The 57671-nt window shown below is 40.6% G+C and carries 53 protein-coding genes, 1 pseudogene and 1 riboswitch (1 of these 55 running past the window's edge); of the genes and pseudogenes, 11 read left to right on the top strand and 43 right to left on the bottom strand.

All coding sequences use genetic code 11. The annotated features are described in order from the left end of the window. Nucleotides 1-51: 51 nt before the first annotated feature. The 4 genes from MHI51_RS14725 to MHI51_RS14710 all read right to left on the bottom strand — a co-directional run bounded on the left by MHI51_RS14725 (nucleotide 52) and on the right by MHI51_RS14710 (nucleotide 4555). Entirely contained in the window at nucleotides 52-1122 is a 1071-nt protein-coding gene (locus MHI51_RS14725) for a stalk domain-containing protein (protein ID WP_405173994.1), read from the bottom strand. A 71-nt stretch (nucleotides 1123-1193) separates the two neighbouring features. After that, nucleotides 1194-1655: an NUDIX hydrolase gene (locus tag MHI51_RS14720; RefSeq protein WP_076308578.1), complete on the bottom strand. Its 462-nt coding sequence runs from the start codon at nucleotides 1653-1655 to the stop codon at nucleotides 1194-1196. Between the two features lie 36 nt (nucleotides 1656-1691). Further along, on the bottom strand, nucleotides 1692-3491 hold the full coding sequence (locus MHI51_RS14715) for a DUF2201 family putative metallopeptidase (protein ID WP_405173993.1): 1800 nt from the start codon (nucleotides 3489-3491) through the stop codon (nucleotides 1692-1694). A 2-nt stretch (nucleotides 3492-3493) separates the two neighbouring features. Then, complete coding sequence (locus MHI51_RS14710) at nucleotides 3494-4555, bottom strand: AAA family ATPase (RefSeq protein ID WP_076125793.1); 1062 nt, start codon at nucleotides 4553-4555, stop codon at nucleotides 3494-3496. 268 nt (nucleotides 4556-4823) lie between these two features. Here MHI51_RS14710 and MHI51_RS14705 point away from each other — a divergent pair, with 268 nt between their 5' ends. Further along, a complete protein-coding gene (locus MHI51_RS14705; RefSeq protein ID WP_036678010.1) occupies nucleotides 4824-5252 on the top strand; it encodes a MarR family winged helix-turn-helix transcriptional regulator in 429 nt (142 codons plus the stop codon). A 29-nt stretch (nucleotides 5253-5281) separates the two neighbouring features. Beyond that, a complete protein-coding gene (locus MHI51_RS14700) occupies nucleotides 5282-6916 on the top strand; it encodes an MDR family MFS transporter (protein WP_076276465.1) in 1635 nt (544 codons plus the stop codon). Between the two features lie 91 nt (nucleotides 6917-7007). Here the strand turns inward: MHI51_RS14700 and MHI51_RS14695 are convergent, their stop codons facing one another. Next, complete coding sequence (locus MHI51_RS14695) at nucleotides 7008-7559, bottom strand: YdhK family protein (protein ID WP_076217528.1); 552 nt, start codon at nucleotides 7557-7559, stop codon at nucleotides 7008-7010. A gap of 175 nt (nucleotides 7560-7734) precedes the next feature. Between MHI51_RS14695 and sleB the strand changes: the two genes are divergently transcribed. Continuing rightward, on the top strand, nucleotides 7735-8376 hold the full coding sequence (gene sleB, locus MHI51_RS14690) for a spore cortex-lytic enzyme (protein ID WP_405173992.1): 642 nt from the start codon (nucleotides 7735-7737) through the stop codon (nucleotides 8374-8376). Nucleotides 8377-8566: 190 nt separating this feature from the next. On the opposite strand, the gene MHI51_RS14685 is transcribed toward sleB, so the two are convergent. Further along, a complete protein-coding gene (locus tag MHI51_RS14685) occupies nucleotides 8567-9118 on the bottom strand; it encodes a GNAT family N-acetyltransferase (RefSeq protein WP_405173991.1) in 552 nt (183 codons plus the stop codon). 325 nt (nucleotides 9119-9443) lie between these two features. On the opposite strand from MHI51_RS14685, the pseudogene MHI51_RS14680 reads away from it, so the two are divergent. After that, nucleotides 9444-9558, top strand: a pseudogene (locus tag MHI51_RS14680) (DUF2935 domain-containing protein); the annotation flags it as partial. Nucleotides 9559-9578: 20 nt separating this feature from the next. Beyond that, entirely contained in the window at nucleotides 9579-9998 is a 420-nt protein-coding gene (locus tag MHI51_RS14675; protein WP_405173990.1) for a hypothetical protein, read from the top strand. A gap of 65 nt (nucleotides 9999-10063) precedes the next feature. On the opposite strand, the gene MHI51_RS14670 is transcribed toward MHI51_RS14675, so the two are convergent. The 8 genes from MHI51_RS14670 to MHI51_RS14635 form a co-directional block, all read right to left on the bottom strand. Further along, nucleotides 10064-10330, bottom strand: coding sequence for a CD3324 family protein (locus tag MHI51_RS14670; protein ID WP_038570858.1), 267 nt, complete (start codon nucleotides 10328-10330; stop codon nucleotides 10064-10066). A 187-nt stretch (nucleotides 10331-10517) separates the two neighbouring features. Then, nucleotides 10518-11912, bottom strand: a complete 1395-nt coding sequence (locus MHI51_RS14665; protein ID WP_405173989.1) for a protoporphyrinogen oxidase — start codon at nucleotides 11910-11912, stop codon at nucleotides 10518-10520. A gap of 144 nt (nucleotides 11913-12056) precedes the next feature. Continuing rightward, a complete protein-coding gene (locus MHI51_RS14660; RefSeq protein ID WP_076217524.1) occupies nucleotides 12057-14660 on the bottom strand; it encodes an ABC transporter permease in 2604 nt (867 codons plus the stop codon). Then, nucleotides 14657-15340, bottom strand: coding sequence for an ABC transporter ATP-binding protein (locus MHI51_RS14655; RefSeq protein ID WP_076125806.1), 684 nt, complete (start codon nucleotides 15338-15340; stop codon nucleotides 14657-14659). Before MHI51_RS14655 ends, MHI51_RS14660 begins: the two co-directional genes overlap by 4 nt. Before the next feature lie 95 nt (nucleotides 15341-15435). After that, nucleotides 15436-16437, bottom strand: a complete 1002-nt coding sequence (locus tag MHI51_RS14650; protein WP_405173988.1) for a sensor histidine kinase — start codon at nucleotides 16435-16437, stop codon at nucleotides 15436-15438. Next, on the bottom strand, nucleotides 16438-17121 hold the full coding sequence (locus tag MHI51_RS14645) for a response regulator transcription factor (RefSeq protein WP_076125811.1): 684 nt from the start codon (nucleotides 17119-17121) through the stop codon (nucleotides 16438-16440). A 35-nt stretch (nucleotides 17122-17156) separates the two neighbouring features. Next, complete coding sequence (locus MHI51_RS14640) at nucleotides 17157-17957, bottom strand: GNAT family N-acetyltransferase (protein ID WP_076190421.1); 801 nt, start codon at nucleotides 17955-17957, stop codon at nucleotides 17157-17159. 211 nt (nucleotides 17958-18168) lie between these two features. After that, entirely contained in the window at nucleotides 18169-18936 is a 768-nt protein-coding gene (locus tag MHI51_RS14635; protein WP_076276458.1) for an SDR family NAD(P)-dependent oxidoreductase, read from the bottom strand. Nucleotides 18937-19193: 257 nt separating this feature from the next. On the opposite strand from MHI51_RS14635, the gene MHI51_RS14630 reads away from it, so the two are divergent. Further along, on the top strand, nucleotides 19194-19802 hold the full coding sequence (locus MHI51_RS14630) for a TetR/AcrR family transcriptional regulator (protein WP_076190423.1): 609 nt from the start codon (nucleotides 19194-19196) through the stop codon (nucleotides 19800-19802). A gap of 101 nt (nucleotides 19803-19903) precedes the next feature. On the opposite strand, the gene MHI51_RS14625 is transcribed toward MHI51_RS14630, so the two are convergent. From MHI51_RS14625 to MHI51_RS14605, 5 genes are all read right to left on the bottom strand, one after another. After that, the gene (locus MHI51_RS14625) at nucleotides 19904-20221 is read right to left on the bottom strand and encodes an iron-sulfur cluster biosynthesis family protein (protein ID WP_341002496.1); all 318 of its coding nucleotides are present in this window, start codon (nucleotides 20219-20221) and stop codon (nucleotides 19904-19906) included. Between the two features lie 120 nt (nucleotides 20222-20341). Continuing rightward, nucleotides 20342-20800, bottom strand: coding sequence for a DMT family transporter (locus MHI51_RS14620; RefSeq protein WP_076125820.1), 459 nt, complete (start codon nucleotides 20798-20800; stop codon nucleotides 20342-20344). Nucleotides 20801-20831: 31 nt separating this feature from the next. Beyond that, nucleotides 20832-21257 (bottom strand): DMT family transporter, encoded by a 426-nt coding sequence (locus tag MHI51_RS14615; protein ID WP_076190424.1) that lies wholly within the window; start codon nucleotides 21255-21257, stop codon nucleotides 20832-20834. Nucleotides 21258-21447: 190 nt separating this feature from the next. Beyond that, nucleotides 21448-21849 carry an NUDIX domain-containing protein gene (locus tag MHI51_RS14610; protein WP_076125824.1) on the bottom strand — a complete coding sequence of 134 codons (402 nt, stop codon included), beginning with the start codon at nucleotides 21847-21849 and terminating at the stop codon, nucleotides 21448-21450. A gap of 56 nt (nucleotides 21850-21905) precedes the next feature. Beyond that, on the bottom strand, nucleotides 21906-23135 hold the full coding sequence (locus MHI51_RS14605; RefSeq protein ID WP_076125825.1) for an MFS transporter: 1230 nt from the start codon (nucleotides 23133-23135) through the stop codon (nucleotides 21906-21908). Nucleotides 23136-23268: 133 nt separating this feature from the next. Between MHI51_RS14605 and MHI51_RS14600 the strand changes: the two genes are divergently transcribed. Beyond that, entirely contained in the window at nucleotides 23269-24165 is an 897-nt protein-coding gene (locus MHI51_RS14600) for a LysR substrate-binding domain-containing protein (RefSeq protein WP_342410813.1), read from the top strand. 26 nt (nucleotides 24166-24191) lie between these two features. Here the strand turns inward: MHI51_RS14600 and MHI51_RS14595 are convergent, their stop codons facing one another. Both MHI51_RS14595 and MHI51_RS14590 read right to left on the bottom strand, forming a co-directional pair. Beyond that, complete coding sequence (locus MHI51_RS14595; RefSeq protein WP_342410812.1) at nucleotides 24192-25955, bottom strand: ABC transporter ATP-binding protein; 1764 nt, start codon at nucleotides 25953-25955, stop codon at nucleotides 24192-24194. After that, nucleotides 25948-27489 carry an ABC transporter ATP-binding protein gene (locus MHI51_RS14590; protein ID WP_342410811.1) on the bottom strand — a complete coding sequence of 514 codons (1542 nt, stop codon included), beginning with the start codon at nucleotides 27487-27489 and terminating at the stop codon, nucleotides 25948-25950. Before MHI51_RS14590 ends, MHI51_RS14595 begins: the two co-directional genes overlap by 8 nt. A gap of 330 nt (nucleotides 27490-27819) precedes the next feature. Here MHI51_RS14590 and MHI51_RS14585 point away from each other — a divergent pair, with 330 nt between their 5' ends. Then, nucleotides 27820-28620 carry a polysaccharide deacetylase family protein gene (locus MHI51_RS14585; RefSeq protein WP_076125834.1) on the top strand — a complete coding sequence of 267 codons (801 nt, stop codon included), beginning with the start codon at nucleotides 27820-27822 and terminating at the stop codon, nucleotides 28618-28620. 73 nt (nucleotides 28621-28693) lie between these two features. On the opposite strand, the gene MHI51_RS14580 is transcribed toward MHI51_RS14585, so the two are convergent. The 16 genes from MHI51_RS14580 to MHI51_RS14505 form a co-directional block, all read right to left on the bottom strand. Continuing rightward, a complete protein-coding gene (locus MHI51_RS14580; RefSeq protein WP_076276456.1) occupies nucleotides 28694-29836 on the bottom strand; it encodes a copper amine oxidase N-terminal domain-containing protein in 1143 nt (380 codons plus the stop codon). Between the two features lie 68 nt (nucleotides 29837-29904). Beyond that, a complete protein-coding gene (locus tag MHI51_RS14575) occupies nucleotides 29905-31065 on the bottom strand; it encodes a DHHA1 domain-containing protein (RefSeq protein WP_076276455.1) in 1161 nt (386 codons plus the stop codon). Nucleotides 31066-31194: 129 nt separating this feature from the next. After that, nucleotides 31195-31422, bottom strand: a complete 228-nt coding sequence (locus tag MHI51_RS14570; protein ID WP_036678084.1) for a hypothetical protein — start codon at nucleotides 31420-31422, stop codon at nucleotides 31195-31197. A gap of 89 nt (nucleotides 31423-31511) precedes the next feature. Next, entirely contained in the window at nucleotides 31512-33137 is a 1626-nt protein-coding gene (locus MHI51_RS14565; protein ID WP_405173987.1) for a DUF4179 domain-containing protein, read from the bottom strand. Further along, nucleotides 33115-33705 carry an RNA polymerase sigma factor gene (locus MHI51_RS14560; RefSeq protein ID WP_076217514.1) on the bottom strand — a complete coding sequence of 197 codons (591 nt, stop codon included), beginning with the start codon at nucleotides 33703-33705 and terminating at the stop codon, nucleotides 33115-33117. Before MHI51_RS14560 ends, MHI51_RS14565 begins: the two co-directional genes overlap by 23 nt. A gap of 169 nt (nucleotides 33706-33874) precedes the next feature. Continuing rightward, nucleotides 33875-35164, bottom strand: a complete 1290-nt coding sequence (locus tag MHI51_RS14555; protein WP_076276452.1) for an amidase — start codon at nucleotides 35162-35164, stop codon at nucleotides 33875-33877. Nucleotides 35165-35259: 95 nt separating this feature from the next. Beyond that, nucleotides 35260-36825 carry an ABC-F family ATP-binding cassette domain-containing protein gene (locus MHI51_RS14550; protein WP_076276451.1) on the bottom strand — a complete coding sequence of 522 codons (1566 nt, stop codon included), beginning with the start codon at nucleotides 36823-36825 and terminating at the stop codon, nucleotides 35260-35262. Nucleotides 36826-37270: 445 nt separating this feature from the next. Continuing rightward, nucleotides 37271-38581 carry a voltage-gated chloride channel family protein gene (locus tag MHI51_RS14545; RefSeq protein ID WP_076276450.1) on the bottom strand — a complete coding sequence of 437 codons (1311 nt, stop codon included), beginning with the start codon at nucleotides 38579-38581 and terminating at the stop codon, nucleotides 37271-37273. A gap of 67 nt (nucleotides 38582-38648) precedes the next feature. Then, nucleotides 38649-38711, bottom strand: a riboswitch (Fluoride riboswitch). Nucleotides 38712-38718: 7 nt separating this feature from the next. Further along, nucleotides 38719-39441 carry a YebC/PmpR family DNA-binding transcriptional regulator gene (locus MHI51_RS14540; protein WP_036678376.1) on the bottom strand — a complete coding sequence of 241 codons (723 nt, stop codon included), beginning with the start codon at nucleotides 39439-39441 and terminating at the stop codon, nucleotides 38719-38721. A 164-nt stretch (nucleotides 39442-39605) separates the two neighbouring features. Next, a complete protein-coding gene (locus tag MHI51_RS14535; RefSeq protein WP_341002482.1) occupies nucleotides 39606-40733 on the bottom strand; it encodes a 5-methyltetrahydropteroyltriglutamate--homocysteine S-methyltransferase in 1128 nt (375 codons plus the stop codon). A 139-nt stretch (nucleotides 40734-40872) separates the two neighbouring features. Further along, a complete protein-coding gene (locus MHI51_RS14530; RefSeq protein ID WP_076125848.1) occupies nucleotides 40873-41988 on the bottom strand; it encodes a 5-methyltetrahydropteroyltriglutamate--homocysteine S-methyltransferase in 1116 nt (371 codons plus the stop codon). Nucleotides 41989-42004: 16 nt separating this feature from the next. Next, nucleotides 42005-42937 (bottom strand): LysR family transcriptional regulator, encoded by a 933-nt coding sequence (locus MHI51_RS14525; RefSeq protein ID WP_076105621.1) that lies wholly within the window; start codon nucleotides 42935-42937, stop codon nucleotides 42005-42007. A gap of 120 nt (nucleotides 42938-43057) precedes the next feature. After that, nucleotides 43058-44185 (bottom strand): phosphodiester glycosidase family protein, encoded by a 1128-nt coding sequence (locus MHI51_RS14520; protein WP_405173986.1) that lies wholly within the window; start codon nucleotides 44183-44185, stop codon nucleotides 43058-43060. A gap of 174 nt (nucleotides 44186-44359) precedes the next feature. Continuing rightward, a complete protein-coding gene (locus MHI51_RS14515) occupies nucleotides 44360-45889 on the bottom strand; it encodes a TPM domain-containing protein (protein WP_341002479.1) in 1530 nt (509 codons plus the stop codon). Between the two features lie 956 nt (nucleotides 45890-46845). Further along, nucleotides 46846-47778 carry a cysteine synthase A gene (gene cysK / locus MHI51_RS14510; protein WP_076129370.1) on the bottom strand — a complete coding sequence of 311 codons (933 nt, stop codon included), beginning with the start codon at nucleotides 47776-47778 and terminating at the stop codon, nucleotides 46846-46848. Between the two features lie 112 nt (nucleotides 47779-47890). After that, on the bottom strand, nucleotides 47891-48913 hold the full coding sequence (locus MHI51_RS14505) for a LacI family DNA-binding transcriptional regulator (RefSeq protein WP_076194230.1): 1023 nt from the start codon (nucleotides 48911-48913) through the stop codon (nucleotides 47891-47893). 315 nt (nucleotides 48914-49228) lie between these two features. On the opposite strand from MHI51_RS14505, the gene MHI51_RS14500 reads away from it, so the two are divergent. Further along, a complete protein-coding gene (locus tag MHI51_RS14500) occupies nucleotides 49229-50281 on the top strand; it encodes a 2,3-butanediol dehydrogenase (RefSeq protein WP_339248640.1) in 1053 nt (350 codons plus the stop codon). A gap of 687 nt (nucleotides 50282-50968) precedes the next feature. Here MHI51_RS14500 and MHI51_RS14495 read toward each other — a convergent pair. Both MHI51_RS14495 and MHI51_RS14490 read right to left on the bottom strand, forming a co-directional pair. Next, nucleotides 50969-51565, bottom strand: coding sequence for a GNAT family N-acetyltransferase (locus tag MHI51_RS14495; RefSeq protein WP_076219102.1), 597 nt, complete (start codon nucleotides 51563-51565; stop codon nucleotides 50969-50971). Next, nucleotides 51562-52242: an HAD family hydrolase gene (locus MHI51_RS14490; RefSeq protein ID WP_076219101.1), complete on the bottom strand. Its 681-nt coding sequence runs from the start codon at nucleotides 52240-52242 to the stop codon at nucleotides 51562-51564. The genes MHI51_RS14495 and MHI51_RS14490 overlap by 4 nt, the downstream gene beginning before the upstream one ends. A 129-nt stretch (nucleotides 52243-52371) precedes the next feature. Here MHI51_RS14490 and MHI51_RS14485 point away from each other — a divergent pair, with 129 nt between their 5' ends. Beyond that, a complete protein-coding gene (locus tag MHI51_RS14485; RefSeq protein WP_076129365.1) occupies nucleotides 52372-52866 on the top strand; it encodes a DUF6803 family protein in 495 nt (164 codons plus the stop codon). Between the two features lie 78 nt (nucleotides 52867-52944). Here MHI51_RS14485 and MHI51_RS14480 read toward each other — a convergent pair whose 3' ends face one another. Beyond that, nucleotides 52945-54393, bottom strand: a complete 1449-nt coding sequence (locus tag MHI51_RS14480) for an MDR family MFS transporter (protein ID WP_076185870.1) — start codon at nucleotides 54391-54393, stop codon at nucleotides 52945-52947. 153 nt (nucleotides 54394-54546) lie between these two features. Here MHI51_RS14480 and MHI51_RS14475 point away from each other — a divergent pair, with 153 nt between their 5' ends. After that, nucleotides 54547-55095 carry a PadR family transcriptional regulator gene (locus tag MHI51_RS14475; RefSeq protein WP_405173985.1) on the top strand — a complete coding sequence of 183 codons (549 nt, stop codon included), beginning with the start codon at nucleotides 54547-54549 and terminating at the stop codon, nucleotides 55093-55095. A gap of 54 nt (nucleotides 55096-55149) precedes the next feature. Here the strand turns inward: MHI51_RS14475 and MHI51_RS14470 are convergent, their stop codons facing one another. From MHI51_RS14470 to MHI51_RS14460, 3 genes are all read right to left on the bottom strand, one after another. Then, nucleotides 55150-56553 carry a sensor histidine kinase gene (locus MHI51_RS14470; RefSeq protein ID WP_405173984.1) on the bottom strand — a complete coding sequence of 468 codons (1404 nt, stop codon included), beginning with the start codon at nucleotides 56551-56553 and terminating at the stop codon, nucleotides 55150-55152. Beyond that, complete coding sequence (locus tag MHI51_RS14465; RefSeq protein ID WP_341002475.1) at nucleotides 56550-57257, bottom strand: response regulator transcription factor; 708 nt, start codon at nucleotides 57255-57257, stop codon at nucleotides 56550-56552. The genes MHI51_RS14470 and MHI51_RS14465 overlap by 4 nt, the downstream gene beginning before the upstream one ends. A gap of 98 nt (nucleotides 57258-57355) precedes the next feature. Then, nucleotides 57356-57671: the end of a cell wall-binding repeat-containing protein gene (locus MHI51_RS14460; RefSeq protein ID WP_405173983.1), read on the bottom strand. The gene runs 875 nt beyond the window's last position; the window shows 316 of its 1191 coding nt (coding positions 876-1191); its start codon lies off the right edge, out of view; it ends in the stop codon at nucleotides 57356-57358.

Here is a 57671-nt window from a genome sequence, read left to right as displayed (position 1 = left end):
CCTGCGGGATGTTTTTAATAAATCAAACTACTTTCACAAACTTCTAAATGGTTATTTCTGAACTTCAACCTGAAGAATTTCTGATACGAATTGAACAGGTACATAGGTTTTGTTATCTTGCAGAACAGGTGCGGCACCTAAAGCTTTAGGAGTCATTCTTGCGAAGAAGTATGAATCTTTGTTAAGCGTAACACTTGTCCACTGTGCTCCTTTCATCAACTCAGCGGTTTTGGTAGACTGATTCCATTTCAATTCATAGTTTAGTTGACTGGCCACATCACGAAGCGATACCATGAGCACGCCTTTCTTATTCGTGAAAGTAGCTACTTTTTTCAAATCAAGCTTAGTTGTATCCGTTGAACTATGATTTAAGCTGAACCGAAACTCTGGTGAACCTACATAACCTGGCGCAATGCTGTATTTAGGGAATACGATTACTAAGTTACCTTTATCGATATAGAACGACTGCTCAGTTGAAGTTCCTGTGTACTCTTCTAAGAAATATTTATCTGAATCCTTTTTAATCGCTGCCAGAATGTCTGCATCGAGCTTCTCTTTGTAGTTAGCGCCCAGTAGATCCGTTAGTGCAACAGGTTCTGCCTCAGCTATATTTTTCACATTATAAGTATCGATCCGCGGCATGCTTGTTCCACCTTCAGAACCTTCAGTAGTAACAGTCAAGGAGATAACGCCTGCTGGAGAACCTGTTCCATCTGATTTCAGATCATAAGTAATGTAAAGATTATAAGGATGATATTCCATTTGATCAGCCTGTGCTTTTTTGCCCATTTCTGCGGCGTCTTCCTCCCACTGTGCCAGATCCTTTTCAGCATGAGAGAGGATAATATCGTTCAGTTCATCTTGATAATGAGTATCCAGCATTCCTGTTAGCTGTGGTACTTTTAAATCTGCAATCAGGTATTTACTTGTTGTGTTAAGTACTTTTTCTTGCACTTTTATGCCAGCAAGGGCTGGTGCCTTCGACGGTAAAGCCGCAGAAACATTAGCTGTTACTTGTGTGGAAACCATAGCATGAACCGGTAAAGAAGCTGCACTCACTCCCATAATGGCTACACATCCAACTGCACTCATTTTAAATAGATTTTTTGTTCTTTTGTTCATATCTCGTCATCCTCCATCTCTATTTATAAGTGCCTTCCGATGACACTCATTAGCTAGGACGCAGGAGGACTCTAAAAAGTTTGCTGGTTTTCTAATTTAAATATAATTTCTTCAACTTCTGTACCCCGTAACTCTACGTAAAAAGGCTGCACCTCATCATTTAGACAATACTCCAGCCGCAGTCTGAGGTTTTTCCATGTGACCATTTCCAATGCTTGTTCTATCGAAAAAAAACCAACTTCTAAGCTCTCGGAACTAGTAGCAGGTTCGCCGCCGATGGCTTTCCCTAGAAATAGGTTAGTACAAATAGATCGATCAACATTTTGAAAAACTCCGCAGAACTTATTTATCTCTATATCAATGCCCGATTCTTCTTTGGCTTCCCTGATTGCTGCTTCTATAAGGGACTCCTCCTCTTCAACCTGTCCGCCTGGCAACTCCCAGCCTCTACGTGGACCTTTTATTAATAAGATTTCTTCTTGATCATTGAATACAACTGTAGCTGCTGAAAGAATATGTTTGGGGGGATTCATATCCATTGTTACCTCGCTCTAAATTTATTCTAAGCCTTAATTTATTCTGAATACAGGTCCTTTGGGTGAGAAAGGTAAGTCATTTCCCTTGGGCAAAATATAAGCATGGTCTCTTTTAAGGGTCAGCTTGTCACAATAACCATCTGTAATAATTAGAAGTGGTCCTTTTTTCGGAAAATCCTCAGCTTGTTGAATCAAATCAATAGCTGGTTGTAAGATCGTTCCCCCTCTTCCCTTCACTTGTACCCGATCTGCGATAGCCTCGGGGGGCATGAAACCTGCATCATAAGGACAAGCATCACAAAATATAATCCGTGCAAAAGGAACATCACGAGCCTGCGCATAACTTGAAATGGCCCCTAATGCTTTGGCCAGAAGCTTTTTATCCATTGAGCCTGAGGTATCTAAAATAACTCCAAAAGTACGGCCATCATCTGCAGCGCCGCTATGAACCCACTGTGGTCGAGGGATATCAGGCGTAGAAGATTGACGTCTGCTAATTCGTGAATAAGATCTGGTCTTCTCAAGCGGTGAGAAATAATGATCAAACCAACGAGCAAGCTCTACATCCCATTTAATAGGTGGCTGGCCTAGCGCTCTAATCTCTTCAACTAGGCCTGATGGCAAAAGACCGCGGCTTTGCTCTTCATGATACATCAGTCCTTGTTGCATAGCATTTTTACAGAAATCATCTAACGTCTGTCCTTCTCTCGCATCCCAAAAACTTGATGAACCGTTATCTAAAATGTCACCAAGTCCATTCCCTCTCAAGGTCGCCAGTTTCTTATAAGTGCGGATATCTCCGACCATACGATCATAAATCGTTTCAGCAGATAAACCTTTAAGCTCAGGATCTAATAAGAGTCCAATTCGCGGATACTCCCCCACACTCATTTCTACTAGCCATAGATTTATTACGTAGTCACAAGCCACATTCCAAAGATAATGATCCCGGCCAAGACATCGCTCGTGATGCTGAAGCCCCGCATGCAGAAGCTCATGCGCCATCACGAAAATACACTCCTCGTCGTTTAGTCCGGCTGCAGGGTTCATAAATATTTTGCGCTCAATAACGTCAATGGCAGCTATGGAAATATCAAATCGCCGACATATCGCTGGATCTTCTATAATCTCAAAGCCGGCGGCAAGCGCACCTAATAAAGGATATCTGTCCATAAACCATCGTTTTGCACGTTGTGGAGCAGTTAATGAAAGTGCAGGGTCACTAATAGTATTAGCATGGCCTCCAGCAACACTTACTGCATTCGTCACAGCATTAGATAACCCATAAGCAAAATAGGCCTCCCAATCCGGTGCTTTTCCCCAGTATCTTTTGGTGGTTTCTCTAACATTCATATCCAGTTTTGAAACACCCGCAGTCCCAAAATATCTGGAGGTGTCCGGAATTCCTTTTATCATAAACTGCTCGTAAAGCTGTTGTTCATCTTTAATTGTAAGATCAATTCGCGACTCCATATCTGCGGGTACTTTTCCAAGCTTCAAGTCATTTAAAAACTTTGCTATGTACACATCACATGCAACGTTCCACGCCACTTGATTCTCTTTAATCTTTAAATGTCCAAGACCTAAATGAAGAAAACAATGTGCCAAAACGTATATCCATTCAGCAACCTCGCCACGCCTTTTAGGATGAGTGTAAATATAACCGTTATTAGTGACAATTGCCCAGCCGTCTTCAGGATAGGGACTATTTTCATTATGAATAATCGAAACTCGAACAGATAACGGCGCAAAAATAGGATGATCCGTGATTAACGAACATGCTTCATTAAAATTTTTCAAAACGGGATTATCTGGAGTTGTTTTTTTAGCCATATTTACCCCCGCTCTTTTATTGCAAGACGTGGTAAATCACGTACAATTTCAACCATTAACCAATCTGGAATATTATCACTTTGTTCCTGCTTAGCAACTACTAGCTGTGCAATTTCGAAGCTAATGACGGACAAGTCTTTAATCAGCTTTTTAACAGTGTGTGCAAATTGGCGATGTCCATCTCGTACGTTATCTTTAATCGGAGGGAGTTCTTTGATAATCTGGGCACGCAAGGATTGCGCCAGGAAATACAGGAGATCCCGATCTTCTGGAGCCGTTGGAAATGAGGATTTACCATCTATAATTTGATTAAGTTCATATTTTCCAGTTAGATTTTTATAAAAAGCCCTGAATTGTGTGGCGTGAGCAGGTGTCAGTGAACCATTCGCTAAAATCCCCACGGTATCCGCATTTATATCATCGCCAAACTCATGTAGTGCATCACTAAGCATATGCCAAGAGCGTGGCGTGGAGAAAGGCTCTTCAGTCTTTGGAGGTGCACTCCACAAATGATCGGGACGCAATTCCAGATATTCAATAACCATAGGATGAATGCTATGCTCATATGCCCAAGAGATCCAATTCTGAAACGATACATTTAACTGTATATGGAACATCCGATTGATAAGCGCGGAGGACATAGGTTTAACAATTGCACTATCTTGTGCACGGTTACCAGCTCCTATTACTATAGAGCCCTCAGGTAGGTGATAATCGCCTATGCGGCGTTCGTGGATGAGACTATAAAAAGCTTTTTGCACTTCTTGAGAACAGGCATTAAGCTCGTCCAGGAACAAACAATAAGGTTCATCCCGAGCAATCATTTTTGGAGGACAGAATTGGCTCTTACCGTTAACGATTTGCGGGACTCCAATGATGTCTTCAGGTGCTAATTGAGAACCTAATAGAGACACACAAGGAAGACCCACCTGATCAGCAAAAGCTTCTACTAGCGAAGATTTCCCAATACCAGGCGCCCCCCAGATAAAAACAGGGCGAATCACAGAAACGTTTAGAAGTACTTGCATAAGTTGAATAGGTGTTACAGGAGTTGCTAGATTCAAATAAATGCTCCTTTTTTAATGTAATGATAATAACGATAACTATACACAGTATAACAAATAATTCATTAGCTCAGGAACGAACTTCAACAACAATATTATCAACCCACTCTATTTCATTCGAAAAAACAAACCTTTTCTTGACGAGATATAAAAAAGGATGATATATTGTTTCACGCTTTAATAATTAAGTAGTTAATCATTTAGTTGTTATCTAAAATTTAACGGAATTACTTATTCCGCCCTATTTCATAACTTTAGGAGGCGTGATTTGGCTAATAATGAAGATTTTCTTCAGATTTCTACTATGTTCAAATCCTTTTTAAAAGGAATCTCTCAAGATTGGAACAAACAAGACTACCCCCTAAATATTACACAGTTCAAAACCCTCAGGACTTTATCTAAGAACGGTCCACAAAACGTATCACAGATTGCTGCAGCTCTTGGTATTACCTCAGCAGCAATTACAGGCGTAACAGACCAATTAATCGCTGAAGATTACGTAAATAAGGAACGCGCCAAGGATGATCGAAGAGTGGTACACATCACCATTACGCAGAAAGGAGAAGCAACGATTAAAGAGGTGCAGGAACGCCATCAAGAACTTATGGAATCTTACTTTAAGATACTGCCCGATGAAGATATTGAGCATTTAAGAAGAATTTTCGCAGTTATAATTTCTGATTTAGACAAAAGATAAAATTTAAAAAGTGGCGGGGAAACAATCGAATGGAACATTTATCCAGCAAACGAAAACTTAGTATTATGATAGCTATTATGGCTGCAATGCTGTTCGCAGCGATTAATCAGACAATTACAAGTACTGCTATGCCGCGTATAATCGCAATTCTTGATGGCATGGATTACTATACTTGGACTATTAACATTTATTTATTAACATCAACAATAGCAACCGTTCTTGTCGGTAAGTTATCTGATATGTTCGGACGTAAACCCTTTCTATTAGCAGGTATTCTATTATTTATGGTTGGGGCTTTTCTGACAGGAACATCTTCCGATGTTTATCAATTTATCATTTATCGTGGGATTCAAGGGGTAGGTGCAGGTATTATTCAATCCACCGCATTTACTGCCGTAGGTGACTTATTCCCTCCGCGTGAACGTGGTAAATGGATGGGGTTGATGATGGCCGTATTCGGTTTCTCCAGTGTGCTTGGACCAACGCTTGGAGGCTTTTTGATCGACAATATGGATTGGCATTGGCTGTTCTGGATCTTCCTACCGCTTGGTGTAGTGGCCTTCGTGATGATTCTTACCTTATTTCCTAAAGGCAAACGCGGAGAGTCAACCAGCATCGACTATTTAGGTTCCTTGTTAATGACAACTACCATCGTTCCTCTACTGCTTGCCTTCACCTGGGCAGGTACAGAATATGATTGGGGTTCTTCGCAAATTCTCGGCCTGTTGGCGGGAACAGTCGTTTCGGCACTTCTCTTTATTTTTGTCGAATCCAAAGCTAAAAATCCAATTCTCCCGCTTCATCTATTTAAGAATAGTGTAGTTACCATATCTAATATTATTGGTTTTATTATGAACTTCGGTATGATGGGAGCTATGATCTATCTTTCCTTCTTCGTACAAGGTGTTCTGGGGATCTCCGCGACATATGCAGGGTATGTTACTATGCCAATGTCGATCGTTATGGTTGTAGCCAGTGCCCTTACCGGTCAAAAGATGGCGAAAAAAGGGAAGTATAAACGTTACGCATTAATTGGAATACCCATTATGATTGCCGGTATGACAATTATGGTATTTATGAATAATGTACCGATGGCTGTCCTAAGTATGATTGTGTTTGGTCTTGGGTTGGGATTGGGGATGCCAGTATTCTCACTAGCTACTCAAAATGCGGTTTCACACACCGAACTGGGTGTAGTAACGGCCTCCTCACAATTATTCCGTAATTTAGGCGGTACGATCGGTATCGCAGTCATGGGTACCGTTATGTCCAATAGTCTTACTAAAAACTTGAAGGAAGCTCTGCAATCGTCATCAGCACCGGATTTCACACAGATAGATCCAAAACTTGCTGAGCAAATGCTCTCCTTCGCTAATCCACAGGCATTAATGAACAAACCATTGCTTGAACAGACTCAAGCTAGTCTGCCAGCCGATGTACAGCCTGTCTTCTTACAAATGATTGAGGGTATCCGTGATGCTTTAGGACAGACATTGTCATCCGTGTTCTTAACCGGGACCATTGTGCTTGTTGTAGCTTTCGTGCTTGTCTTCTTCCTGAAGGAGCTTCCACTTCGTACTTCTAACCAAATGCCAGTTCCTGAAGAAGCTGAACAGGACCTGTCAAACATGAAATCTTCAAAACTTGCAGTGGATAAAGCCTAACCGCAAATTATTTTGAAGCTGACTATAAAACAACAAAAACTGCAACGTACTCATGCGTAACTGAGTAAGTTGCAGTTTTTGTGTTGATCTATTATTTTACAGGTGAAAGCTCATCTTCTGTTACCCACTTATGATTTTTCACTTCATCTCCACCCGTAGTAGGTTTGTAATTAATCATATAGACTGTGGTTTTTTCTGTGGAGTTAATCTGAGCCGTTGCACCCTTCATATCCTTTATATGATCAGCTTCCATAATAACCTCTGAGCCTGGTTGATAGGATATATCATCTGCTTCTTTTATTTCTTCATGAATAATCCACTTATGATTTGTGACCGGTTGACCTCCTGTAGTAGGTCTATAGGAAACATTATATGCTGTCGTCTCATAAGCTCCCACAATTGTCGCAATGGCTCCCTTCATCCCTTCCATATGGTCAGTTTGGATCACAGCTTCACTTCCTACTTTGTAAGTAGGATTCTCCGCTACCCTCAGATCTTTTGGAACTTCACCTGAACTTGAATGTGAGTTATGTTCCATTTGTGTATCGTTAGAAGACATCTGATTGCCATAGCTATTGTCATTACTACAAGCACTTAAGCTGAAAGCAGCTGCGACGACTAGTAGAAATAATTGCTTTTTCATATAAAAGACCTCCGAAATTTTATCTGCCTATAAGTATTATTTTACCCATTTCAGAAAATCACAAACGGAACTAAGGATTTACAGTTTGTAAAACAGTAATTTATTTTCCATTAAATGAGTGTTGTCTCAATGATTAAACTATATTTATAATGTTTTCTGAAAGGAGGCTACTATAATGAAGACTAAAATATTCACTTTGTTGCTTCTTTTGGGTCTGGTGAGCATGGCTACTATAATCGGTTCTGCTAATGCAGCTCCGCTATTAACCATAGGAAGTTCTTCAGGAGATGTATGGGATCTACAATATAGATTAAAAACCCTTGATTTCTATACTGAGCCCTTAGATGGGGTATACGGATCACAAACGAAAGCAGCGGTTGCTAAATTTCAAAAGGCCTATGGCATAAGCGCTGATGGAATTTCGGGGACAAAAACTTGGAATATTTTAAAAAAACACACGCTAAATATTAATGAAATGGATATTTTGGCTAAAGTTATCTACAGTGAGTCTCGCGGTGAGCCTTATGTTGGACAAGTTGCAGTGGGTGCAGTAGTCATGAATCGTATACAATCTAGTCAATTTCCTGACAATATTAAAGAAGTTGTATTCCAAAAAGGAGCTTTCACAGCCGTGTCTGACGGCCAGTATTGGCTTACACCAAATCAGACAGCTTATTTAGCTGCTCTTGATGCTGTTCGAGGTTGGGACCCCACAAACCATTCAATCTATTATTTCAATCCCGATACAGCAACTAGTGCATGGATTTGGTCACGTCCGCAAAACTTAAAAATTGGTAAGCATATATTTGCGAGTTAATTACATCAAATAGCTAAGATCAACAAAAGCCGATCTAACTACGATAGTTAGATCGGCTTTTATTATTAAACCTATTCGGTTGTGTTAGCATCCATTTCAAGCACTAAAGCCACCAAATATTGCAGTGAATTGTACTTATAAGCTTTTGCTTTTAGGAATGAATTCTTAAACATAACTTCGAAATCCCCTTTTATGGATTCGATAATTCTGATTGGTTATTGAATGTAAAAATCATCTTTAATTCATCATCATATGACTTCCCGCATTCCTCTAAATAACTATCCCCAGTGTATTCTTTTAAAGTTTTCCTCCAAAAATGCTGTGCTCTCCTATTTGTATCCGTGGGATTCGTTTGTAGCTCCCAGTTACCCAAATGAAGCTTAAAGACTTCCTTAGCCGCATATTCAGCGAGCCCCTTACCACGGAAAGGCCGTAGAATAAAAAATTCATTCAAATAGAATTCACAAGCAGACGGAGTATATGGTGGTGTAGCAACTAATGCAAACCCTATTGGGATATCATTTTCTTTTATTAAATAAGGATACAAAATGCCAGCTTTCTCCCACCAAATGTCGAATACTTTATTCTGTTCCTGCAGTGTCTGTGTCTCGTCCTCCTCGAAAACCCCGTATAGATTAGGAATCGTCCCCCATATTTCTGATAGATCGTGTAAGTATAGTGGGTAAAGGTTGTTAATAATAAACTTCGAGGCACTGTCAGTTAAGGTGATTGTGATATTCATGTCGTTCCCTCCCTACCTTCTGTCGAATTCCTGAATATATTTATGGAGATCACTAAAATATTATGGTTACTGGAACAAGCTTAATCTCCATCATACCTCCACAAGTTCTTGTCTAATGTCACTTCTTTTTTAGTATAATTACGACCTCGCTCTAGTTATATGCCATATTCGATTAGAATTAATTTTTATATAATGTCACCATTTATATTTGATAATTAAGTTAACCGTACCTACTGTACTTCTATATACTCGTCTTAACTTTTGCGGATATAGTACAAACCTCACGCATATTATAATTGTATGAAAATGGGGGGTGTATTCAGATATGCCGGATCCTTTTGTTTCGAGACCTCTAGATGAAATAAGATTCTGGTCACGAATCATCAAAGAACACTCTTTTTTTCTTAAACCTTGGGTTTCGTTGTGAAGACACGCAACTAGGGCAGATTATGAAGAAAAGATGAAAACGCCACAAGAAGTAATAGATTTCACAACCTATTCTAATCAAATAGCAGCGATTTTTAAATTTGATGAAATTGCCTCTGAGGCATATGTAAAGAACAGAATAGATACAGGTAACAATAGAAAACAACGCTATACAGCGTTCAATAATGTAATCATTCCTAATTACACTAAGTTGGTAATAGAGGCGAAAAAAATTAAAGCACCCAATACAGAATTGCAGGCGTTACATGAAATCTATTTAAAAGCGATTAAGTTGCAATTAGAAGCAATGACAATGATGAAAGAAGCACTATACAAAACAAAAGTTTCGAGTACAGCTATTAATGCGGCAAATAAAAAGATGGATGAAGGCGTGAAGTATGAAGGACAGTTCGTAGATGGGATCAATAAATATCGGAAAAAGTATGGTATTTAAGATTAAATTATTATTAAATTCCAAAAACCACGTCAGAGTTTCCTCTAACGTGGTTTTTTTGGATGCTATTTTTTTGAATAAACAATTTTCTTAATACTATCCCTAGATAGGCAATATTCATCTGAAAGCTGGTCAACCGTTGCACCCACAGCAAACCTTAGACAGATTTCGATGTTTCTAGATCTTAAGTATTTTCTGCTCCCTGACTTTTCGCCCCATTTTACATGTGATTCTTCAGGCTTAGGGATATAAACCATACCCCCGTTGATATATTTCTGAATTTCCTCTAATAATTCTTTTGGGAAAATCGTATCTGCATTTACATATTTCATAATCGCTCTGCTCCTTAAACTTTTTATGAGTTTGAAGGTAGCAAAGTCTATTCTTTAAACAACCCATGCACACTGCACTAGCGGTAAAATCAATTTTTCGCTCTATACAAACAACCGCCGTTGTTTATAAGTCTAGACTTTGCATAGAGCTGATCGCTAATCTTCTCACGATTGTACACCCTCCTTTTTAATGTGTAATTACTTGTTTCAGAATACGCTCAGCTGTCTTTTCTCCATTCGCAATACAATCTGGAATGCCTACACCATAATAGGAGCATCCAGCAAGGATAACATTAGGATACCTGTCTGTCATCTTCTTCTCTAAGGATACTACAATTTGATGATGAAGTTTATGGTAATTTGGCATTACATCATGCCATTTGGTCACATCGTAGGTAGCTGGCTGTCCTGTTATCCCGAGACTGGTCTGTATATCTTTCAAAGCCACCTTCAATAGTTCCTCTTCAGATAGCTTGATCAACGAATCATAATGAGGGTTTGAGCTTTTATAAAAGAGTCTGACAAGCAGACGCTGTTGTCCTGACGTATGCTCCCACTTACGACTTGTCCACGTACACGCATTACATAGAACATCATCGCTGTTGGCAGTGATGAACCCTGTGCCATTCGCAGGCAGCTGACTGTCGGGGATATCAAATCCTAAATATACACTAATCATAGAACTATTATATAACTGATTGAAATCTTCATTTAGTTCTTCGTCTTGAAGTAGCGCTTGTGCAGTAGAATGCATCGTTCCAAGTACGACAACATCGGAGTCTATGATTCGTCCATCTGCCAAAGTTACCTGGTACTGCTCTCCACGCTTCTCAATTCTTTCGGCACGAATCCCTTTGATGATCTCCAAATTAGAAAGATGTTCTTCCATAGAGTCGATCAAGGCAGATACACCTCCCTTGAATGACATGAACTTCTTATCACCATTCCCTTGAAATTTGGCTTTATTTGCGGATAAGCCTTGAATAATACTGCCGTATTCATTCTTATAATCAATCAAATAAGGCAGCGTCGAGGCAATTGTAAGTTCGCTTAGCTTCCCGGAATATACACCTGAAAGAACCGGTGAAATTTGCTTCTCGACAAGTTCTTTACCAAAGAAAGCTTCTAGAAAATCACCCACGGAATCGTTTTTCGTAAACTTATTATTGGGAGTGTAGAAATCTTTGAGTGCTTCAACCTTTCCTTCAGCTGAGATCAGTTCTGTTGTAGCAAGCGACTCCATACTGAGCGGAATGCCAAAGACTGCATCTTTAGGAATTTGCTTCAGTTTACCTTCTGTATAAATAAAGGATATTCCTGTCGCGTTATATACAACCTCATTTTGTATACCCAACTCTTCAATCAGAGGTGCAACATTCGTTTTACGGGTGACAATAGAATCTGCCCCAGACTCCATAATGAAGTCTTCTTGTTTTAGTGTTCTGATTTTGCCGCCCAGTCTATCGCTGGCTTCAACCAAAACGATTTTTACATCTAGCTTGTTATGCTCTATAGATTTCTGTAAATAGTAAGCGGTAGACAATCCAGTAATTCCCCCGCCAATCACGACAACTGTTCTCAATTCGTTGACACCTACCTCGTGGTTATAATCTGTATCAATTCAATTGTGTACATTATATCATAGGAATTTATAAGAATTTACATACCAACGTGTCAGATATGACACAAAAAAGCCGCGTTAAACGCGGCAATGATGGGGTAATAGTTATATATTTTCCTGTTTCAATGCATCGATAATGTTCTCTTTTTTCACTTTTGAGCTTGAATATAACATGGCTGCGCTAACGATGATAAACACTGCCAATATGACACACAAGATACTCATCCACGGAAGTGTGAATCCATAAGAGAAGCTGCTCATCATTGATCTATAGATCAAGTACATAATAACTATACTAATCGGAAGCCCATATAGTAGTGACTTTATTCCATAAAAAACACTTTCGTAATTAATCATTTTATTAAAACCATTTGGCGTCATGCCCACAGACTTCAGCATCGCAAACTCTCTTTTACGAAGAGATATGCTAGTTGATATCGTATTAAAAATATTCGCAATTGATATTAAAGTAATCAAAGCAATAAAACCATAGGTGAAAATAGACATTAACATGATCATCTGCTCACTATTTTGTCTATTTTGATACACATTTTGAACATAGATATTCCGCTCTTTCATTTCCTCTATGGCTTGTTGTGTCGCTAATGGGTTTGTGCTGTTCAAGTTAAGCCGGCTTTGAATATCTTTGCTCATTGCATCATTTGTTAGTCTATCGAAGACTTGTTCAGAGACGATGATGTTTATTCCACCAACCATTGCTGAATGTACTCCCATTGGACGTTTATCAGTTAGAGCGACAATTTTTACTGGTGATAAATCCGTCTCTTTTTTGGTATCCCAATCCGTATAAATAAGCTCAAGCTTTTGGCCGACTTCAGAGTGAAAAGCTTTGGTCTCAACAATTTTTTTAGCTTTCTCATCCTCAAAGGTAACCGTATCATTCACAATAGCAGTCATCTGATCAAGCTTCGTTAGTTGTTCATAATTTATACCGACCGTTTCTGCATAGGTTTTCAAACTCTGTTCATTTAGTGCATAGATCTGAATATAGTAAGGATATTTCCCGTTCTTTAGAACACTCTTATCCGCCTGCACAATCTCTTGCAATTCTTTTGCCATATTTTTCTCATCAATCCATGAACTCACACTGAGTTCCTTAGTCACATTATATTCCGTTATATTAGGTAATTTGGATATCGAGTTCGTCAACCGGTCCACTTTTTGAGCGTCCTCAGTCCCCATATATACTTGGATATCATAGTTCAAACCATCCTGTGAGAGTTCTACCGATCTTCTCATATTAGAAGTGAACGCTGATACAGATAAAAATAAAACAATACTAATGACAAGTGAGAACACGGTTGCTTGGTACCTGCGTTTATTTCTTTTTAAATTCTTCAAACCAATTTCTGCTTCAATACCAAACAATCTGCGCACGAACTTGGATGTTTTCACCGCTTTACCTGAGAGCTTAACATCGGTTGTTTGTCTGATCGCATCAATTGCCGAGATCTTTGAAGCCTTTCTGGCTGGAAGATAGGTGGATATAAAAATTGTCAGTATTGAAACTAAACAAGCGGTTAGTAGAGACAGAGGTGTAACAATCAACGTTAATCTCTCAGTTATCCCTAATACATCTTTAATCATCGAATTGATAAACATAAAAGTGATCCCGATGCCTGCTATACCGCAAATGATCCCAATTGGAATACTAATTAAACCGATAATCATTCCTTCAAAAAACACTGAATTCTGCTTTTGCCACTTTGTAGCCCCTACACTGGAGAGCATCCCTAAATGACGTGCACGCTCCGAGACAGAGATTGCAAAAGCATTATAGATTAAAGAAACGGAACCAATGATAATCACAACCATAATAATTACTGACAATAAAAGAAGTGTGTTACGTAAGCCATCGTTATTCGTCACACCATAATAGCGGAGCAGACTATTATTATAAGAGATCGACTCGATCTTATTTTCTTTTGCCAATTCCTCTGCATGCTTGTATATGGAGCTGTCCACCTTTTTTAATACAACCGTCGCTGTGGTTTTTTCAGCTGCTCCAATCATGCTTTCATCCACATAACTTATGGCAGTATAACCCGGAGACCATGTTGGTTCCCAAGTAGGACGTTTTATCACTCCCACAATCGTATAGTTCATTGATTTTTTATGAATAATCTTTTCAAGCAGGGTATCCTCTTCAGTCCGTAATCGTTCATTCTGAGATAGGGGTTGCCCACTATTTTCATCATCGCTAGTGACACGTTCACCCACATCAAGCGTTAAAGTTTCACCAATCTTGTAAGAGACTTTTGCATTCTTTGCAATCTCCTCAGAAATGACTACTTCGTGGTTTGTCTTCGGGAGTCTACCTTCCAGCAGTTCAATCGGAAATTGTTTAAAACCAGCTGCATTATATTCCTTGATATACCAATAGGGTTTATTCTCATTCTTCCCACCCTCTAAAGGGGCGTAGCCACGATCGTTGGAGATCACTAGGGCTTTTGTCGCATCATCTGTTTCTATCGCTTTGAGTTGAGCTTTAGTAACATTTCTATATTGGACATGCCATTCTCCATTTGTAGAGATACTTTGCTTCTTCATTAATTCCATAAAAGAAAAACCTAACGTCGCCACAGCCGTTACCATAGCTACTGAAATGATAACTCCAATGATAGTTACCAATGTTCTTCGCTTATTCTGTTTCAAATGTCTTATAGTTAATTTGTTTACAATATTCACGGACGAATCACCTCATCTTTAGCGATCCTTCCATCTTCAATAGTAATAACCCGATCTGCTTGCAAGGCAATACGTTCATCGTGAGTAATCACAATCAGTGTTTGATTATACGTTTTATTAAACATTTTTAATAATTCAATAATTTCACTGCTATTCTTGCTGTCTAGATTACCAGTTGGCTCATCTGCCAGCATAATTGCAGGGTTACTAATTAATGCTCTGCCTATGGATACCCGCTGCTGCTGTCCGCCTGATAGCTGATTCGGCAGATGGTTTAAACGATTTTCCAAATTTAACGCCTTCACGGTATCTGCAAATTGCTTCTTATCCACTTTATGCTGATCGAGCAGCAACGGAAGTGTGATATTCTCTTCAACCGTCAGCACCGGTATGAGATTATAGAACTGATAAATAAGACCAATTTGTCTGCGTCTAAAGATCGCCAGCTGTGTTTCATTCAAATCATAAATATCCGTGTTATCTACAAATACTTTACCACTTGTCGGTCTATCCACCCCACCTAATAAATGCAGAATAGTTGATTTTCCTGAGCCGGATGGTCCAATAATCGCTACGAATTCACCTTTTTTAATTGAAAAAGATACGTCATCCAGAGCCTTTACTGCGGTCTCGCCTTTACCATATGTTTTAGACAGATGTTCAATCTTTAAAATATCCATTGTTAGACCCCCATTTGTTGATGAGATCAGTATATCTGTCTACAATGACTCTTCAGTGACTCTTAAGTGACATTCTAGTCACTAAGCCATAAGTGTTAAATCACTTGCTTGTAAAATTTGATCCGAAATTGTGTACCCTTTCCTACTTCACTCACCACATCAATCGTGCCGTTTTGTTCAGTGATAATACTTTGCGCCAAGGCAAGTCCAATTCCAACGCTGTCTTCGTTTGCATTTGTACCCTTGTAGAATCGTTTGAAAATATAGGGGATCTCTGCTTTAGGAATTCCTTTTCCATTATCAGTAATGACAATTTCCGTGAACAGCGTGTTTTCTGCAAAAGAAATCGTAATCTCTCCCCCAGCAGGTGTATGCTCTACACAGTTTTTCAGAATATTAATCATCGCCTCAGTTGTCCAATTGTAATCGCCTATGAATGAGGTGGCGTCTTCACCTTCGATTTGAATCCGTTGCTCCTTAATATCCATTGGAATCAGTATGGGCTCCATAGATTTCTGAACAAGCTTCTTTACTTTTATGGAATCTTTTTTAAATTGAATGGTTCCGGCATCGATCTTTGAGAACTTTAATAATGAAGAAACCAGCCAGCCAATCCGATCGAGCTGAAGGCTGATTTTCCGCGTAAATTCTATTCTTTTCTCAACGTCCAGATCAGGATCACTTAATAAATCTGCCATCACGGTCATGGAGGTAAGTGGTGTTTTGAGCTGATGGGAAATGTCGGAGATCGCATTGGTAAGCTTTATTTTATCCTCTTGCAAAAGCAAACGCTGCTCCGATAACATCAACGTCACCTTATAAATATCATTTTTCAGGATACTAAGCTCGCCTTCCTGATTATCACGAACATCGAGCGAATAATTACCGCTGCTAATTTGACGTAGATACCCTGAAAGCTTCTCAATTTCGCGGTATCTCCAGCGGGTAAATAATAAACAACAACCTATAAGCAGAACTGAAGTTACCGCCGTGATCCCCATCGCTGCTGATGAAATAAATGCCGTTCCTATAATCGCCAGAAGGCTGATCGTAGTCATCGTTAGTAATAACCATCTAAATTCTCTGTTTCGTAACATCTAATCACCAACCTTATACCCTAAACCGCGTACTGTTTTGATCAGTGTGGGTTCTTGCGGGTTATCCTCTAACTTTTCCCTTAAGCGTTTAATATACACAGATAATGTATTATCATTTACAAATTCTCCGGCGACATCCCAAATCCGCTCTAACAGCTGATTTCTGGAAAGGACTTGTCCCACATGATTAGCAAATATCAGAAGCAGACGATATTCTAATGCTGTTAGCAGAACTTCATCGCCGTTCTTATAAACTTTTCCTTCAAGCGTATTAATCCGTATATTCTCTAGTTCAAAATTAGATGGAGTTTGAGCCTGCTTGTTATATCTCCTTAACACCGATTTAATGCGTGATAACAGCTCGCGAATCCGAAATGGCTTAGTTATGTAATCGTCTGCTCCCATATCAAGTCCCATCACTACATTAACTTCGTCATCAATCGCAGTTAAAAAGATGACCGGAATATCGCTCCGCTCCTTCACGATCTTACACAGATCATATCCGCTGCCATCCGGTAGAGAGAGATCAAAAATGCAAAGTGTTACTTCAGATAACCGCTCCGCCAACACCCTCCTAGCAGAGGTTGCATCATAACATAAAATAGTTTCAAAATGATCCTGCTGCAAGGAATATTCAAGTCCTGAAGCAATCGTTCTATCGTCCTCTACGAGCAATATTCTCATCAATGTTCATCCTAACCTAATAATTTGCGAAACCGTCATATTGAAAAAGCACTACACTTATATTGATGAATTTGCTGAAATCCTAAACGGAGCGCTAGCTTTCGGGAAGCTTCATTATCTAATGAACAGTCCCAGTAAGGTGTAAAACCATTTGTAAGTATATCCTCCGCTACTAAGGCCGCTAAATGAGTCCCCACTCCTCTATTCTGATACTTGGAGAGAGTTTCAATTCCGATAGCATGTGTATCCTCCGTAACGAAACTAGAATAACATACACCCATAATCTCAGTTCCCTCAACAGCAGCATATCCATAGCCTTTTGCCCTAAAGTCTTCTTTCGATGACCAGAATAAATCAATATTATCATGTACAAATTCTATATTCTTTAGATCTAAGTCCTCCCAGTCCAGCATTTTAAGATTTATAATTCTAATCGCATTATTAAGGGACTCAACGGGCTTGTGGAATAACTTGAACACCATTTGTTCAAAAGGATATAGCTTCCTAGAAGGAAACATCAATGCCAGATTCCATTCATTGTGTTGACCTGAGACTTCAAAATACTCCAGCCCAAGCTTTTTCATCCTCGGTGCAATATGACTGGATATATAACTATCTAAGCTCTTAATAAATAACTCATTGGTGTGATCGCCTATAATATAAAATCCTTGCATCCCCTTACTCCATACCAACGCGCTTTTTGGTGTTACAAGTTGATCTACAAAAATCCAGCCCGGATTATTTCCCTCGATAATGGAGAGAATTTCAGGATGAATAGGAGCACCTGTAAGTAACGGTTTCACTTCATTAAAATCCTGTTGAGATAATTCATGCATATGAACACTCCTCGCCAACAATTTATCTAAATCACTGATCAATACTTAAAAAGATTAAATCCCCTTTGTATATTCTATAAGATAATTCAGCAAATTGCTTATTATAAAATCCGATCCGGGTATCCTAAATAAAAAAGAATTGGACCCAATGCTTGACGCACAGGCCCAATCCTTTATTTGGAGTATCCTTAATGATCGAAATCAGCTTGCATTATTGACCTATCATACCACCGTCGACTGTATATAGAGAACCCGTTACGAATGAAGCCTCATCCGACAGAAGGAAGTTCATCACAGCGGCAACCTCTTGCGGTTCTCCGTAGCGTCCCATAGGTGTTGCAGCTTCGTTAGCTGTCTTGTATTCTTCTGCGCTTCCAAAATTATTTTCAATTTTACGCATCATTTGTGTATTGATCGTTCCTGGGAGTACCGCATTTACACGAATACCAAGGGGTGCAAGCTCATTTGCAGCTACGCGAGTCAGACCAATTACAGCATGCTTAGACATAATGTAAGGGGCCATACCTGGTGCACCCATGAGTCCTGCCAGAGAAGAAGTGTTCAGAATAGCGCCTGATTTTTGTTTTTTCATCACAGGAATTACATAATGTAGTCCAAGAAATACACCACGTACATTGACGTTATATACAAGATCAAGTGCTTTAACGTTAAGCTCTTCGATTTGACCTGCCGGACCTTCAATTCCGGCATTGTTTGCAAAATAATCAATGGTTCCAAATTTTTCTACCGCTCTATTAACATAATTCTGAACGTCTTCTTCATTAGAGACATCCGCAGCTACAGCTAAAGAGTTAGATTCATTTAAGCCTAAATCTTGGATGACATTTTTTATCGCTTCTTCATTCAGATCGACAAGTACAAGATTCAGTTTACGATCAGACAATCGACGGGCAAGCTCTTTACCGATTCCACCTGCAGCTCCAGTAATTACAGCAGTTTTTACATATGATTCACTCATTGTATGTTCGCATCCTTTGTTATGAATTGGCTATATATTATAGTCTTAGGAGATGGGATAACCTATCTCTATTACTAGAGTACACCCCATTAGTTAACCTGTTCAATAATCAGAATTTTAAGTAATGTCGCCTAACCAACATACTTGCTCTACGTGTTTACTTATGTCTAAATCTTGAACATTAGCTGATCTTTTGTTACTTTTAAAATAAGAACTATAAATGAACGATAAAAAGATCATAGCTGGAGGTAGTTTTTTTGATACAGGAAGAACATGAAGACAGAAGAACCAGAAGAACACGCCAAGCTCTGAAATCTGCATTCGTTGAGCTAATATTGGAAAATAGTTATGATTCAGTTACAATATTGGACGTGACTAATCGAGCGGATTACAATCGAGGGACTTTTTATAAACATTTTGAGAGTAAAGAGGCTTTGCTTAAGGAAATACATGATGAATTTCTACAGGGTATAGGTGAGGCGCTATTAGACCCTTATGAGGGATTGGAACGTATTGAGGCAACGGAGGTCTTCCCTTCCATTCTGCAGCTGTTCGAATATATTGAGGGGCATAAAGCGGAGTTTTTAGCCTTATCCGCAGTGGAACGAGGGAAAATGACTGTTGAACTGTTCGACCGTTTACGGGAATCCATGCGTGAGGATATGCGAATTGAGATAGAAGCTGATGCTGCTCCTGTGGATTATGAAATTATGTTGAGTTACCAAATGTCTGCTACAGTAGGTGTCATTATGCACTGGGCTGAAGTCAATTTCAAATATTCGGCGAGCTATATGGCAGAACAGTTAATTACACTGGTGAACAGCAAAATAGACCATATAGCTTTTATGAAAAAATCTAATGGGTAAGAAATGAATTGCAAGTGCCATATATAGGAACGAAATTTAAAAAACCAGCGCATTGAGAGATGAGCTCAAATGCTCTGGTTTTTAGTGTAGCAGTGCTCTACTCAGCGAATATCTTTTACTCGAATATTGCTTCCTAACAGGCCCGAATCACTACTTAATCTGAATGACGGGTAACTCTCATCTGCTTCAAGTCGCATCTGTTCATCAAATAAAGATTCCTGTTGACGGTCCACAAAAAAAGTAAAGGGCTCTTTCTGAACTTCAATATCTGTAGCATGGGGTTCACTAATAATCTGAATTACGATCACGCCATTACAACCACAGCCCTCTGTATCGAAGAACAATTTAAAATAACCTGGTCGTTCACCAAGGTTTTCATTTAACTTTTCTGTAGTTAGAGAGTTCAATTGTATGAACATTGGATGATCTGCTCCTTATTTATAATTGAGTTACTACTTTCCCAAAGTATAGATTGATTTGCTTTCACCCTCGTGTGACTGCCATCACTTCTTTTTTGACAAACATGAGTCTGAGGATAATTAAGCCGACTTTTGAGTCTCCCGGGCACCCCCTAGCTTAAATACTAGAATACCGCCAACAATCACGAGTACTCCGACCAACTGCTTCCAGGTGAAAGGAACCTTTTCAAGCCCTAACCAGCCGAGGGAATCCCACAATAAAGCAAACCCAAGCTGAGAGATTAATACGATCGAGATCGCATAGGTTGGCCCAAGACGTTTGGTGCCTTGCACGAGACAGATTACTACACCCACCCCGATCAATCCGCTGATCCAGTACCAAGGCTCCATATTTCGCAAAGTAAATATTCGGCCGCCTTCAAAGATAAGACTCATAATAAAGGACGCCAGAAAACCCAACCCTAATACTAACGTCGTTGTGGCCCAAGATCCAACCTTTTGATTAACCTTCGTATTAAAAATATTTTGTAAACTAACGAATGAACCCGCGACAAGCGCTAATATTAACCCTAAAATCATAACGTAACTCCTCCAGTTGTTGATTGTATTCTCAGAATTTCAAAATCACTACTCCAGCAATCATCAACCCTATTCCAATAAACTGTGGGAGTCTCATTTGTCGTTTTTCCATCCCAAACCAGCCTTTAATATCAATTAAGAAGGTCAAGCATAGCTGTGCAATGAGCAATGTCGATATAGTAAAAGTAACGCCAATCTGTTGAATGGCAGTGACTTCACTGAAAATAACGACTGCGGCAAAAGATCCGCCAATTAGATATAATGGTTTTACTTCTTTTAATCCTTGCCATTTCCCATCTCTAACAAATAAGAGGATTAGTAACGACATGATAAATCCTGTTAACTGTGTAATTGTCGCAGCTTGCCAAGTCCCAATATCTTGACTAATTCGAGCATTAGATACTCCTTGCAGAGTGATACAAGCCCCCGCTAAAAACGCAAATATAATTCCTCTCATTTCTCTCTCTCCTCAACTTCGATCTCTTACATATTAAAAAGCAATTCAGGCCTTTAAAAAAGGACATCTGTCCTAAACCAAAATAAACGATGTTGTTGCCCCTATAAGCCTTTCGTATATTTTCAAAAAAAAGACCGCCTCAAGCCATCTCTTAGGCTTAAAACGGGCTTTCAGAACTTTAAATTGTGGATTAGGAAAGTAATTTATGCTCATGCAATTGATCGAAAATGATCTGTGTAACGACTGAAACACGATTTCGATCCTTATAAGATAACCAGGATAACTCTTCAATTTCCGACGCAGGACTAAGTGTACCTTCAAAATCCGCGATATAACATGTCATTTTAACTATGACGCCTTCAGCTTTACCGTGAGCTTCCGCTTCAAAGGTTCCAAAATAGGAGATGGTTTCTGGTTTAATACGAACAGAGATCTCTTCCTCGATTTCGCGCACGAGCGTCTCCTCGTCTGTTTCTCCAGCTTCTCTTTTTCCTCCAGGCAAATAATAGGTATCTTTCCCTTTGGAACGCGCACACAAAACTTGTCCATTCTGAATATGAATCCATGCAATTTTATCAATGATTGTAGTCATACAGTTCTCCCCATATTTTTTTCTAATAATTATATCATACAGCCAAGACCATCTATTTATACAACGTCTATATTTGATTTTTGTATGTGCAGCTTAGCTTTGGCCTGAGGTACATGATGAAGCAAATAGTACGCAGCAAGAGAGAGAAGTGTTACTCCCCCCGCAACCTCATACATCATTCGGTAATCCGTATAAGAAGCAATTAAACCCATGAAATACGAGCCCGCTCCATAACCCAAATCAAATAACAAGAAAAAGGTCCCATTCGCACTACCTCTACGATCTTTAGCCGCTAATTTAAGCGCAAGAGTCTGGAAACATGGCATAAGTGCACCATATCCAATTCCCATAATGACACCAGACATCATTAACATCAAACCAGACCGAGCTTGACTTAAACTAAGCAATCCAACGGCGAAGATTAGAATTCCGGGATAGATGAGAATATGCTCATTATATTTATCGAATACTTTACCTATAACCGGGCGAAACAATACAATCATAATTGCAAAAGCCACAAAAAAATAACCAGTAAGCTGTGATTGATGAATTTCTTTCGTAAAAGAAGCTATAAATCCAGACAAGGAGCTGTAGGAAAAAGCAAGCGTAAATCCGACAAGTGATATCGGCAAGGCTTTCGGCTCGATTACGTCTCTCCAGCGAAGCCCTTTTCGCGTCTTAGCAGGTTTCTTAACAGCTTCAATAACGTTAGCCTTATCTTCTTTTGGCATCCGAACACCTAACGTGAATAACAGCGAGAGAGCGGCAATCACACACACGCCTAACAGTAGTACATTAATATTCTCATCTTTCCAGAGAAAAAGACCCAATGCGGGTCCAATGACCATAGCAATGCTCATAAACATGCTAAAATAACCGATGCCTTCTCCTTGACGTGAATAAGGGATTAGCGTCGAGGCTATTGTACTTGTAGCTGTCGAGGCAACAGCATAACTCATTCCGTGTAGGAAACGAATTACCAGGAATAATACAATTCCATTAGATCCGAAGTAACCAATACAGGCGATTAGAAATATGGTTAGCCCAATAACCGCCATTTTCTTTTTGCCGAATTTATCGACCCATTGTCCCGAAAAAGGACGGATCAAAACTCCCCCTATTACATAGATAGTAATCGCTAACCCCATTTGCTGCTGATTCCCGTGTAAGCTTTCCTTTACGTATAACGGGAATGCAGTTGCCAGAATGTAAAAGGTCAGGAACATAAAAAAACTACTTAAGCAAACAACAATAAAATTCCGGGTCCATATTTTCTCTCTAATCACAACAGACTCTCTCCATCCTACCTATAACTTTTTATATGTTACAATAGTATAGGACTGAAAATTAATTAAGTAAAATACATATTATATGATCGATAGATCACATTAGAGTTATAAGTAAAGTGAGGTTTTTGTTATGGAATTCCTTCAGCTTCAATATTTTCAGGCAGTTGCACGCCATGAACACATGACTAAGGCCGCAAAAGAATTAAATGTATCTCAGCCCTCCCTTAGTAATTCCATACAGCGTTTAGAGAAAAACTTAGGTGTTCCCTTATTCGAGCGACAAGGCAGAAATATAAAATTGAACGAATTCGGAAAAACCTATCTGCAACGTGTCGAGCAAGCTTTTATGGAACTTGAAGAAGGACAGCGTGAGCTCACAGATATGGCTGGACTTGAACATGGTGTAATTTCCATTGCGGCCACACTCCCGTATGTATTGCCCACTTTACTAAAAGAATTTCTTACCCTTCATCCGCATGTACGGATCATCCAACGTCAGCTCGGCTCTGCGTTAGAAATGAGAAATGATTTAGAGAGTGCAGCGATTGATTTTTGCATATCATCTACACCTGTTACCGGACCAGATATCGAGTGGCATACCTTAGCAGAAGAAGAATTATGTTTAACTGTGCCCAAGAATCATCGCTTTACTAATCGAAAGAGTATTTCTTTGATAGAAGCTGCAGGTGAGAATTTCATTTCTTTATCTTCTAGATATAATTTCCGTGAAATTTCAGATGAATTTTGCCGACAAGCTGGATTTGAACCTCAAATTACGTTCGAGCTTGAAGAAGTAAGCGCCATTCAAACCCTAGTAGAAATGGGACTAGGAATCACCTTCACCCTCCCTCTCTCCTTAGGCAGAAGAAGTCAAAATACAGAAATTGTTCAATTAAAAATAACAGAACCACTATGTCAACGCTCTTTTGGCATCGCATGGAGCAGAAAGCACTTTTTATCGCAAGCAGCTATACATTTCCGGAAATTTGCTGTGGATTTTTTTAGTAAACCTCATGAATATAATTAACGTGAAAACTACTATGCTAAGCATTTTTAGTTATACCAAGATGATTGCAAAGCGTACATATCTGCATAAATCCCTTTATTATTTATTAAGTCTTGATGCTGCCCCACTTCAGCTATACTTCCATTATCAATAACATAGATCGTATCAACATTTTTCGCCCAGCCCAGTCTATGTGAAATGAAGATGGCAGCTTTATCTTGGCAGATATCTAATAATTGTGTATAGATCTGCATCTCAGCATTCGGATCAATCGCAGAAGTAGGTTCGTCAAACACTAGAAGATCCGCATCATTATATAACGCACGCGCAATCGCCAGCTTTTGCCACTGTCCGCCTGATAGCTGCCTGCTTCCTTCAAGCATTTGACCTAACCTAACATCTAGTCCCCCTAATTCGTAAAACAAATCCATCAGCTCACATTTTTCCAGAATACTTAGTATTTTCACATCGTCCGGCGAAGATTTGGCATCACCCAACAGGATGTTTTCTCTTAGTGTCATTTCGAATTTAATAGAATGCTGGTACACGACGGATACTTTACCTTGAGGTTCTGGACTGTCTTTCCAGTAAATAGATCCAGAACTAGCAGTGTACTGCCCTAATAACAATTTGATCAAGGTAGACTTTCCTGCTCCATTTTCTCCAACGATGGCTATTTTCTCACCGGGCTTTATGACCATATTGATGTTAGATAAAACATACTTACTGGATTCGGCGTATTTAAAATAGACATTTGAAACGGTAATAGGAAGCATAGCTTCAGAGCTGTTATTGATATTATTTTTTCGGAAATCTCTATTTTTATAGGTAAGCACTTCATTTAAGTCATATAATTTACTGCTGCTGATGTAAAGCTTGCTTAGCGGCCAAGTCAAACTCATGATTTTACCACCACAAGTTAACAAAGCCAGAAATAATACTGAGATTGTCCCCACAGTAACTGTATTTGACTCCCCCATTTTACTTAACAGATAGACCAATACGATAAAAATAGCACTCGTCTGAACCATAGCCACAATCATCCCTGTTTTGATTTCGAATTTCCTCGCACTATACCTTTTATCATGCTGCTTCTTCATAAGCTTTGCCCAGAGATCCGTAAAATAGGAGATAGAGTTATAGATTCGCATTTCCCTAATCGCATTAGGATCTTCCAAAGTTACAGCTAGATAATCCCCCATTCTTCCGTCAAAAGTAAGCTCTCGCCCTGTTCTTCTAACTTTAATCTCAGTAAACATTCGAAAAGATAAAGTAGATACGATCATTAAACCCACCACCAGTGTGACTAAAAAATATCCACTTGTAGCCGATAACCAGATGATACTTATAAGTCCTGAGATATTTCCTACACTGGACAGCAAAAAACCAGTAATCCCCTCTAAATCTTCTCCAACTATTGTTTTAGCTCTTTGCAGCTTGTTCCCAAACTCTTCATCATCAAAATCCTCAAAGTCAACTTGATTTGCAATATCTATCAGCTCGGATTGGAAAGCGAGAGTTAGTTCCGCATTCATTCGACTTTTCATTATGTTGGTTATACTCAATGAACAGGCTTGTACTCCATGAATTAAAACAAACCATAGAATCGGAATAAAGGTTATCGCACCAGCAGCTACTGCATTAATGATATGAACTTGAACAGAATACGAGTAAAAAGTTAATAATCCACTGATTACAGGAACTATGATCGTTATTGTTGAGATTACTGGACTTTTTCCAATCATCCGTGCCAGTATCGTTAAAATATTCTTAAGGTCTCTTCTCAGCAGAATCTCTCCTTTCTCAGCCATATAAAGAGGACTGGCGGTTAAACATTCCCCTGTACTTACCATCCAACTTCATTAATTCTTCATGTGTTCCACTTTCAACGATTTCTCCATGCTCAAACAGAAAAATTCTATCAACGAATTTGGACATATATAGCCGATGTGTCACAATAATGGAGGTCTGCTGCTCTCCTAATTTCATAAAGGTTTCAAACGCCTGCTGTTCCGCGTAAGGATCGAGGGCTGCAGTAGGTTCATCAAAAATCGTAAGCGAGCCGTTGTTGAGATATGCACGTGCAATCGCAAGTCTTTGCCATTGTCCACCAGACAGATCAATCCCCCCAAACTGTGGACCTACTAAAGTGTCCAACGCAACACCATAAGAATCGGCTTCTGCTTTTCTCATCGCAGCTAATAATCTTGAATCGTCATACATGGCAGCAATATTCCCCATGGCTATGTTTTCTCGAATTGGTCTATGTAATTTAGTGAAATCCTGAAAAACAACTCTCACACCCTTTGTGACGTTATGAGCCAGAACTTCCTGCTCTCCATTAAACCACTGGATGTTTCCCGCTGTTGGATGATATAACCCTGCTATCAGCTTGATGAGCGTAGATTTTCCTGAACCATTCTCACCTACAAAAGCAACTCGTTCACCAGGTTTGAGGGTCATGTTTATATTTTTAAGCGTGTCCTGTGCATTGGTTGCATAACGATAATTCAACTGCTGAATTGTGATCTGCATCGCATCGGTATTCCTTATCGAATCTTCCGGATCTCTTTGAACTTGCTCTTCAAGTTCCAAATACGCACTATACTCATTGAAGCGCACGCGACTTTTGGTCAGATCAGAATACATCCTTGTTAGTGCAGGAATGACAATAAATAATTGACTAGATATCTGAAGTAATAATACGAAAAGTCCGGCGCTCTGCCCGCTACCTCCAAGCGTAATTGCTAAAATAGCAATCGTAAGCCCGTTTAATAAAGTCATAGTTATACTTTGGGAGAAGCTTAAGGTCTCAGATAAAATAACTTTTCGGTGCATTTGTTTGAAATTCCCATTAAAGATCTCTTTCATTGTGGTAACCAAGTAGGAGGACATTCCGTACATTCTTACTTCCGGGAGGGTATTTCTACTAACCAGCAAATCAACGATATAATTAATCATTCGTACAGAGGAGGTTTGATTTGCTGAAATGGCCTCTACTTTCCGAGACATCCATCTGATGAGGTAAAGCTGCAGAATTTGTACTACTAAAATGAACATTGCCAGGATATAAAAGCCATAACAGGATAGGACTACGATTAGTGCGATCAATGTTATAAAGTGGATTGTCACCGCGGTCCATTGATCTAACAAATCGATCAGGGAAAGCCGTTTTGCTTTTTCTCTAATCGTTTTTGTTGCGGGATCTTCCAATAAAGCCGTCGATAATTTAGAGGTCTTAGCCAAAATACTATGTTCCAGTTCATAAATACTGGTTGCCGTTAAATTGGTTACAGAAATGGCTCGAAGAGAACCATTGATGCCAGCCAGATATAAAATTAACATCAGTGAACTTACCAATAGTAAGATATGTAGGTAGGCGTTAGTCGTGAAGTTCTGAATGAGGTCAACTACATATTTCGTTATGAACAGCTCTGCAAATAGAATTGGTGGGCTCAGCAGGTTAGTGATAAAATATAAAAGTGAGTTTCTTTTGTCTTTTACATAGAGTAGCTTTACAACGTAGAGAAAGTCAGGCAGATAGCATCTCTCCTTAAGTGTATATTTTTCACTGAAAACTCTTTCCTTTTCAAACGTGGAATCTGATTATAACGTTAATTGTTTATAATTGGAAGAAGTACTTTCAAGCTCACCAAATTATAGGAGTGTGAATTCATGAAACTTCAATTCAACTTATTCCCAGGCGGATTATCAAAGGCGCTCACTATGAGCTATGATGACGGCCAGAAACACGATATCCGCTTGGCTGGTATTTTTGATCAATATGGAATTAAAGGGACCTTCCATTTAAATAGTGCAATGATCAATGCACCTGGGTTCTTATCGCCCGCTGATGTTAAGCATTCGCTCAGGAATCATGAAGTGTCCGCCCATTCCGTTACTCACCCACATCTAGAGCGTCTTCCTTTACCGATGGTAATTGAAGAGTTGTTCGAAGACCGTAAACGATTGGAAAAGCTGGTGGATTATCCAGTGCGAGGCATGTCCTACCCCTACGGTACATACTCTCAGGAGATAATTGCACCACTTCAGTCCGTTGGAATTGAATACAGCCGCACTGTTCACTCTACCAAACAGTTTGATATGCCTCTTAATTTCATGGAATGGCATCCAACCTGCCACCATATTGAAGATCTGCATCAGGTTTGGGAGCGATTCACAATGGAAGGACCCTCCCAGAAACTAAGACTCTGTTATGTTTGGGGCCATAGCTATGAGTTCGCACAGCAGAACAATTGGGAGTTAATCGAAACTTTTTGCCAACAAGCAGGTGGACATTCAGATATTTGGTACGCTACTAATATTGAGATTTATGATTATGTCACTGCCCTGTATTCACTGAAATTAAGTGCCGACAAAACGATTATCCGCAACAATTCTGCCATAGATGTTTGGGTATCTATTAATGATCAACCCGTTCAGATTAAGGGTGGAAGTATGATGACTACGAAATAATCTAAAACACAAAAAAAGAGCGTTGGCCAACATCGCTCTTTTTTTGTGCTAATTATATTGATGTGATTCCGAATTATTTCGCTAGAAGTGTATATGTCACTGTTTTTGCTTTTTCCTCAAGGATTGGCGTATAGGTGAATGTAAGCACATTCCCCTTACGGCTTTTCATCCCTAACATTCTGCTCAGAATGTATTGATCTCTGCCATCATTTACTTTATCCCATTCTTTACGATCCTCACTAGTAATCAGTTGTTCACTGAGATTGACGATTTCTCCTGTACTGCTGTAGACAATATATAATTGTGTTGTATCTAATAAGCGAACAAGTGCCACATCCTCCGCGGCGTACTCCACTATGAAATCACCGGTTGCCCCGGTTAATTTCTCCATCTCAAACAACTTGCCCAAACCGCCATCCTTAGTAATATACTGAACATTCTTCCCATCGGTCATATACACCTGAGTGGAAGGTACTTGAGGCGCATGTGGATAAGCAGAGATCATATAATGATAATCCATTTGCTTAATTATTGTACCTGCTTGAACTAATACCTGATAGCTGTTGCTGAAATCATTAAACATTGCATAGTGATTGTCCGTTAACTGGAGTAAGTCCGTGCCATTTCCAAGTTTTTTAATCTCAAATCCATGATTGTAAGCTGACTCCTTAAGGGGTAGTTGGCCAATAATTACTGGTTTCCCGGCTGCCGTAGCCCGGTAATATAAATTAGCGTTTTTTTGAGATATCCAATAGGATCTACCTTCTACAGAAGCAGCAACAAATCTAGGTTCATCTACGATTTGGATAACCCCATCCGTTTTATTAAGCGCGGTTTTACCCCCGAGTACACTGACTGCAGAGACCAATGGCAAGTACAACGAACCTTTTATGATACGAGGAGATTTTGTTAATGCCATCGCTGCCCCGTTCACTTTTGACGTTGCAGCACCCGCGGTGAAGATGACTTCACGCTCTGGACGTACCAGCTTGGCCATTTTGGATTTTTGATCCCACGATAACTTATAACCCATAGCATCTGCGAGTGATTTCAAGGGTACAAAAGTTGTATTCTCCGCGATCACTTGTTTACTGCTGATTCCAATTTCTTTATAGTTAAATTGAATTTGCTTGTCTGCTTGCGCAGATACCGATCCATATCCAGTACTTAAAATCAAAACAGCAAAGATCCCTAGCGTTACCTTCCATTTATTCATATCTATCCGTCTCCTTCGACATTATAATCATATGTAATTAGACGGAAGATAATGGAAAAAGTTTCTTCTCACCCTCTAGCAAACTCATAAAATGCCAAAGCATCCACCCAAGTTGGGAATCCTGCTTGCGCCAGTTTATCGCTGCCCCCGCCTTTACCATTATAGCTGCCTAGATGAGCTTTGAAAAAAGCTCCACAGGAAATCTCCGTGCTCCCATTCTGCGCAAAAACAACCTTATTCTCCGCAGAAGTAGCTAATAATACAGGAAGATCACATTTCGAAGTCAGCTTATTTGCTAAGCTCTGTAGATCTTTTAGCGATTTATCTTCAAATACTTGTGCGATCATCTTTCCCGCTTGCTCATTTAAAAGCTCTTGCACAACATAGTCATCATTTTTTTCTTTAAGCAGGTAAATTTCAGCTTGCAGCAGCTTTTGTTCATTTTCCCATTTTTCAATTCGATCAATAATCTCATCTTTGCCTGTGTTGAATTTGGAAGACAGTGTTCCAAGGATTTGCTGACTAGTATTAAATTCCTCTAAAGCACGATATCCACATTTAAAATAAATCCGCGTGTTCGCTTTTATTTTCTCAGCTTTTAAAAGCTTAATTATCCCAATTTCACCCGTTGAGGACACATGTGTCCCCCCACAAGCGTTGTATTCAACATCTTTGATCTCAACAATCCGGATGTTCTCTGTCACTTTTGGCTGTTTAACCAATTTAAGCTGTGAAGCCTCTTCCCCTGTTACGAAATAGCTGAGAATATTGTGATTTAAGTAAATCTGCCGATTAACTTCTCTCTCTATGGAGTACAGTTGATCAGCAGACAGTTCTGGCACTTCTATATCAATAGTGCAATAGTCCTCACCTAAATGAAAGCTTAAGGTCATAAAGTTATATTTTTCTAGACAAACCGCTGAGAGCAAATGCTGGCCACTATGCTGCTGCATATGGTCAAATCTTCTATTCCAATCGATCTGACAAGTTACCGATTCCTCATTAGGTAAACGTTCCAGCTTATGCAGTACAAGCTCTTCCTCACTGATTACATCAAGCACAGGGATTCCCTGAATAGCTCCAAGATCACAGGGTTGTCCACCACCATGCGGATAAAAAGCCGTCTCCTCTAAAAGAACATAAAGACCATCTTCTCGTTCTATGGTTTCAGTCACACGGGTTTGCCAATCAGTCTGGTATGTAGAATTGTAGTATAGTTTGTTGGTCATAAATGGTTTCCTCTCTTTTTTACGTTATCGACATATTAAGTTTATAGTATCATAACGGATAGTTTGAATCTTATTATTTCAAAAAAACCAGCTCCACGCAAAAACTGCGTAGAACTGGTATTAGGGTAATTAACAAGAACAAGTAGCATCTTTTAAATTTCTAATGGCAATTGCATTTAGTCGAAGCGCTTCTACTATTGAGTCTCTTACTGCTAACAATTCAAATCTTTCACGACTGCCAATAGGCAACCTGCAAAGAATGGCTTCAATTCTTTTAAGACTTTCTTTCAGAATCACTCTTTGCTTACGCAATGCGTTCAAAGCTCTTTGAATTTTTCTCTTCTCTGCAGCAGTCATAAACTACCACCTCTTTTCGATTGTGATAGTATATGAGATGCTTATTCCCCCTTATTTGCTTGTACAATCCGGAAACCAAATAACTATATTTACTCTTTTTTGCTAGCTTCCATGATAGGAACGGACCAGTCTACATTAGTATACATTCGATTGTTTATCGTGCGTACTAATTGAAGCTGCTCGGGAATTTGTGTAAGGCCTTCGGCACGGAATTGGAAATATTTCTTTTGATTATTTGACTGAGACTCGATAAATTCAATATAACCATCTTTCCATCCTCCCCCTTTGGTAGTAAAAGCTCCTTGTTCAGTGAGTTTGTACTCCTTGCCATCTAGTGTCTTAAATATCCATTCACTATTTAAAAACTCATTTCTCAATCTTCCTCTAAAATGTAATACACCTTCCTTCGCTGATACATTGTTATCGGGAGATGACTCCACTGTAAAATCATTTAACATCAGTTCATCCCCGTCAAATACAAAGGGAATCGGCTGTTCTTTCAACTTGGCAGGCTCAAATTGCACACTAGAACCATCCTTCTCTGGGATGAAATATCCATCCAATACGAAAGTATAAGGCGTATCCTGAGGTAAATATTTAAACGTATAGCTCCAGTGCATAAGTCCCTTTGTTGCCCCGGGAAGGTTAGAGTAGGACATCACGCTATTCTTATTAGGAAACTTTCTAGCATTAACACTGTGAATCTCTTCGCCTGCTGTATCCTCAAAATGGAATTTCAAGCCCTGTTGCTTCCATAGTTCGCCAGGAGAACGGGTCAATGCCTCTTCACTCAATTGCGTATCAAACTCAAAACGAACACCTTGCACCATATGAGTTAATTTTTTCAAGGTCACAGTTAAACCGTCCGGGGAGGTGTAGCTACCCGTTAGTGGCATGGTGGTTGTTTGTTTATTCGCTTCTGTCATATCCATAGAAAAATTGAAATTCCAATCGCCTTTAAGAGTAGGGATGTTCTTGCGTTCACTTCCCAATTCAGTAATATGACCTTCGACCGTAATTCGATCAGTTTGCAGAGGTTCAGTGAAATTAGCGATCAAATAGTAAAAGTCACTGGTAAATCCTATATCGTATAACTCCCCAACAACCTTCCCTTGATCATCCTTAATCGCAATACTGTTCCCATCATTAAGGACCAAGCGTTTTTTATCATGCTTTCCATCCGGTCCAAACAGCTGTAACGCAACAATTACCCGTGTAGGATCTGCCACTGCTTCATCTATTTTGATTGTGTAGCCCTTATCCTTCACCTTAATATTAGGATGCTCTACCAACCCAAATTCTTGTGCTCGTAGAAGGCCAATGTCCATGTTGTTTTTTACAAAAAGAGAACGTAAAGTCTCTGCCAGTGTAGGAACGGAATATAAGATCACGGCACTTAGCACAACCAGTAACAACGCCGCACCCATAAATAATCTCAGCAACTTATTGCGCTTCGGATGCTTACGATTCCTTTGTGTTGGAGTAAATTCCTCAAGCTCTACTTGTTCCAAAGAAGCCATTACTTGAGCAGTAAATGAATCTGGTAAGCGCTCTTCATACATAGCCTGCGACCATTCTGCTTGTTCTTCAAGCTCTGCTTCGTAGATCATATTACATTGCGTACAAGTTGCCATATGTTCAGCTACGGCTTGATCTCGTAAGATAGATTTGCTTAAAATATATTCTTCGATCTCATAGGAATTTAAGCACCTCATCGGTCTTCACCTCCTGGAGTGTAATTAGCTGCTTCAAACGCTGTTTAGCCCGGTATAAATCATTTTGAATCTTGCTTAATGGAACATCTAGAACCATACACATTTCTTCATAGCTTAAATCATTGGTATAACGAAGCAGTAAAGCCGTACGATAATTAGACGGGAGCTTCTGCATCAGGTGAAGCAGCTCTGTGCGATGCTCCGATCGCATTAATTCTTCTTCTGGATTATCCGAAAGAGAATGTTCGGCATTGTCGTCCGGCAAACTCGCTGTCGGTCGGTCTTTTTTCCAGGAATCCTTCAGTAAATTAGTCGCGATAGCATATAGCCACGCCGCAAAATTCTTATCCAAATCATGTGAAGCCAGCTTACGGTAAGCTTTAATAAACGTCTCCTGCGTTATGTCTTGTGCATCTTGATGATTGGCTCCCATTCCTCGCAAAAGCCCATAAATTTTATTCTTATATCGATTTACAAGATACGAATAGTCTTCTTTATGTCCATCGAGAACATTTTGGATCCATAGCCTCTCATCCTCTTTTTCAACTTTCGGTACATGTCCCTTCACCCTGAAGCCTCCTTGAAGCACGATACTATATAGACGATCCCTATTAAAAAAACTCTCACTTTATACAAAAAAAAGTAGATCTTCAAATAAAACGAAGACCTACTGTGTAATCTACCGGTTACGTTTTAGAACAAAATACAACAATTGATCCATTTCTAAAGCCATAGAATCACTGAAGCGCTAAAGAAACCACTTTACTCCAATAAATTAACTCTTCATCCCTGCCATATGCCCCGATACATTGAAAGCCTAAAGGCATGTTATTTATAGAGGCAGCTGGAATACTCACCGCAGGCGCTCCAGCATATGACCAAATGGCCGTCATTCCGGTCCATCCGGTTCGTGTTCCCCACAGCGGAGCTGTTCCTGCCTGAGCCGGCGAAACCCACAGATCAATCCCCTGTGACTTCTGCACATCTAATAGATCGTTTCTGAGCTTGATTTGTCCGCTACGATATCCTTCCAGTTCTTCCTCAGTGATGGTTCGTCCAGATAAAATAGCCTGCCGTACGGTATCCTCATAAAGATCTTTATAAATATCAAATAGTGAATGATGGACTTGCGCCATTTCTCCGTGAACAAACCGCACCATGGCATCTCCGTAGATAAAGCTATCTTCCCACGGCATTGCAACTGTTTTTATGCTGAACCCTGCTTCCTCAAGCTTCTTAAGCTGCTTCTGAAAGGTTATCTTGGTGTCATTCTCTAATAATGTCATGTATACACCTTCGGGTATCCCTAGCACAGGTTTACGAGCTTCTTTAAAAGGTCTCCATTCCGTTACAAGCTCTGCGGCGAGAAAGTCCATACCCTCCATATCCTGAGTGAAAAATCCAAACGTATCAAAAGATGGCGACATCAATCGGACACCATCTATAGGGATACGCGCATAACTAGGTTTAAAGCCGACCACTCCGCAAAATGAAGCAGGTGCCATAACAGAACGCAAGGTTTGTGTACCTATTGCAAATGGACAGATGCCCGCGGCAACCGCAGCAGCAGAGCCTGCACTAGAGCCGCCAGGCGTATGATCCAGCTGATGAGGATTACGGGTCGTGATAGGTCCGGCATAAGCAAATTCCTCCGTCACTGTTTTGCCGGTGAACCAAACCCCTTTTTGCCGAAGCTTTTGAATAAAACTGCCCTCAGACTTCGTCAAAGCTTGTGGGGGAAGGTTCGACCCTGCACAGGTAGGCAACCCGTCTAAGTGAATTAAATCTTTGATTCCAACAGGTATTCCATATAGCGATGGTTTAGGAAATTCCGAATACTTCTCTCTTACCCTAGCCACTTCATTTTTTATTCTATCTGCTCGGTTCTCCTCTGGCACAAAAGCACGCACGTGTGGTTCTACCTTATCGTAAAGATCTAAATATTGTGTAAGATATCTATCCATGGTCACATCTGAGGTCTTATTGCCCTGAGCAAACTGAGCTAACGAAGATTTATTAATGTACATGTCTGATTGGAGCCCTCCTTTATATTCACTTAAACCAGGAAGCCATTTGAAGACGATTGTATTAATTTGGAACAACTTTATGTTACTAGTTAACCTTATCTATGACTATACTTTAGTTCTCTATTTCTATTTTCATCCACAATATTGATTACACGATCCACCCACCCTTGATAAAATTGCTCCTCATGAGAAACTAGAATCACTGTACCTTTAAATTGGATTAAAGCATTCTGTAAAGCATCTTTTGTTTCGGCATCTAAGTGATTAGTGGGCTCATCTAAGATTAAGAAATTACATGCTGTAAGTAATAAAAGACACAGCTTAACTTTGGATTGTTCGCCACCGCTGAGTGTACAGATAGGCTGTGTAACGTGACTATCTTTTACAACACATAATGCTAAATGACGACGTATTTCCTTAATAGTCAATTTTGGATAAAACGATGCGACGATTTCAATAGGTGTCATGTTATCGCTTTCCCAAATTAAATCTTGCTCGTAGTAACCAAGAGAGACTTGTTCCGCAAAGCGGAATGCCCCGTCAACACTGGGGATTTGACCAACTAATGTTTTCAGCAATGTTGATTTTCCGATGCCGTTAAAGCCTGTTATGACTATCTTTTGTCCTCCTCGAATGGAAAATGTTAATTTTGGCAGCAGCGGCTTATCGTAACCAACCACAAGATGGTCTACTCTAAGCGCAACTTGTGCAGTAACAGGAAGCTCTTGAAAACGGATAGATGCTTTAGTGACAAACGTCGGTGCAGCGATTCTCTCCATACGATCCAGCTGCTTCTGACGGCCACGGGCAATTCTAGAATTAACACCAGCACCATTTTTCCGGATATATTGCTCAGTGGCTTCAATTTTTTTCTGCTGTGCATGGTACTGCCGGATATGGCTTTCGCGAAAATGCTCCTTCTGTCTCAAAAAATCAGCATATTTGCCATGATATTTTTTAATCGTTTCCCCTTCAATATCGCAAATGCTTGTTGATATTTTATCGAGAAAAGTGTAGTTATGAGAGACCACAATGAAGGCTTGATCGAACGCTATCAGATATTCAGCAAGCCAGTTAATATGCGTGGTGTCGAGATAATTGGTGGGCTCGTCGAGCAATAACACATCAGGTTGTTCAAGCAACAGCTTTGCCAATATAACTTTGGTTCGCTGCCCCCCACTAAGCTGATCAATAGGACGGTCCATCCCCATTGCATTTAGTCCTAGCCCCGTAACCACTTTACTGATATTGCTCTCGATAGAATAATAGTCGAGCGCCTCAAGTCGTTCCTGAAGGTCTGCTGCCTTCTGCAAAAGCACTTCATTGCCAGAAACAGCACATTCCGCATAAAGTGCATTCATCTTTTCTTCCATTTCGTATAATTCAGTGAACGCTCTCCTTAAATAACTTTGAACGGTACTTGACCCATCAATAACCGCGTATTGATCAAGATGACCTATTTTGATATTGGGCTGCCATTTAATCGTTCCACCATCAGGAATCACCTCGCCCGTCAGAATACCAATCAATGTGCTTTTCCCTGTTCCATTCTGACCCACTACACCTACATGCTCCCCTTTGTAGACTTCCAAAAAAACCTGTTTATACAGCACTTTATCTCCAAAAGCATGTGATACATTAGAAACCTCAAGTAAACTCATTTGCTTTCCTCTTTTCTATAATTGTTTTTAAGCACAAAAAAAGCAGAAGACACCGCGCCCTTGGGCGCAAGCCTTCTGCTTATTAGTGCACGAATAGACGGCACAAATAGATAATTGTCAGTTTGGAAACTGAACATTATAAACACAAAAGGCTGTAGACGAAAATTGTCTACAGCCTCTTAATCATTAACATCGGAAGATGGCGTAATCAAATAAGCATGAATAATCACACTAAAATGACCTAGCTAGCTTTCGATGATATAAAAAGCGATTCGCTTTTTGATTAAGCTCCGGACAACGTTTCATCGTTTGTATCCGATTGTTCGGAGCAGCTTCTGGTATATAATTTTTCAGTTTCCACATGAATCATGTTGAACCATCCCTTCGTTTGGCTACATTTTAAATCGTGTATCCGCACTTGTCAACCACCATCCGAGAGGTGCTGTTATTTTTTGCGGGCGCGTTTGACCGTACCGATCCTAGTCCCTTGAGGAATAGTAATGAACTGGCTCTTCGATACACCAATAAGCTGTGAAGTATAAATACTACTATGTCCGGAGAATAAATAACTCACCACACAAGCGATAAACATGTATATGGCTCCTTCCGAACCAAACAGCTCGATCCCCATTAAGAAGCAAGCGATAGGCGTGCTAGTAGCTCCACAGAAGACAGCAATAAAACCGAGGGCAGCTAAAAAGGGTCCATACACATGTAATATTCCAGCCAAGGCATTTCCTAGTGTGGCACCAATCGTAAATAACGGAGTAACCTCACCACCCTGAAATCCTGTTCCTAAGGTAAAGGCGGTAAAGATCAGCTTCCATAAAAAAGCGAACGGCGAGACATCTCCCTCAAAAGAATCCTTGATTAACGGAATTCCGAGGCCTAAGTAATCACGAGACCCTACAAGGAATACTAAGGCAATGATAATTAATCCACCTACGGCACCTTTTATCATTGGATTGCTTATCCTGGCGGTGAAGATTCTTTTCAGAAAATGAGTCAGTTCACTGAAAAGCATACTCACGAGACCAAAAATTACAGAGGCCAATACCACTTTTAGAATAATCATTAAACTTAAAGCTGGAAATTCATTCACTACATAGTGTGTATGATGAACACCCCACAATCGAGTGGTGACCAGATCACCAACAAAGCTAGCCACAAAACATGGAAGTAATGCCTGTTGGCTAATAAGTCCAATGGTTACTACCTCTAGACCAAATAAGGTTCCAGCCAGCGGTGTTCCGAAAATAGAACCAAAGCCTGCACTGATCCCGCACATTAACAGTATCTTACGATCCAGAGGACTGATTTTAATCAGCTTTCCGAACCATTCCGCAAGGCTTCCGCCCATTTGAACAGCTGTCCCTTCACGCCCAGCGGATCCACCAAATAAGTGGGTTACTAATGTTCCGAACAACACCAATGGAGCCATTCGCAAAGGTATAGTCTCTTGGCCGTCCTGAATTTGTTCTATAATAAGGTTATTTCCTTTAGCGCTGTTTTTTCCGTAACGCATATATAGGAAACTAACAAATACTCCCCCAAGAGGCAACAAATAAAGTAGCCCTGGATGCTCTAAACGTACATCTGTTACGTAATCCAAGCTTTTTAGAAAAAAAGCAGAGGCGGTGCCGGATAAAATACCAACTACACTGCCGAGCACAATCCATTTGATAAATGTACTCCAAAGAGCAAAATAACTTCGCTTCTTAGTGATTTCAAACCATCGGGTAGACCATGGATTCATCTCGACAGCTCCTAAGGACAAAATAAATTAGTCTCAACAATAAAACAGACTCCTACCAGGGAAGCTCACACTGGTAGGAGTCATTAGTCTCAGAGAGACAGTTACGGCGAACTCCATCGCCCTTTATAAAACTTAAATTATTCTTCTTCTGAATCTACGTTATGATACACTTGTTGAACATCTTCCAGGTCTTCCAAAGCATCAATCAATTTCTCGAATTGAGCTTGAGCATCTTCTGGGAGTGCCACATAGTTTTGTGGAAGCATATTTAACTCAGCTACAGTGAATTCAGTGATGCCTGCATTCTTGAATACTTCTTGCACTGCATTGAACTGATCAGGTTCTGCATAAACAATAACTGCATCATCCTCTTCCAGCACATCGCGTACATCAAGTTCTGCATCAAACATCATTTCAATTACTTCATCAGCAGTTTTACCTTCCACACCTATAACGGCCGTAGAGTCAAACATGTAAGCTACTGATCCGCTGACACCCATATTTCCGCCATTCTTACTGAAGGTTGAACGGATCAATGGAGCTGTCCGATTAACGTTATTTGTTAGCGCATCAACGATGATCATTGAACCGCTAGGTCCAAATCCTTCATAACGAAGCTCTTCATAATTTTCTTCAGCGCTACCTTTAGCCTTATCAAGCGCACGGTCAATGATCGCTTTTGGTACATTGTAAGTTTTTGCACGTTCTAATACAACTTTCAGGGCCCGGTTCGCTTCTGGATCGGGTTCGCCCTTCTTTGCTGCTACATAAATCTCAACACCAAACTTTGCATAAACACGACTTGTGTTTGCGTCTTTGGAAGCTTTCTTTTCTTTAATATTATTCCACTTACGACCCATATTGTTCCCGCTCTCTTTCAACATGAATTAAAAACAATTGTTACTTATTATACCCTTCTTCGATAGCTCTAGTAAAGTGCAGTAGTAGGTTAATCCTCTAAGCTGTCACAATACAGATAGAAAAAGCCCCTGATTCAATCAGGAGCCTGCTAATTTTTTATAGATTACTGCCAAATTTCATCTGCAATCTCTTTAATAAACTGCAGTTTATCCCATTGCTGTTGATCTGTCAGATGGTTTCCTTCTTCCGTAGAGGCAAAACCACATTGTGGGCTCAGGCACAACTGATTGATATCCACATATTGCGAAGCTTCTTTAATCCGTCCAATGATTTCTTCTTTATTCTCAAGCTCACCTGACTTCGAACTGAACAAACCTAAAACTACTTGTTGATCTTTAATAAATCTAAGGGGTGCAAAGTCTCCGGCCCGATCCGTATCGAACTCCAGATAGAAACCATCTACATCCACCGTTCCAAATAACACTTCTGCGATAGGCTCGTATCCGCCGGATGCTGCCCAAGTGGACGCGTAGTTCCCACGGCATACATGCATCGTGATAACCATATCTGCTGGGTGATCTTTTATCGCTTCGTTATTTACAAATGCGTATAACTTAGCGATTTCGTTAACATCTACACCCTCTTTTTGACGGGCTTCCCAATATCCTTTATCACAAAGCATACCCCATGTGCAGTCGTCCAATTGCAGATTACGGCAACCTGCCTCATAGAAATCACGAATAACTTCACGATAAGCTGCAGCAATATCAGCCACAAGTTCATCCTGCTTGTCGTAAACAGCTACAGTAGTCTTTTGATTGCGCTGAAGTTCAGCAAGGAACTGCGCTGGCGAAGGAATCGTTTGGCGCGCTACTACATCATTTCCCGCTATGCTAACCAATTGTCTGTAGTCAGCGATCATTGGATGGCTAGTCCCACGGATTTTACCGGATAATTCTGCAGTTTCCGCTCTGGTCTCTACACCATTAAACAGGTAGCCCACTGGGCTGACTTTCTTTGTTACCCCTTCAAGGCCCCACATAAAATCTAAATGCCACCAGGAGCGGCGGAACTCTCCATCCGTTACACCTTTTAATCCAACCGCTTTTTGTTTTTTCACAACTCTGGCAATCTCTGTATCTTCAACCTTGCGCAATTCATCAGCGGAGATTTCATTATTTTGATATTGGACACGAGCTCTCTTAATCGTTTCCGGACGTAAGAAGCTGCCAACGATATCTACTCTGAATGGCACTTCAGTTCTTTGTTTTCCTTTTTGGATGGTACTCATAGGGGTTCGTCCTCCTTTATTGTCTGTGCTTTTCTGTTGAATTCACTATAGCACTGTACAATCAGGACAGGGTAACTCCTAAAAACTATGGCCTACCATAAGCTTACGCTATAGCAGGCCACCAAATTAGCTTATTTAATTATAACCAGACCTCTCGGGCGGTTTCGATCACAAGGCGTATTTTATCCCACTGCTCTTCTTCAGTTAGAATATTTCCTTCCTCCGTAGAAGCAAATCCACACTGAGGGCTAAGGCACAGCTTTTCAATATCTACATATTGTGCGGCTTCTTCGATTCTTGCCTTAAGCTGCTCTTTACTCTCCAGACCCCCATGTTTGGTCGTTACTAATCCCAACACTACAAATTGGTCTTTAATAAATCGTAAGGGCTCGAAATCGCCAGCTCGTTCATTATCATATTCCAAGAAAAAGGCATCAACTTTGGTATTGGAAAAAAGCACCTCGGCAACAGGCTCATAACCGCCAGCAGCGAACCAAGTGGAGCGAAAATTACCTCGGCAAACGTGCAGCGCGATGGTCATATCATGCGGACGATTCGCAATACTCTCATTGATCAGCCTAACGTAATCCTTTGCTAACTGATCGGGATCTGTACCTCTACTGCGTAAATGGGCGCGATGTCGGCCACTGCTCAGCGTTCCCCAAGTTGTGTCGTCTAACTGAAGATAACGGCAGCCTGCATCGTAAAAGGCTTGAATCGCAGTTTGGTAAACCGCGATGATATCTTGAAATAGAGTTTCCTTATCAGGGTAAACTTCATTTCCATTAAACTCCTCCACAAAGTGAAATAGGGCAGGTGATGGAATCGTCATTTTGGGTATCCGGTCTCCCGCCATTTCCTTGAGCTTTATAAATTGCTGTAGCATGGGATGATCTTCAAAGGCAATCCGGTCAACAATTCGGAATGATTCTGCACGCTGAACCGTTTCGGCTCTTCCATTCCCTTGGTTTAAGTTAATCTTTTCAGTTCCTTTAATTCCGACAAAGAAATCAAGATGCCACCAGGAACGGCGAAATTCACCATCTGTTACTGCTAATAATCCTACTTCCTTTTCTAATTCCAGTAGTTTAGCAATCTCAATATTCTCTATTTCATAAAGCTCACTACCTGTAATTTCACCATTCTCATATTGGAGGCGGGCTGCTTTAATCTCTTCCGTACGCAAGAAGCTGCCGACGATATCATAGCGAAAGGGTGGAGCATTTCTCTGGGTGCCAGTTACGGGTCTAATCATACCGATCCTCCTACAGCTATAGTAAAAAATGATTTAGATCAAAATAACTTCCGGAAACCAAGTCATTTAAGATTTCTATATACTTGGATGCCATCACACTAGGTCTACGATCTTTATGCGCAATCCAACCAACCGTGAATACTTCATTACTCTCAAATGGAATCGTCTTCAGTCCATTACCGTTCAGATCGGATGCCATGATTCCTGTACCCACTGTATAACCGTCCGTGCCCATTAATAAATTGGTCAAGGTTGCCCGGTCATTCACTTTAATATTCTTCTCAATCTGAGAAAAACTTAACATTTCCTCCGAGAAGTGAAGTGAATTGTTCTCACCCTGTTCAAAAGTAATATACGGAAAAGGTAAAATATCGTCCTGCGAGATCCTTTCCTTCTGGGCAAGCGGATGTCCAGTTCTAACATAAAGATGTGGGTCAGTATTAAAGAGTGGCGTGAATTTCAGATTACCGTCACTGAACAGCTTATTCATATGCTTATAGTTGCTCTCGTTAATATAAAGAATCCCCAAATCGCTACGGAGAGTACGCACATCTTCGATGATGTCGTAGGTTTGCGTCTCTCTCAAGCTGAAGTTGTACTCTGAGACATCACTTTGCTTCATGAGACTCACAAAAGCATCTACCACAAAAGCATAATGCTGAGTCGAAATGGAAAAATAGATTGGGCTACGCTTTTTCCCAGTATAACGATTCTCCATAAGCTCTGTTTGTTCAATGATTTGACGGGCATATCCGAGAAATTCCATTCCTTCTACAGAAATGCTGATTCCACGGTTCGTCCTTTCAAAGATGGTAATCCCAAGTTCATTTTCAAGCTCTTTAATAGCGTTGGACAGGCTCGGTTGAGAAACAAAGAGTTTCTTTGCCGCCTCATTCATGGAGCCACTATTTGCAATTTCGATAGCGTAGCGGAGCTGCTGCAACGTCACTCCTATTCCCCCTGTTCCAGACCTATTCGTACTACATTCTGTTTCATACTAGCTGATATCGTAGCATAAATACACATCTCATTCCAAGATAATCCTTATTATGTGCCCAATAACGCGTACTTATTGTGTTCTCTTTTTCCCAGCATCAATCTTGGCAGGATCTAGTCCTTTCCAGATATTGGGCATATCAACCTGTTCTGGATGCTCAAAAACTAAAAAAGCTGTAGGCAAATACCGCTCACCATATTGGGATGAGGGTTTATTCATAATCTCATTATCTTTTACTAGTACCGTAGAAGATCCACCATCCAGATTAGCCGCTATCACAGCTCCATGCTTAAGCAAAATCTGCTGCACATCATAGAGATTTGCTCCAATACTATAAGTAGGCTGTCGTCCGTCAATTACCACAAAAATAATAGCGCCATCTGCCCGCTGACCCATTGCTGTTCTAGGTGCAATCCCCCAACCTTCCGCTGCATTCTTAATCAATCCTTTGCCATTGACGATTAGCCGCGGACTAAAAGTAACTGCCTCCTGAACCCCCATTTTACTGATCTCATCTAGCGTATAATTCCCGGCAACCATTTTTCCTTGTTTATTAAGACCAACAATCTGTGTAGATTTTTTACCGCCAAGACCGTTGTAATATAACTTACCTTGTGAGACTACAATTCCTATGGGTTTAAACCCGTTCCCTTTCCAGTTCGGATCAGCGAACCCACCACCGTTTACTCCAGCGATAGCGCCTGTACGCTTCACCATACTGGTTACTTTTTCACCTGAACCAATCTTATTAGGTATTCCTAGTCGGACTTTGGTTGGATCATTAACAATCATTACATATCCGGTATAGCCACTGCCTGAGACATTCTCAATCTCGACAAGCGGCTTCTCTACCACCTCAGGTTCGGGAGCGATCGTATGTGTATCTATTTCGTCCCCCATCTCTTCAAAACGGGCGGTATATTCGGTTACCCGTTCCTTCAGTTGATCTTCACCTATAATATATTTAGCCATATAGCGATGTTGTGTTGTAATTAGCGTATCTGCGATTGTATAACGTAAGTTCTGAGCCGAGGGTGCAAAATAAAGCCATCCACCAGCAGCGATCATTAAGAATAAGCAGAATAAAAAAACTTTGGATAAGGTGCGAAAAAAACTTCGTTTCTTCCGCTTTTTTATTGGTTTCTTTACAGGTTTCTTATTGCGTGCATTGGAACGTTGAGGTAACGATGAAGTGCTCACTTCTGAGTATTCCTCCCTAAATATTACTAATTTGATAATATGTACAACTCGTCCTTATCATAGACGATGATTTTCATTAAAAGTTTCTGTTTGAGAAATAGTCAGCATTCAAAAACAAAAAACGAGCAGGTTTCCAATATCTTGGCTACCTGCTCATCTAAAGCTAAACAAAATCTAATGTCTTCCTACTCCACCGCCGCTGCTAGCGCTACCGCCGCCGCCTGATGAGCCACCACCGCCGGAATAACCGCCACCACCTGATGAGCCTCTATCATCATCATCTGAGTAGCTGCGGCTGGATGAGCTTGAAGAATGTCTTCCTGCTCCTCCACCACTGCTGGAACCTCCACCACCATGGTTCTCGTTGCTTGAGGAATACCGTCCTGCACCGCCACCGTTAGTAGAGCCTCCGCCACCACTGTTTCCCCAGAAACTTGATTGCGAATTGTTTGTATTCCTATGGTGGTGATGATAATAACGTCTGTGCCAGCGTCTGCCATAACCGTAATCCGCTTGACCATGCCAAGGACCATAACGGCGTATATTCCTTTGGCTATATGGATTAAATGGCAAACCATACATTTCTATATATCTATTGCGTCGTGAAGCAGTAAATCCAAATAAGATAAGCGAACCCAAAATCGCTGAGAAAATTAGAAAAGCCTTGCTTTTACTAACCGCCTCACCTCCACTTGTAGCTGTAGTAGAGGAAGTACCAGAATTCGTTGTAGTTCCAGGATTAACATTGTTTCCGTTGTTTCCAGTGACTCCTTGCGGATGATCCGCTCTAGCTAACAAGAAACTGTAGAACGAATTAACTGTCGTTGTAGCTCCCGTACCGTAATCTTTTTTCACAAATTGGGGTTCAAGCACGGTATTTAAAATATTACTAATAACCTCATTGGTTAAAACCTTGTCGATATCCTTGCCTTGTAGAACATGATAGTTGTCTCCGCCTATGTCCAATACCAGCATAACATCCTTAGGACCCGCACCTACCGAAGCAAACTTCATATAGGTATAGTCCTGCAATGTTTTATCTCCAGCATTTTTTACGGTGACCACATAAATTCCACTTCCGGTTGTTGTTTTATATCTGTTGTTGGAATCGTTCAGATAGTCTTTAGTTACTTTTTTGAGCACACCCGCATTATCGGATACGTAATTTTTGGTGCCAACATTTTCTGCCCAAGTGCCGCCCATAGCTTGAATAAAAGCTCCATACGTCTTCCTAGCACCATTACTGTATGTTTTAGCTGCGAAATCCGGCTCAAGATATTGTGAAAGAATCTCTTTAATCTTACTGTTAGGCAATGATTCCTCTATACCTTTACCTTGTACCGCCCAATAATCATCATCTTTTATAGAAAGGAGCAGCAGCAGACCGTTATTTTTATCCGCAGCCCCCACACCCCAGCTATTGAAAAGCGATTTTGCATACTCTTCCATCGAAACCCCTTCAGTAGAATCGACAGTTACAAGCACAACTTGAGCTCCAGTAGCCTGATGTAATCGAATACCGTAGTTCACCATGTAATTCTCTGCTTTCTCGTCAATCACATTCGCAAAATCATTCACATAAAATGACCCTGTATGCTTAGGTACAGCAGTTTTGGCTAAACTTACGGCCGGCAAAAGCAATACACTTAACAATAAGGCAGCAAGTGTGGTATGTAGCAGTATTTTTAGAGTTCTCGTGTTCATATGTACCTCCTGATCTATCATTATCTCTCTTATTTATCGGTTACGCGCGGTTAGCGGAATAGTTCCATTTTATTCTAAACTGGAAATTACACAACAGGAAAAAACGGTTAGAGTTTGTGAGGCGGGTGATTTGAGGCGTGCAAGTCGCTTTAGGGGCAATCATCGTGTTGTGTTGATGGATCAAACTCAAGAGCATTGGAGTTTTGGAATCGCTGGATAACATACTTTTCACTGATGGATCGGACTCAGGAGACGTTATTTTGTTGATTCGAGCGTTTGCGGCAGGCTATCGGACTCAGTTGCAGCTATTTACTTAAAACCACACCACTTATCCGCAAATGTTGGTCAATAAGTGCTATACAGTCCGATAACGCAGCAAAATGAGCTGAAAAGGCGAAATAGCTGCAATACGGTCCGTAACACACTGAACTTCCTTGGCTACTGAGTAAAATGGGGTTTTGGAATCCCTCTTAAACTTCTTAGTTACTTGAGGTACATTGGAGTTTTGGAATCGCTGGATAACATACTTTTCGCCGATTATCGGACTCAGGAGACGTTATTCTGTTTATTTGAGCGTTTGGGGTAGTATATCGGACTCAGTTGCAGCTATTTACTCAAAACCACACCACTTATCCGCAAATGTTGGCCAATAAGTGCTATACAGTCCGATAACGCAGCAAAATGAGATTAAATGGCGAAATAGCTGCAATATGGTCCGTAACACACTGAACTTCCTTGGCTACTATACAAAATGGGAGATTTGGAATCCCCCTTGAACTTCTTAGCTACGTGTAATAATGGGAGATTTGAATCCCCCTTAAACTTCTTAGTTACTTGAGATACCCGTTATCTGGAGATATACAGCCAATACTCCAACAACAAAAAGGCTCAGCCTATAGCTGAACCTTTTGCTTGCTTTTTAAAGCCAATTCCTTGGATCTAGCGCTCATGTTCCGTTAAAAATCAAACAGCGTAGTGGTTAAGTAACGTTCACCGGTATCCGGCAGAATCACCACGATGGTCTTGTCCTTATTCTCAGGACGCTTAGCGATTTGTGTAGCTGCGTAAACAGCTGCTCCGGAGGAGATACCCACCAGCAATCCTTCTGTTCTCGCAAGTGCACGTGATACGCTATAGGCATCATCATTTTTCACCTGAAAAATCTCATCCACCACTTCATTATCGTAATTCTCCGGAATAAAGTTTGCTCCAATGCCCTGAATCCCATGTCCCTTAGGACGGCCTCCTGATAAAACAGGAGAGTCAAACGGCTCGATGGCGACAATTTGGACTGCGGGGTTCTTTTCTTTCAACGCTTTCCCAACACCCGAGATAGTGCCTCCAGAACCAACACCCGCTATGAAAATATCAACATCTCCATCGGTATCCCGCCAAATCTCCTCTGCTGTAGTCGTTCTGTGTATTTCCGGGTTCGCAGGATTGCTGAATTGTTGGGGAATAAATGAATTTGGAATTTCCGCAGCTAATTGTTCTGCCTTTCTTACAGCTCCGCTCATTCCTTCAGTTCCCGGTGTTAACACAAGCTCAGCACCTAATGCCAGCATTAATTTACGGCGTTCAATACTAAATGTATCTGGTAGGACGATGATCAGTGAATACCCTAAGCTAGCAGCTGCAAAAGCAAGTCCTATCCCAGTGTTTCCACTAGTAGGCTCAATAATGACAGAATCTTTATTGATGAGACCTCTCTCTTCCGCATCTTTGATCATTGCATATCCAATACGATCTTTAACACTACCTGCAGGATTAAAAGATTCCAGCTTGGCAAGAACCCTTGCTTCTACGTTTTGGGTTTTACTATACTTTGAAATCTCTAATAACGGTGTATTTCCGATCAGATCGGTTAAGCTCTTATAAATATTAGCCATAATGATCCGCACCTCATTTCTTAATTTCCAATCAAATTACTCTGTATTAAGTCTAGCAGGATTTAAAGGATTTACAACCTATTCATTCTTAGTAGTCGCAAACTTGAGGCCTTTAATTCGTACTACGTCTAACCGAAACACTTGACTCTCGCACGATTAATCGCGGATCAAGCTGCACCCTTTGATACTCCCCGGTAATATTATCCTGAATACGTTGCAAAAGAAGCTGTGTGGCTAATCGTGCCACTTCATTCCCCATGATGGAAACTGAACTAATCTGAGGCGTTGTGATAGTTGTCCATGCGTTATTATCTACCCCAACCACCGCCACATCTTCTGGAACACGTACGCCTAATTCTTTAAACCGATTCACAATACCTATGGCCACCATGTCATTCACTGCATAAATAGCGTCTGGCATATGCGTCAGGCTGTAGAAATAGTCAGCGGCTTGTAGTCCAGTTTGCAAGGAAAAGTCTTCGCCAAAATAAACAAGCGAAATATCCACTTGATTTAAAGCTTGCTGATAAGCAAGATAACGATCTTCAATAAGATCTTTTTGTGCCCCTGCATATGCAATCCTAGTACGACCGATATTGATTAAATGCTCCATCACTAATTGTCCTTCAAAACGTGACAAACTAACGATGTCAGCTTTCACATTTTCTGTGATTCTTTTCCCGTAGTTAATGATAGAGACCGGAACACTCGATTTATTAATTAACTCTACCATGGTCTTTGGATAAGCAAGAGGCATGATAATGAGTCCATCTACATGTAATTTTTTGACCTCACGGATTGTTTCGAGCTCAGTCCGCGGGTTGCCAGAAGTATTAATCTGGATTACCCGATAGCTATGTTGTTTGGCGGCTTGCTCTACGGACCAGGCGATATCCGGAATAATTGCGTTGCGAATGTCAGGAACGGCCAGAGCAATTTGCTTCGTTTGGCGGATTTTGAGGCTTTGCGCAGAGGTATTTGGAGTGAAACCCATCTCCTCAATCACTTGCAGTACCAGCGCCTTGGTCTTGGAACTAATTCCCTCTGAATTATTAATGGCTCTTGAGACAGTAGCAATACCTACCCCCGCCCGTTTCGCTACATCCTCTATGGTTACTTTGTTTTTATTAGCCACTCTGATAGTCCCCTTATTTCCGGAATCGTTTTCGTATTTATCTCTATTCCACTCATCTAAAGTCAAAATTCCAATGTATAGATTATAACATAATAGTACATAGAAGAATACTTATCTCAACGACTAATGTGAGCCTAAAGGCTTGATATAACTCTGTTTTAGTGAAATTTTTCACTAATTTTCAATATTAATATTTTCATTATTTAAATTTGACAATATGAAAATTATGTGACATATTTGTTCTCGGAAACGTTTCCTCTTTTCCAGAAATAAAACACTATTTATTATCAATTATTAATCTAGGAGATGAATGATATGCAAGCATTAAGATGGCATAACGTCAAAGATCTACGGTTAGAAACGATTGAAGAACCAGCAGCCCTTGAAGGGAAAGTGAAAATCAAAATCGAATGGTGCGGAATTTGTGGCAGCGATCTTCACGAATATGTAGCCGGTCCTATTTTCATTCCCCAAGGAACAGATCATCCCCTTACTGGTGAAAAAGCTCCAGTCGTAATGGGACATGAATTCTCTGGACAAATCGTAGAAGTAGGTCAAGGCGTTAGCAAGTTTAATGTTGGTGATCGCGTCGTCGTAGAGCCTGTTTTTGCATGTGGTGAATGTGTGGCTTGTCGACAAGGTAAATATAATCTTTGTGAAAAAATGGGCTTCCTAGGTTTGGCTGGTGGTGGCGGTGGATTCTCAGAATACGTCGCAGCAGACCAACATATGGTGCACAAAATTCCAGACAGCTTATCCTATGAACAAGGTGCTCTGGTGGAACCTTCTGCCGTTGCTCTACACGCTGTTCGTTCCAGTCAACTGAAGGTTGGAGATAAAGCTGTAGTATTCGGTGCTGGCCCAATCGGTTTGCTGGTCATTGAAGCTTTGAAAGCATCCGGCGCAGCTGAAATCTATGTGGTAGAACTTTCCGAGGAACGTAAGAGTAAAGCTAAGGAACTTGGTGGTATTGTAATCGATCCTAAACAATATGATGTGGTCGAAGAAATTCAAAAACGTACCGATGGTGGCGTAGATGTTGCGTTTGAAGTGACAGGTGTACCTCCCGTTCTAACCCAAGCCATTAATTCCACTAAATTGAGTGGACAAATCATGATCGTTAGTATTTTCGAAAAAGATGCTACGATTACTCCAAACAATATCGTACTTAAAGAACGCAACTTAACTGGTATCATTGGTTACCGTGATGTTTTCCCCGCTGTAATTAGCTTGATGGAACAAGGGTACTTCCCTGCTGAAAAACTTGTTACTAAGAGAATTAAACTGAATGAAGTGATTGATCACGGGTTTGAGGCTCTTTTGAAAGAAAAAAATCAAGTAAAAATCCTTGTAAGTCCTAAACAATAACCATAAGCAGCCTATTAGCTGAATCATAAAAGAAGGCGCTGCTCCAAGCAGCTCTTTCTAGAATTTGTAGCGGTCTCTGTTATTAAAAAACACCAGGCAGCGATTCTCCGGGATTGGAGTATCACTGCCTGGTGTTTTTGATCTGTGGGGGGTGTTTAAGCAAATTTATGGGCAAATCCTTATACGCTCTGGCTTAACTCGCTTAATCATCCGCTGATCCACCAAAGTATATTCATCCTCACTAAGCAGGAGTTGCAAGTCTGATGCCTTGAAGAAATCCTTTCAGACAGAACGTAGCTTCCGGTGCATTCCCTCTTGTTATACTTCTAGCACCTAATTTAAAGGATTCGAATGAGATAATGGAGAGTGATATAGGGTAAATGTGAAATAACTGTATTCTGTACACTTATTCCGTGTGCAAAAGTAACTATTCTTGTTTTAATTGTATTCTGTACAATTAAAACCCTGAAAATCCACCTATAAGAAATTAAATGAGGAATATAGATGTACTAAATACAGTTATATCTATACCCCGACCAATTAAGGAATTATAGTTGTACAAAATACAATTAAACGCTCACTCTGCTTTAACAAATTGCTTCCGTCACCACTCTGATTCATCAATTATAGATGAAGTGTAGCTCCCTATGGAACGGCCCCTAGCCCGTTTGTTTGCTTCATCTATACTTATGCGTATTTATCATTTATCAAATAATGCAGATTCTCTTTTACAGCAGGCCATTCGGTATCCAATATGCTAAAGACCACATTATCATGAATCGATCCGTCAGACTTGATTCTATGCTTACGCAGAACCCCTTCTTTAACCGCCCCTATTCGTTCTACTGCTCTTTGTGACCTCAAGTTGTTCGCGACCACTGTAAATTCTACGCGGATCAGCTTTAGTTCTTCAAAACAATAGTGTAGCAGCAGCGACTTGCCTTCTGTGTTCACACTAGTTCTCCAATAGTCTGGTGAGATCCAGGTACATCCAATTTCAGCGTTACGATGAACCAAATCCGGATGCATAATACGAGTGGTTCCGATAATTCGCTCCGTTGCTTTATCAATGATAGTAAAGGTAATTTGTGAACCGTTCTTTTGATTCGCTAAAGCTGTTGAGATTAATCCTTGCACCTGCTCGTCCGACGTTATTTTTCGCCAGGTAAATTCCCAGATGTCTGGATTTCTTAACACTCTCGCCAATCCATCTCCAAGACTTTCATCTATTGGAACCAGCTTAATCGATTTCCCGTCAAGTATTTGAGTATTCATAACACTCATTTGGTGCACCGTTCTCTCAATGAAATATGCTGAATGATATCTGCAATTTCTTCCACACGAAAGGCGATATGGTCTGCTCCGGCTTGTTCAAGCTCTTCCTTGGGACCATAACCAAAAGTCACTCCAATGGATTCAACACTACAGCCAATAGCACCGATGATATCATGCTTACGATCTCCTATCATTACCGCTTCCTCTGGATGTATGTCATTCTCATCAAGCACGTACTGAATAACCTCTTGCTTCTTAGAACGGGTACCGTCCAGATTACTTCCTCCGATATGTTTGAAATAATGATCGAGCTTATAATGCTCAAGAATCTGTGCTGCAAAAACAGTCGGTTTGGAGGTTGCTACATACAATGAGTATCCATTCGTCTTAAGTCCCTCCAGCAATTGGGGTATACCTTCAATCACCATATTCTCAAATAATCCCGTGGCACTGTAACGCTCCCGGTAAAAAGCAACCGCTTGAAGCGCTTGTTCCTCAGTGAAATGGTGCAGCTCGATAAAAGAATCATATAACGGAGGACCTATGTAAGGAAGAAGCTCATCCAAATGCTCGATCTGTATATCAAATTTGTTCAAAGCGTATTCTACGCTTTTGGTGATGCCTTCTTTGGGGTCTGTTAAAGTACCATCTAAATCAAATAAAATGTTTTGTAATCCTCTTCCCACGGTTGTCTTGCTCCCCTCGACTGTTATTATTGCATATATTTATCATACCTTCGTTTCCACATACTTTCCACATACTTCTCGAATACGATAAGTAACTGAAGCTATTACATATTATCGGAGGAGTATCTTATGAACATGACGCATTACATGTCTTTGCTAGCGGACAACCAGCCTTGGAATTTGATTATATTCATGGCCATCCCCGTGATTTTTGCTGAGACGATTACCATTACAGAGTTTATTATTTTGTTCACCAAGAATCTAACAGGCCCACTACGATCCTTCAACAAAGTCTGCAGCATACTCGCAGGGATATATTTCACAGGTGTATTCCTCTACTTGTTCCCGACTGCGTTTATTCCTTTGTCTGTGAATGGGGAATGGCACACATGGGTTGATATCGTAGCCGTGGGCTTCTATTTAAGCGGAGTACTCTTCTTATTGCCACTGGCTTTGTTAGATCTTGGTCTGATTGCCCGTAAACGATCGGAAGAGCACAAGATGAAGCTGCATTTTCTGCTTATTAGTGGATTCTTGGTCGTGGCGCATATCGCGATGATATTTGGGATGATTAATCCGGAAATTGTAGGGAGTATGGGTGGAATGGGCGATATGATGCATTAAAGTTTATTAACAAAACGTAATCTAAGACAAAAAGCAGATCAAGGATAAAACCTTGATCTGCTTTTTGTATCGTACCGGTTATCCTGCGTTTTGTACAGTTACCACAGTACGCTTCTTGCGTAATAAAAACATCAGTGGAAATCCAAACAAAACAATAATGGAACCTACCACAAAAACATCATTCACACCCATCGTGAACGATAGCAAACGTATCGAATCTGTATTACTTGCACCGGAGCTGATCAACTCTTTAGAGTGGAGTAAGGATCTACTCGACAGCAGGGAGGTGAATACTGCAATCCCAAGTGAGCTTAACACATTGCGGACCCAGTTGTTGATCGACGTAGCATGTCCAGACCATTCGACAGGAATTTCCTCCATTGAGGCTGTACTGCTTGGAACATTGGCTAGTCCAATGCCGAGATTACGAACGACCATCGCCCACATAATAAAGCTATAAGATATGTTCGTTTGCAGCCGACTAAGCATGAATAAGCCGATGAATATAAATAAAATACCCGCAGAAATCAACTTCACAGGTCCGAACTTTGGATACAGCTTACCTACGATTGGACTCAATAAGGCAAGGAGGATCGAGGACGGCAATAAAATCAGCCCTGTTTTAAGCGTTGTAGCCCCTTCTACCGTTTGTAAGAACAAAGGGGTTAAATAGGTTCCGGCATACATCGCAATCGTAACTAAACTATAGATACTAAGCATGGCGGTAAAACGGCGATTACGGAATACACGCAAATTCAGCAGAGGTACCTCCGCCTTCAGCTCGCGCAAAACAAACAAAACTAACAACACAACTCCCAAAAGGATTAACGATAAGGTTTTCCACGAAGTCCATCCCCAGCTATTGCCTTGGCTAAATGCAGTTAATAATGATAAACTACCGAGGACAACGGTAAGGAAACCAGGAATATCAAATGACTTCGGAATATTCATTCGATAATACGGAATTAACGTTAGGGTTAGAATAACAGCTATGATTCCAATAGGGATGTTAATTAAAAATAACCAATGCCAGCTGGCATATTGGAGCAGCCACCCGCTAAACGTTGGTCCTATGGCTGGCGCGACCATCGCGGATAACGACCAGAGGCTTACTGCAAAAGGTCTGCGTTCTCCCGGTATTACTTGAAATATGATGGTCATCGTACAAGCCATGATGAGACCGCTGCACGAACCCTGAAGCATCCGAAATACAATTAATGATGTTGGATCCCATGCCAAAGCACAAAACAAAGAGAACATGGTGAATCCCATCAAGGCGAAAAGATAAAGCCTTTTGTAGCTGAATCTTCCTCCGAGATATCCCGCGAGTGGTGCGGTTACTCCTGTCGCCAGCATAAAACCGGTGACCATCCATTGCATGGTGTTCAGACTCGTATTGAAATGATCCATTAAAAGAGGAACAGCAATGTTGATCGTCGTTGTACTTAAGACAGAGACGAAATTCCCGAAGAATATGGCAATCATGATCGGCCAAAAATGTATTTTGCTTGCTTGATTTTCTTCCATGCTTCCCCTCCTCATTATTTTTTATATGTCTACTTTTACATATATAAGGTGACTTGAATAATGTTATAATCGTATGATCAATATGTCAATGATGACATATCCCCGAAAAATTCAATGAAAACGGATTTATAATAACTGGAGGGCTTTATAGTAATGAATACACTGTCTTATGGACTTCTAGCTTTACTTAGCGCTAACTCATTGTCTGGATATGAATTAACTCAGAATATCAAGCCGCTCTGGCGTGCTGGACATAGTCAAATCTACCCTCTATTAATGAGCATGGAGCAGCAAGGTTATATCACCTTTAAGCTCATTGAACAGACCGACAAACCGGATAAAAAAGAATACTCCATTACGAAAGCAGGACTGGAACAATTGCGGCAATGGGTGGAAACTACTGCAGAGCCTCCGGTGCTGCGGGATGAGCTGCATTTTAAGCTGTATAGCTTATGGCTATCCAACCCGAAAGAAGCCAAGGACCTATTGCTAAAACGTGCAGAGTTTTGTAAAAGTGAGCTGGAGCGATACAAGATTTTGCTCAAAGCAAACGAAGTCTTGCGTGATGAACGCGGTGAGACTCGTGAGTTAAAAGCCACCACTTTTGGACGTTATTTACTGATCCGCAAACGTGTGCTTGATATGGAGAGCTCTATACAATTCTGCGAATGGGCACTTGAAGAGCTTGAGTCGAATCAATAACATTATAAACAAGCAAAAAAGAGACCTCATTTTGTATCGGAAGTCTCTTTTTACTTACATGTATTCGGATTTAGATAAATTCAATAGTTGCACCTCGCAACGAGTACCCGCTCCAGGCTGACTCATCATTCGAATCTTGCCTCCATGCAATTCCACCAGCTTTTTAACAATGGAAAGTCCCAGACCTGAACCACCGTATTGTCTTGAACGTGATTTCTCTACCCGGTAGAAACGCTCAAAGATATAGGGAAGCTCTTCCTCAGGAATACCTATTCCTGTATCTTCAACTATTAGAGTTGCAGCATCCGCTGTAAATTCCACATGAACAATAATCTCGCCTTCATCCGTATAACGAATTGCATTTTCCAGAAGGTTCATAATAATCTGTTCCATACGTTTTTGATCTCCACGGATCATACACGCATCTCCGCTAAGCTGAAGCTTCAGCTGTAATCCCTTCTCTTTTGCTTTCAGTTCAACTCTGCGCACGGCTTGTTCCGCTAGCTGACTGAGATCGATCCACTCTTGGGTAAGTGTAACCTTTCCTTCCTCCATCTTTGCCAGTTCAAATAAATCATCCACCAGATGCTGGAGCCGATGTGCTTCCTGATGAATGATATCCAAGTATAGATCCCTTTCCCCCTCGGTCTCGTAAAGCCCATCTTTTATAACCTTGGTGTACCCCTCCAAATATGTAATGGGCGTTCTCAGCTCATGTGAGATATTTGCCAGAAATTCCTGCCTTGTATCCCTGTATCGTTGCAGATCGACAGCCAGATCATTTATGGCCGCAGCCAAAAAACCAATCTCATCGTTACTACGTATAGACAGTCTCGTTTCCAGCTCGCCAGCCGCGATTTTCCGGGTTGCCTTTTGCATCTTGATCAGAGGTCTGGACAAAATCATGGCGATCACACCAGTGATCCCTAAAGCCAATATAAAAGCCCCTATTCCTGCAATCAGCAGGAGGTTCCGGATGGAAGCCAAAGATTGCTTCATACTCTCTGTAGAGGACATTACATAAAGTGCAGACTGAGTTGTATCCCCCTCCATTATTGGTTTTCCAATGATAAAATAAGAATGTCCAGCAGGATCTTTATACTCAAAATCAACACTTTTCCCAGCAAAAATCCTACTAACATCCGAAGCATGGATGAATGAACGATCCGAACGATCATGTACACCCGAGTGGAGTATCACATGGCCATCCTTCGAGATATTAAAGATACTGACATCCGAAAATTCTGCAAAAGTACTCATCATCTGCTCATTTGAACTATCCTGCGATTCCGCCATTCCAATAAAATGTGAGGTGAGTTCCTCCGTCTCTTTTTGCATCTCGTTGTAATAGAAGCTTGTAAACATCCGGTCTATAGTAACTCCAAGGACAAGCAAAACAACTACAAAAACAGACATTATAACAAAACCAAGCTTAAGTCCAATGATGTTATTTTTCATACCTGATTACCGGGAGCATGAAATTTATAACCTAATCCCCACACCGTCTGAACCGGATTATAGGCTAGGCCTCCTTTATGTAGTTTCTCGCGGATATTCTTAATATGAGTGTCAATAACACGATTCTCCCCCTCATAATTATTCCCCCATAATCGCTCCACCAGTTCTTCTCTCGTAAAAACCCGGGTAGTGTTTTGCGCCAAAGTGGCCAGTAGATCAAACTCCTTGAGCGTGAATTCAATGGATGTATCCTGAATATGTACCTCCCTAGCTTCTGGGTATATTTTAAAATCAGGGTATGTGAGCACCTTTTCCTGAGGTTGTTGAACAAAAGTAAGTGTTGAACGCCGCAGCAGAGAATAAATCCTAGCCACTAATTCTTCCGGCTCAAACGGTTTAGTAAGATAATCATCTGCACCTATACCGAGACCACGTACCTTATCCTTGGTTTCAGAACGTGCGGTTAGCATTAGAATTGGGATAGAGCTTGACTCCCTCACCAGCTTGCAGACCTGCCAGCCATCCATATCCGGCATCATCACATCCAGCAAGATTAGGTCAAAGCTGTGTTGTTTCAACAGTTGGAGTGCCTCATGACCCGTTGACGCCTCTTTTGTAGACATCCCTTCTTTACTTAAATAAATCCGCAATAAATTCCGCATGTTCCACTCATCATCTACGATCAGTATCTGTAGCTTATTCAAGCCGTTCACCCTCTTTATGACCTAGTTCTTCTCATTATACAAAAAAAACACAGAACAAGCCGACATCATCCCTAAATGATGCCAGCCTGTGATGATGGTTAGTGGCCGGAATGCGGATTGCCTCCTGCAGCAGGTGAGATTTCTAGCATGTCATCGATTTCACTTTGTGCTCGCTCATTTATTGTAAGGTTATCTCCAGTTATCCAAGCATGATTGTAAGGACCTTCTGCTGGTGAATCTTGAAATTTAGGTTGAAGCTCCATCATATACTCCATTACTGAATCTGGCAGCCCGTCTTTTTCCGTAAAAACAAGCGGCGCATGTTTCCCCAAATGGGAAAAAGGCGCAGCGGCGATAGCGAGCATCGTAGAATCCGTGGTTAACAAAGACAGGTTATGACCGGGTGTAGTGATT

The sequence above is a fragment of the Paenibacillus sp. FSL H8-0260 genome (genome assembly GCF_045040625.1).
GTDB classification, from domain to species: Bacteria; Bacillota; Bacilli; order Paenibacillales; family Paenibacillaceae; genus Paenibacillus_AQ; species Paenibacillus_AQ odorifer.
The sequence above is the reverse complement of the archived record's forward strand: the minus strand, read 5'-3'. Positions and strand labels throughout refer to the sequence as shown.

Bases quoted from the DNA above. Each gene is read 5' to 3' on its own strand.
- MHI51_RS14625 (WP_341002496.1), bottom strand. From the start codon at position 20,221: ATGTTCATACAATTGAACTCTCTAACTACAGAAAAGTTAAATGAAAAC.
- MHI51_RS14545 (WP_076276450.1), bottom strand. From the start codon at position 38,581: ATGAATCCATGGTCTACCCGATGGTTTGAAATCACTAAGAAGCGAAGT.
- MHI51_RS14555 (WP_076276452.1), bottom strand. From the start codon at position 35,164: ATGTACATTAATAAATCTTCGTTAGCTCAGTTTGCTCAGGGCAATAAG.
- MHI51_RS14585 (WP_076125834.1), top strand. From the start codon at position 27,820: ATGAAACTTCAATTCAACTTATTCCCAGGCGGATTATCAAAGGCGCTC.
- MHI51_RS14570 (WP_036678084.1), bottom strand. From the start codon at position 31,422: ATGACTGCTGCAGAGAAGAGAAAAATTCAAAGAGCTTTGAACGCATTG.
- MHI51_RS14620 (WP_076125820.1), bottom strand. From the start codon at position 20,800: ATGATTTTAGGGTTAATATTAGCGCTTGTCGCGGGTTCATTCGTTAGT.
- MHI51_RS14615 (WP_076190424.1), bottom strand. From the start codon at position 21,257: ATGAGAGGAATTATATTTGCGTTTTTAGCGGGGGCTTGTATCACTCTG.
- MHI51_RS14480 (WP_076185870.1), bottom strand. From the start codon at position 54,393: ATGGAAGAAAATCAAGCAAGCAAAATACATTTTTGGCCGATCATGATT.
- MHI51_RS14695 (WP_076217528.1), bottom strand. From the start codon at position 7,559: ATGAAAAAGCAATTATTTCTACTAGTCGTCGCAGCTGCTTTCAGCTTA.
- MHI51_RS14475 (WP_405173985.1), top strand. From the start codon at position 54,547: ATGAATACACTGTCTTATGGACTTCTAGCTTTACTTAGCGCTAACTCA.
- MHI51_RS14540 (WP_036678376.1), bottom strand. From the start codon at position 39,441: ATGGGTCGTAAGTGGAATAATATTAAAGAAAAGAAAGCTTCCAAAGAC.
- sleB (WP_405173992.1), top strand. From the start codon at position 7,735: ATGAAGACTAAAATATTCACTTTGTTGCTTCTTTTGGGTCTGGTGAGC.
- MHI51_RS14485 (WP_076129365.1), top strand. From the start codon at position 52,372: ATGAACATGACGCATTACATGTCTTTGCTAGCGGACAACCAGCCTTGG.
- MHI51_RS14715 (WP_405173993.1), bottom strand. From the start codon at position 3,491: ATGGCTAAAAAAACAACTCCAGATAATCCCGTTTTGAAAAATTTTAAT.
- MHI51_RS14610 (WP_076125824.1), bottom strand. From the start codon at position 21,849: ATGACTACAATCATTGATAAAATTGCATGGATTCATATTCAGAATGGA.
- MHI51_RS14565 (WP_405173987.1), bottom strand. From the start codon at position 33,137: ATGAGGTGCTTAAATTCCTATGAGATCGAAGAATATATTTTAAGCAAA.
- MHI51_RS14650 (WP_405173988.1), bottom strand. From the start codon at position 16,437: ATGTTACGAAACAGAGAATTTAGATGGTTATTACTAACGATGACTACG.
- MHI51_RS14500 (WP_339248640.1), top strand. From the start codon at position 49,229: ATGCAAGCATTAAGATGGCATAACGTCAAAGATCTACGGTTAGAAACG.
- MHI51_RS14725 (WP_405173994.1), bottom strand. From the start codon at position 1,122: ATGAACAAAAGAACAAAAAATCTATTTAAAATGAGTGCAGTTGGATGT.
- MHI51_RS14550 (WP_076276451.1), bottom strand. From the start codon at position 36,825: ATGAGTTTACTTGAGGTTTCTAATGTATCACATGCTTTTGGAGATAAA.
- MHI51_RS14595 (WP_342410812.1), bottom strand. From the start codon at position 25,955: ATGGCTGAGAAAGGAGAGATTCTGCTGAGAAGAGACCTTAAGAATATT.
- MHI51_RS14640 (WP_076190421.1), bottom strand. From the start codon at position 17,957: ATGCATGAATTATCTCAACAGGATTTTAATGAAGTGAAACCGTTACTT.
- MHI51_RS14530 (WP_076125848.1), bottom strand. From the start codon at position 41,988: ATGATTAGACCCGTAACTGGCACCCAGAGAAATGCTCCACCCTTTCGC.
- MHI51_RS14515 (WP_341002479.1), bottom strand. From the start codon at position 45,889: ATGAACACGAGAACTCTAAAAATACTGCTACATACCACACTTGCTGCC.
- MHI51_RS14720 (WP_076308578.1), bottom strand. From the start codon at position 1,655: ATGAATCCCCCCAAACATATTCTTTCAGCAGCTACAGTTGTATTCAAT.
- cysK (WP_076129370.1), bottom strand. From the start codon at position 47,778: ATGGCTAATATTTATAAGAGCTTAACCGATCTGATCGGAAATACACCG.
- MHI51_RS14575 (WP_076276455.1), bottom strand. From the start codon at position 31,065: ATGACCAACAAACTATACTACAATTCTACATACCAGACTGATTGGCAA.
- MHI51_RS14635 (WP_076276458.1), bottom strand. From the start codon at position 18,936: ATGAGTGAATCATATGTAAAAACTGCTGTAATTACTGGAGCTGCAGGT.
- MHI51_RS14590 (WP_342410811.1), bottom strand. From the start codon at position 27,489: ATGTTAATTTTATATCTGGCTGGCATCAATGGTTCTCTTCGAGCCATT.
- MHI51_RS14675 (WP_405173990.1), top strand. From the start codon at position 9,579: ATGAAAACGCCACAAGAAGTAATAGATTTCACAACCTATTCTAATCAA.
- MHI51_RS14600 (WP_342410813.1), top strand. From the start codon at position 23,269: ATGGAATTCCTTCAGCTTCAATATTTTCAGGCAGTTGCACGCCATGAA.
- MHI51_RS14670 (WP_038570858.1), bottom strand. From the start codon at position 10,330: ATGAAATATGTAAATGCAGATACGATTTTCCCAAAAGAATTATTAGAG.
- MHI51_RS14700 (WP_076276465.1), top strand. From the start codon at position 5,282: ATGGAACATTTATCCAGCAAACGAAAACTTAGTATTATGATAGCTATT.
- MHI51_RS14580 (WP_076276456.1), bottom strand. From the start codon at position 29,836: ATGAATAAATGGAAGGTAACGCTAGGGATCTTTGCTGTTTTGATTTTA.
- MHI51_RS14495 (WP_076219102.1), bottom strand. From the start codon at position 51,565: ATGAGTGTTATGAATACTCAAATACTTGACGGGAAATCGATTAAGCTG.
- MHI51_RS14470 (WP_405173984.1), bottom strand. From the start codon at position 56,553: ATGAAAAATAACATCATTGGACTTAAGCTTGGTTTTGTTATAATGTCT.
- MHI51_RS14655 (WP_076125806.1), bottom strand. From the start codon at position 15,340: ATGGATATTTTAAAGATTGAACATCTGTCTAAAACATATGGTAAAGGC.
- MHI51_RS14535 (WP_341002482.1), bottom strand. From the start codon at position 40,733: ATGAGTACCATCCAAAAAGGAAAACAAAGAACTGAAGTGCCATTCAGA.
- MHI51_RS14685 (WP_405173991.1), bottom strand. From the start codon at position 9,118: ATGAATATCACAATCACCTTAACTGACAGTGCCTCGAAGTTTATTATT.
- MHI51_RS14645 (WP_076125811.1), bottom strand. From the start codon at position 17,121: ATGAGAATATTGCTCGTAGAGGACGATAGAACGATTGCTTCAGGACTT.